Raw genomic sequence first — 57671 nt, forward strand, 5'->3', positions numbered from 1 at the left:
AAATTTAGACTCTTGAGTCTAACCAGTGCGGAGCGGTAGTTCAGTTGGTTAGAATACCGGCCTGTCACGCCGGGGGTCGCGGGTTCGAGTCCCGTCCGCTCCGCCACTTATTTAAGACCTCAGCAGCAATGCTGGGGTTTTCTTCAATCTAGAAGACCAAAATTTAGGGGTGTAGCTCCAATTGGCAGAGCAGCGGATTCCAAATCCGCGTGTTGGGAGTTCGAATCTCTCCACCCCTGCCATTATTAAAGGCTCCAGCGATTGCTGGAGCCTTTTTTATTGCTTATCAATCTCTAAATAAGGTGGAAAATCCGGTTTACTTGGTTTTCCTTCTCTATTTCAACAACGCATCATTTACATTTTGTTGCGAATCAGTTTTATTACCAATCCAGAAAATATTGTTATCAGGACTGGTTATGGATCTTTCTCGCCGTCATTTCTTAAAATTGGGTTCTGCGTTGGGTGTTAGCGCCGCTTTACCAGCGTGTTCATTGCTTAAACTGACATCGAAAGAGGACGAATATGTTTATCAGTTGACGGCTGAGCCGGCACAAGCATCGCTGGTTCCGGGTTACTCTACATCAGTTCTGGGCTTCAACGGTTCTATTCCGGCTCCTACGATACGTTGCCGCCAGGGGCGGAAGGTGACGATTCACTTCACCAATAAGCTGGATGAGCCGACCACGATACACTGGCATGGCCTGCGTATTCCTATCGCGATGGATGGGGTTCCTTTCCTTAGTCAACCTCCTATCATGCCCGGTGAGAGCTTTACCTACGAGTTTACGCCGCCGGATGCCGGGACCTTTTGGTATCATCCGCACATGAACAGCGTCAAACAGCTTGGTATGGGCTTGGTTGGCCTGATCATCGTTGAAGAAGCTGAACCTGTTGTATTTGATGAAGAGCATGCGCTGATGCTTAAACATTGGCATCTTGATAAAAAAGGGCAATGGAAGGATTTAATGATCCCTCGTTACAGCGCGCGTATGGGTACACCAGGTGAATGGGGTACGGTCAATGGTAAGCACAATCCACAGTACACAATTAAACAGAATGCGACGGTGAGAGCTCGAATCGCTAACGTGGATAACACTATTACCTATCCGATCGCTGTTGAAGGTGTTGAGGCTTGGGTGATTGCTATTGATGGCAATCCGATCGAAACACCATATCAGCTAACACAGCATAAGATAGGCCCGGGAATGCGTTTGGATATCGCCTTTATCGCGCCAAAAGCTGGCGATAAGGTTTATGTGCGTCAAATGAAGGGTAAGTTTGCCTTTCCTCTGTGTGAATTCCTCAGTGAGGAGTCCTGGCTCGCGAGTGATAAATCTATCCCATCGCTGCCGTTAAATCCTATTGCACCCGTGAAGCTCTATCAGGCGCAGGAAATCGACTTTGTGTTTGAATGGGAAGGAGCCGTGACTCCTGCGGATAAGAGTGGCCATGCTGTGCCGAATTTTTGGCTGGTCAATAAACGGGCCTGGGAAGGTATGAGTGCTGGCGATATTCCAGAGCCATTGGCAAAGCTGGAGTTGGGGAAAACCTATATTTTCAATCTGCGTAATGTTACTCAGTATCACCATCCTATCCATCTGCATGGCCACACTTTTACCGTGCTTGAACTTGATGGAAAAACGCTGGAAAAGCCATTCCATACCGATACCGTATTGCTGGGTAAAAATGGCAGTGCCAAAGCGGCGTTTGTCGCTGACAACCCAGGTCGATGGATGTATCACTGTCATGTTATCGAGCATATGAAAACGGGCTTGATGGGCTTTATCGAAGTTGCTTGAATAAGTGACTCCTGTAACGTTTGTATTTATCCTCACTTTGGCAGGCTAATTGCTGTTATTGAAAACTATTTTTTTACTCGTTGTGGCTCATTTTTAGACGGTGAGCCATTACAATGATTGCAACAAATTGGGAGGGTACATGGGGCAGTTGGCAATTTTAGGTTTGATTGCAATCGGTGGAGCAATTGGTGCTTGCTCACGCTATTTGGTCTCTGAATGGTGTGTGACGCTATTTGGGCGCAGTTATCCATACGGTACGTTGACCGTTAACATCGTCGGTTCTTTTATCATGGGACTCTTAATCGCAGCCTTTGAGAATGAATGGTTAGCTCCTTATCCTTGGCGTCAGATTGTCGGTCTGGGATTCCTTGGTGCGTTAACGACGTTTTCAACGTTCTCGATGGATAACGTACTTCTAATGCAACAAGGTGCTTTTTTTAAGATGGGGCTTAACGTACTGCTCAATGTACTGTTGAGTATTTCTGCTGCCTGGGTTGCGTATCAATGGTTGATTCGAGGCTGATTAAAAACTCTACTTTTCTGCTTGTTTAGCGAAATGACTTCTCTATAATGACTTCACTTGTCGGAGTGCCATAAGGCTGAGACCGTTTATTCGGGATCCGTTGAACCTGATCAGGTTAGAACCTGCGAAGGGAACAAGAGAAGACAATCTCTGGCGATCTGTGGATCGTCGTATCTTCAGTTCCAAGATCTGTCTGATCACCTCTTGTCGCATCTTTCCGCCAAGCATTTATCCCTAAAATCCTAATAAAGGAAAATGCTATGTCGAATCGCAAACAAGCGAGACTGGAAGCCAAACAGTTTATTGAAACTCTCTCGGTACAGCCGTACCCAAATTCAAAGAAAACATACCTGACTGGTTCGCGCGATGATATCCGCGTGCCAATGCGCGAAATCTCTCTCGCCGATAGCCTGATTGGCGGCACAAAGGAAGCGCCCGTTTACGAAGCGAATGAACCAGTGTGCGTGTATGACACTTCTGGTGTGTACACTGATCCTGATTACACCATCGACCTCTATCAGGGGCTGCCTAAGCTGCGTGAACAGTGGGTTATGGAGCGCGAGGATACCGAAGTTCTCGCGGGCATGAGCTCGGAGTACGCACGTGAGCGTCTGGCTGACCATACACTGGATGAACTGCGTTACGGTAACCTGCCAATCATTCGCCGTGCTAAGGCGGGCCGCCGCGTGACTCAGCTTCACTACGCGCGTCAGGGAATGATCACTCCAGAAATGGAATACATTGCGCTGCGCGAAAACATGGGGCGTCGTCGTTACCAAGACGAACAGTTGAACCGTCAGCATCCGGGACAAAACTTTGGTGCCAACCTGCCAAAAGACATTACCCCTGAATTTGTTCGTCAGGAAGTCGCTGAAGGTCGTGCAATCATTCCATGCAATATCAACCACCCAGAATCAGAGCCGATGATTATTGGCCGTAACTTCTTAGTGAAGGTGAATGCGAACATCGGTAACTCTTCAGTGAGTTCGTCAATTGAAGAGGAAGTTGAAAAACTGGTTTGGGCAACCCGTTGGGGCGGCGATACCGTAATGGATCTGTCGACCGGACGTAATATCCACGAAACGCGTGAATGGATTCTGCGCAATAGCCCCGTGCCGATTGGTACGGTACCTATGTATCAAGCATTGGAAAAAGTGAATGGCATTGCCGAGAACCTGACCTGGGAAGTGATGCGCGATACGTTGTTGGAACAGGCAGAGCAGGGTGTGGATTACTTCACCATTCACGCCGGCCTGCTGCTGCGCTACGTGCCGATGACTGCGAAGCGAGTGACGGGTATTGTTTCACGCGGCGGTTCTATCATCGCTAAATGGTGTCTGGCTCATCATCAGGAAAACTTCCTTTACACTCACTTCCGTGAAATCTGCGAGATTTGTGCGAAGTACGACGTGGCACTGTCGCTGGGCGATGGCCTGCGTCCGGGGTCGATTGCTGATGCTAACGATGAAGCGCAGTTTGCCGAATTGAGAACATTGGGCGAACTGACTAAAGTGGCGTGGGAATACGATGTGCAGGTGATGATTGAAGGCCCTGGGCACGTGCCAATGCACATGATCAAAGCCAACATGGATGAGCAGCTGGAACATTGCCACGAAGCACCATTCTACACTTTAGGCCCATTAACTACCGATGTTGCTCCGGGTTATGACCACATCACTTCCGGCATTGGTGCCGCGATGATCGGTTGGTTTGGTTGTGCCATGCTGTGCTACGTGACGCCTAAAGAGCACTTAGGGTTGCCGAATAAGGAAGATGTAAAAACCGGTCTTATCACCTACAAGCTCGCTGCGCATGCGGCTGATTTGGCCAAAGGGCATCCTGGCGCGCAGATTCGCGACAACGCGCTGTCTAAAGCGCGCTTTGAATTCCGTTGGGAAGACCAGTTCAACCTGTCGCTGGATCCGGTGACAGCGCGCGCGTTCCACGATGAAACGTTGCCGCAGGAGTCAGGCAAGGTCGCGCATTTCTGTTCGATGTGTGGTCCGAAATTCTGTTCGATGAAAATCTCGCAGGAAGTACGCCGCACGTACGCCAACGCAGACATGGCGACCGGCGAACAAGCCATTCAGGTCAAGATGCTCGACGATCCGCTCGAAGGCATGCGCCAGAAATCTCAGGAGTTCGTAGCTTCAGGATCCGAACTTTATCACCCAGCGGTTGCGTCAGCAGAGACAGTGACTGAGGAATAAATCGTGAAATTACTTATCCCATCTCAGAGTATTGAACTGACGGGAGAAGTGCAGCGGGTGCTATTGCTCGCCGAACAACAGGGCTTTGCGATTGGACATATCGAGTTGGGCGTGAGCTCAACTCCTTATTTGCAACTTGTTGGCGACACGACTCTCAGTTTGTCCTGTAATTGGTTTACTCAAGTTCAACCTGATGCGGATTGGGTGCTGCACTATGGTGCTGCGGCCAAAGATTTGTCTGCCTCGCTCGTGCATGATGGTTGGATTTTTATTGGCGAAGAGCCGCACCAAGGCCGTGTTATTGATCGTTGGCAACATTCAGACGAAGTCCGTCACCTGCTTCAGGTTAACGCGCTGGAACCTGCCGACTGTTGGCGTCATTTAGCATGGGTGCTGGCGTGCTTGAGTCTTGATTTCCCTATCGAAGATGCTTTGGTGTTGAGTCGAGCAGCCATGAATGTTTCACGTGAAACATGGCCATACGACTACCGACACTTTCCTCAACCACAAACCCAATCCGACCTTTCCGCTTTTCCAACCCTGACACCGGAATCACTGGGTGTTTACCCGGTGGTGGATGATGTCCGCTGGATCGCGCAGCTATTACCGCTGGGTATCACCACCATTCAACTGCGCATCAAAGACCCGTATCAAACCGACTTGGAACAGCAGGTGATTGAAGCCATTCGTCTTGGCCGCGAGTTCGGGGCGCAGGTGTTCATTAATGATTATTGGCAACTGGCGGCAAAACATGGTGCTTACGGCGTGCATCTGGGGCAGGAAGATCTGCAGACGGTCGATTTGAATGTGCTATTGGAGAATAACCTTCGACTGGGTTTATCCACCCACGGTTACTTTGAATTGCTGCGCATTCACCAATTGGCGCCGAGCTATATTGCCTTAGGTCATATTTTCCCGACTACCACCAAACAGATGCCTTCTAAACCGCAGGGACTGGTGCGCTTGGCGTTGTATCAGCGACTGCTTGATTCGATGCCTTATGGCGACGCAGTTGGTGTGCCCAGTGTGGCGATAGGTGGGATTGATGCGCTCAATGCTGAGCAAGTTCTGGCGTGCGGAGTAAGCAGCATCGCAGTGGTGAGAGCTATCACTGAGGCAAAGAACGTGGCCGCGGCTGTCGACACGTTGCAGCATATCTTAGCGTCGTCGCTGGCGTCGTCTAAGGAGCACAGCAATGTTGTCGGATGAACAATTTGTACGGTATCAGCGCCAGATTTCGTTGACTGAGATTGGCGAGCGTGGCCAACAAAAGCTACTTAATGGCCGAGTATTGGTCGTCGGTTGTGGCGGTTTAGGCACGGCCGCGGCGCAATATTTGGCGGCAGCCGGTGTCGGCCATCTTGTGATTGCCGATGACGATTGCGTTGAGCTGTCCAATTTACATCGCCAATTGGCGTATCGTGCAACTCAGCTCAAGCAACCGAAAGTCGCAGCCTTGGCACAAACGCTGGCGGCCATCAATCCTGAATGCCGGGTCAGAACCGTGCAGCGCAGAATGGACAGTAATTTACTGAGCTTGGAAGTCAGTCAAGCTGATATCGTGCTGGATTGCTGTGACAATCTGGAAACGCGGCATGCGATCAACGCCGCCTGTTTTTCTGCGCGCAAGCCACTGATCTCGGGTTCGGCGATTGGCTGGGAAGGTCAGTTGGTGGCGTTTGATTTTGCCCATCAGCCTTTAGGCTGCTATCGCTGCTTGGTACCGGACGATGTGACGCCAACTTCGGGGCGTTGCACCGATCTAGGAGTGATGGGGCCTGTGGTGGGTTCCATCGGCAACCTTCAGGCGCTGATGGCGATGCAATGGCTGCTGCAACTCAACAACTTCCAATCTCATCAGGTAATGCGTTTTGATGGTCTCACCATGCAGTGGCAAAAGTGGCGCTTGCTGAATGACCCCGATTGCTCGGTTTGCAGCGCGTCTCAATCCGACCATCAAACCACAAACCTGGCATCCCCAATCAATGAGGACGTGTTATGACCATCACGATTCACATCAACACGCAGCCGCACTCCGCGCAAGCCGGTAGCACGTTGGCGAATGTGCAAACTCAGCTTGAACTGCCCGTGCAAGGCTGCGTGTTTGCGATTAACGATCAGGTTATTCCTCGTGGTTTATGGCACCAAATGGTGCTCAGCGACGGTGACCACATTTCTCTTTTTCAGGCGATTGCAGGAGGCTGAACGCCATGTTAACCATAGCTGATAAAACTTTTCGTTCCCGCCTTTTAACCGGGACGGGCAAATTTGCCAATCGTCATCTGATGGCCGACGCTATTCGTCATTGTGAATCTGAGCTGGTCACGATGGCGCTTAAGCGCGTCGATTTAGCCGAACGTGATGATGATATTTTGGCTCCGTTGATTGAAGCGGGGATTCATTTATTACCGAACACCTCGGGGGCGAAAACAGCGCGCGATGCGGTTTTTGCTGCGCACTTAGCTCGTGAAGCATTGGGGACGTCGTGGCTCAAACTGGAAATCCACCCAGACCCGAAATACCTGATGCCTGACCCGATCGAAACGTTGAAAGCGGCGGAGCAGTTGGTGAAAGATGGCTTTACCGTGCTGCCGTATTGCCATGCCGATCCGGTGCTGTGTAAAAGGCTAGAGGAAGTGGGCTGCGCCGCGGTCATGCCGCTCGGTGCTCCGATTGGTACCAATCAGGGGCTGAGTTCAAAGACCTTTCTGGAAATCATCATCGATCAGGCGAACGTGCCAGTGATTGTCGATGCCGGCATTGGCGCACCTTCGGATGCGGCGCTGGCGATGGAGATGGGTGCTGACGCCGTGCTGGTGAATACCGCTATCGCTACTGCGCGCGACCCGATTGCAATGGCGCGTGCCTTCAAGCTCGCAGTGGAAGCGGGGCGACTGGCTTATGAATCTGGCCTGGCGGCGCAACACCAACACGCTGCCGCATCGAGTCCGTTCACTGCATTTCTGGATGGTTAACGATGAGCTTTGTACAAAGATTCAACCAACTTGGTTGGGATGACATTAAGTTGTCGGTGTACGGCAAAACCGCGGCTGACGTTGAGCGAGCACTGGCGAAAAGCAAACGTGACGTGGAGGACTTCAAGGCTCTGATTTCTCCGGCTGGTGAAGCGTATCTGGAACAAATGGCGCAACTGTCTTATCAGGCGACTCGTCGCCGCTTTGGCAACACCATGTCGTTTTACATTCCGCTCTATCTGTCTAACCTGTGTGCCAACGCCTGCACGTATTGCGGTTTTTCCATGGAGAACCGCATCAAACGTAAAACCTTGACACAAGCGGAAGTGGAGAAGGAGATTGCGGCGATCAAACAGATGAAGTTCGACAGCGTGCTGCTCGTTACTGGTGAGCATGAAACCAAAGTTGGTATGAACTACTTTCGTCAGATGCTGCCCGTGATCAAGCAGTCGTTCCATTATCTGGCGATGGAAGTGCAACCGCTGAAGCAGGAAGAGTACGCTGAGCTGAAAACCTTAGGGCTCGACGCAGTAATGGTGTATCAGGAGACGTATCATCCATCGACGTATGCGCAGCATCATTTACGTGGCAACAAGATGGATTTTGATTTTCGTCTCGACACACCAGACAGATTGGCCAAAGCAGGGATCGATAAAATTGGCTTAGGGGCACTGATCGGTTTGGAGGACTGGCGCACCGACTGTGTCTATGTTGCTGAGCATCTTCACTACTTGGAGAAGACTTACTGGCAATCACGTTACTCGATTTCGTTCCCGCGTTTGCGGCCCTGTGAAGGGGCACTACAGCCGAAGTCTGTCATGAGTGACAAACAACTGGTGCAGTTGATTTGCGCGTTTCGTCTGTTGAACTCGGAAGTGGAGCTGTCATTGTCGACCCGTGAGACGCCACAGTTTCGCGATAACGTGGCGATGTTGGGTATCACCAGTATGTCGGCGGCATCGAAAACTCAGCCGGGCGGCTATGCTGATCCGAAAGCCGAACTGGAGCAGTTTGCGACCAGCGATGAGCGTCCTGCCTGGCAAGTTGAGCAGGCAATCAAAGCCAAGGGTTTGGAAGCGGTTTGGCACGACTGGCATACCGTTTACTCTGGCTGAGCGGTGACAATGTTTCACGTGAAACACAAAAAGGCGACCTTTTGGTCGCCTTTATTTTATCTAGCACAGCGAAATATTTTCATTGGATTCAAGCCGCTTGAGCCTGATGATACTTTCCAAGCAACGCGTGATAGAAGTCGTGGTCGCTCAAGGTACCCACCAGACGATTGTTCTCCATCAGCAGAATCGGGTTGCCAGTGTGGTAGCGAATTTCAATTGCATCACGCATATCGATATCCGGACTGGCCATGACCAAAGATTGTTGGCTCAGCTGTTGATGCTGCATCTCGGCGTGCCATTGAATCAGCTCCAATGGTGTATCACCAGACACGACCCATTGCTGCTCACGCTGTTCAACCCACACATTCGACTGCTGACAGATTTGCCAGCGACCGTTGTCCTGAATGAGGTCGTCACAGCTGTTCATCAGCGAGCGACCTTTCAGAACGTTGAGCGGATTTGTGTGGGCAACGAAGTCCTGTACGTATTGCGTTTTTGGCGTCAGAACAATTTCTTCCGGTTTGCCATACTGAATCAGTTTGCCTGATTCCATGATAGCAATGCGTGAACCAATCTTGAGCGCTTCATCCAGATCGTGGCTGACGAATACGATGGTCTTATTGAGCTGTTGTTGCAGGCTTAACAATTCATCCTGCAGTTGGCTGCGAATCAGCGGGTCGAGGGCGGAGAACGGTTCATCCATCAACAAAATGTCGCTGTCCATCGCAAAGGCGCGGGCCAGACCGACGCGTTGCTGCATACCGCCGGATAACTCATGGGGAAATTTCTTCTCCCATTCCGACAAGCCGACCATGGCCAGCTTTTCACGTGCGCGCTGGCGGCGTTCGCTTTTACCGATGCCTTGCATCTCCAGACCAAATGCCACGTTATCCAGCACATTCAGCCACGGCATCAGCGCGAACTTCTGAAAGACCATCGAGACTTTATCGGTGCGCAGGTGACGTAAGGTTGCTTCATCGCAGTGCGCAAGGTCGACACAATTGTCGCCATCCTGAATTTTCAGGGCGCCACGCGTAATCGGGTTGAGGCCATTCACAGCTCGCAGCAGGCTGGATTTTCCCGAGCCTGACAAGCCCATCAACACGCAGATTTCACCTTGTCGAACATCCAAGCTGACATTATCCACACCCACGACTAATCCTGTTTCGTCGATGATTTGCTGACGACTTTTGCCTTGGTCCAGCAGGTCGAGAGCGGGTGCTGTGTTGGCACCAAACACCACATCCAGATTTTCAATACTGATAGCGTTCATTACGACACCTCCTTGCTATTGGGTGCTTTGCATAGACGGTCGAGAATGATCGCGACCAGAACAATGGCCAGGCCAGCCTCAAATCCCTGTGAAATATTGACGGTGTTGAGCGCGCGAATGACCGGTTTACCCAAACCATCGGCACCGACCAGGGCAGCAATGACCACCATCGATAATGACAACATGATGCACTGAGTCACGCCCGCCATGATGCTGGGTAATGCGGCCGGCAATTCGACTTTGAACAGCAATTTCATATTGCTTGCACCAAACGCTTTACCCGCTTCAATCAGTTCTTCCGGCACGCGAGTCACGCCGAGATAGGTCAGGCGAATCGGTGCGGCGATAGCAAAGATAATGGTAGAGATCAGACCCGGCACGATACCAAGGCCGAATAGCACCAGAGTTGGAATCAGATACACGAAGGTCGGTACCGTTTGCATCAAATCGAGAATCGGACGCATCACGGTGTACATCCAAGGTCGGTGCGCGGCCATGATGCCCAGAGGGACGCCAATTAATACGGAAATCGTTGTCGCGGCAAACACCAAAACAAAAGTTTCCAGCATTTCCTGCCAGTAGCCCAGGTTGAGAATCAGCAGCAGCGCCGCGATGATAAAAATGACCAGTGACAGACTGCGGTGCAGCCACCAGGCGAGAGCGGCGGTGACCACGATCGGTACTGCTGGAGGAAACCATTTGAAGACATCGACCAGCACCATGATGATGCTCTCGAACAGAAATGAGATGGCGTCAAAGAAGCCGGACGCGTGCAGAGTCAGCCAGTCGACCCCGGTTTCCATCCAACTGCCTAACGGAATTTTGTGATCGCTAATCATAGTTTGATAAGTCCCTTAAGAAAGGTGGAGTGGAACTCCACCTGTTCCGAGTTAAACGTCTGAGTTGAGGTAGTCTTTGATGGCTTGCTCAGCAGGTTTGCCATTGAGTGTGGTTACCTTGTTGAGCCACTTTGACAATACTTCCGGGTGCTCACGCAACCACGCTTTGGCCGCCTTCGATGGTTGCTGACCTTGGTTGAGGATCGCTTCCATCAACGCATTTTCCATCTCCAGATTGAAAGAGAGGTTGTTGAGCAACTGGCCGACATTCGGACATTGCGAAACGTAGTCCTGACGCACGTTGGTATACACGTTGGCCCCGCCGTAGTTTGGACCGAAGAAATCGTCACCGCCGCTGAGATACTCCATCTCAACGTTGCTGTTCATTGGGTGCGGTGCCCAACCGAGGAAGGCGATCCACTCGTGTCGGCGCACGGCGCGTTTCACCTGCGACACCATACCGGCTTCGCTCGATTCAACCAGATCGAATGATTTGAGCTCAAAAGCGTTCTTGTCGATCATCGACTGAATCAGGCGGTTGCCATCGTTACCCGGTTCGATGCCGTAAATACGGTGCTTGAACTCTTCTGCGTGTTTGGCCAGATCAGCGAACGATTTCACCCCGGCGTCATACACGTATTTCGGTACCGCCAGCGTGTATTTGGCGCCTTCGAGGTTGGCGCGCAGCGTTTCCACTGTGCCAGAGTCACGGTACTTGGCAATGTCGCCTTCCATGGTCGGCATCCAGTTACCGAGAAAGACATCAATGTCGCCGTTCGCCATCGATGAGTAGGTGACCGGTACGGACAACAGGTCGGTTTTGGTCTGATAGCCGAGACCATGCAGCAGTTCCGTTGTCACTGCGGTGGTGGCCGTAATGTCGGTCCAGCCGACATCGGCGAAGCGAACGGTGCTACAGCTGTTAGCGTAGGCGTTGAGTGAGAGCAGCGTGGCTGCCGTGAAGGTCATGACTTTACGCATGGGTATTTCCTTATTTTGTTATCAATTCCACAGACGGTTGAGTATCCAGCGCACGTTTTGGCGCGGTTTCTCGTTGTTGGGTCTGCCATTGCGGTGCGATCCACACAGGGGCTTCGCTTGGGGCAAGCAGTGCTTTACCCAACAGAAGGTCTGCGGCGCGCTCGGCGACCATAATGGTCGGCGCGTTTAAATTGCCGTTTGGAATGGTTGGAAAAACGGACGAATCCACCACTCGCAGCCCATCAATTCCCCGTACCCGGCAAGCGCTATCGAGTACGGCCATCGCATCATCGTCGGCGCCCATTTTGCAGCTGCACGACGGGTGATAGGCACTTTCTACGTTTTGTTTCACCCAGGCGTCGATGTCAGCGTCACTGCTGACCGCCAGACTGGGTTGAATTTCGTCACCGCGATAACTATCCAAAGCAGGTTGAGCCAGAATTTCACGCGTGAGGCGAATGCAATCACGCCAATCCTGAATATCCTGTTGCTCGGAAAGGTAACGGAACAAAATGGCTGGTTTGTGCTTGGGATCGGCGGAACGAATCCAGATACGACCACGGCTTAATGGTTTGTTCGGGCCGACATGGACCTGAAAACCATGGCCGTCGAACGCGGTTCGTCCGTCATAGCGCATAGCAGCTGGTAAAAAGTGGTATTGAATGTTGGGCCACTTGAGTCCGGCGCGAGAGCGAATAAACGCACAGGACTCAAAATGGTTGGTGGCGCCCAAGCCACGTTTGGTCAGTATCCATTCGGCACCAATCATGCCTTTACTGAGCAAACCCAGCTTACTGTTCAGTGTGATCGGTTGTTGGCAGCGATACTGGAAATAAATCTCCAGATGATCCTGCAAGTTTTCGCCCACACCGGGCAGTTCGTGTTGTACTTCAACGCCGGCATTTTCCAGTACGTCACGCGGACCAATGCCGGAAAGTTGCAGCAGTTGCGGAGAGCCGATCGATCCGGCGCAAGAGACCACTTCACGGTTGGCAAATGCCACCTGAATCTGGCGGTTGCGTTCAAATTCCACACCAATTGCGCGCTTGTTTTGCAGCACCACTTTGCGGCTCAGCACACCTTTCAGCAGGGTCAGGTTGTTGCGTTTGAGCGCGCGGCGCAGATAAGCGTTGGCGGTGGAGGCGCGTACGCCGTGGTCGACGGTCATGTGCATCGGGCCAAAGCCTTCTTGCTGGTAACCGTTGTAGTCGTCAGTTTGCGGGTAACCCGCCTGCTGACCGGCGTCGATGAACGCCTGATAGAGCGGGTTGAGCCTCATGTCGTTACCGTTGCAGGTCGCCAGTGGGCCATCGCCGCCACGGTATTCATCCGCGCCGCCGCTCCAGCGTTCAGCACGTTTGAAGTACGGCAAGCACGACGCGTAATCCCAGCCTTTAGCACCTTGCTGTTGCCACTCATCAAAGTCGCAGGCGTGGCCTCGGACATAAACCATGCCGTTGATTGAAGAACTGCCGCCGAGCACTTTGCCACGCGGGCAGTGCAGGGCGCGGCCATCGAGGCCGGGCTCTGGCAGCGATTCAAATTGCCAGGCGTATTTGTCGCTGTTCATCGGGTAAGAGAGCGCGGTGGGCATCTGAATGAAGATGCTTTTGTCACTGCCGCCGGCTTCCAGCAGCAGCACTGAGTGTTCACCACTTTCCGTCAGACGATCGGCCAGCACACAACCTGCCGAGCCCGCACCGATGATGATGTAGTCAAAGTGTTGTTTCATGCTGTCTCCTTACGCATACGGACCGACGAAATCATCCAGTTCCACCAACACACTTTTTGTCTGAGTGTAATGGTTTAGCGTTTCGATGCCGTTTTCACGACCGACACCGGAGAGCTTAAAACCGCCAACAGGCATCGGAGCCGGAGAGTCTCCCCAGGTGTTAATCCAGCAAATACCCGCTTGCAGCTGGTGGATGACACGGTGCGCGCGCGACAGGTTCTGAGTGAACACGCCTGCGGCTAAACCATAGTGCGTGTTGTTGGCGCGCTGGATGACCTCCTGCTCGTCGCTGAACTTCATGACGGCCATCACCGGACCAAAGATTTCCTGCTGCACAAAACTCATCGCTTCGTCGCAGTCGACGAACACCGTCGGCGCAACGAAGTTACCGTTAGCCAGTCCGTTGTCCGTCACCTGATAGCCGCCGGTCAGCAGTTTGGCACCGCTTGTTTTGGCGCTGTCGATAGCGGCCAGCACTTTGTGCATGTGGTTTTTGGAAATCAGCGCACCAATCTGTGTGTTCGGATCTTGCGGATCGCCCACGATCAGTTTTTCAGTGCGACACTTCAGCTGATCGATGAATGCGTCGTAAAGGTTTTCATGCACATAAACACGGGTACCGTTAGTACATACTTCGCCTTGGGTGTAGAAGTTGGCGGTCATCGCCGCGGAAACTGCCTGATCCAGCTTGGCATCATCGAACACCAGCAGTGGGGACTTGCCGCCAAGCTCCATGGTGACGGATTTGAGTGTGCGCGCGCTGTCCGCCATCACAGCTTTACCTGTGCCGGTTTCACCCGTGAAGGAAACTTTGGCAATCGCCGGGTGCGCGGTCAGCATCTGGCCGACGCGGCCATCGCCTTGCACGACGTTAAACACACCATCCGGCAGGCCCGCTTCGGTGAAGATTTCCGCCAGTTTCAATGCGGTGAGCGGCGTTTCTTCGGACGGTTTAAAAATCATTGCATTACCCGCAGCCAGAGCCGGAGCCGATTTCCACATCGCGATTTGAATCGGGTAGTTCCACGCCCCAATCCCGGCGCAGATGCCTAACGGTTCTTTGCGGGTGTAGAAAAACTGGCTGGCGGAGAGCGGCTGTTGCTCGCCTTGCAAGGCAGGAGCGAGGCCAGCGAAGTATTCGATGACGTCAGCGCCGGTGGCGATATCAACGCAATCTGCTTCCTGAATCGGCTTACCGGTATCGAGTACTTCCAGCAGCGCCAGTTCGTCGTTACGTTCACGCAATATGGCGACTGCTTTGAGCAGAATACGGCTGCGTTCGACAGCAGTCATTGCTGACCAAATCGAGAAACCGCGCTGCGCAGAATCAATCGCGTCCTGCACATCCTGAGCGCTCGCAAGGCCCAAAACCGCAAGCGGTTCGCCGGTGGCCGGGTTGTATGAGGTAAAGGTTTCCCCGGATGACGCGTGTTTTAACGCGCCATCGATATAAAGTGATGCTTTTTCCATTTGAAGACCTAGCTGGTTGTCGTCAGCGCATGCTGCGCCAGTTGTATTTCTAAGTAATCGTTTATCAATAACCGGGCTTGCTGAGCGTTGATTCCATCAGGATTCAGCGCACCGCGTAGCCAGATACCATCGATCAGAGCAGCGATCCCGTGTGCCACCTGTTGAGCGTGGTGACGGGGCAGAAGGGCTTTAAGTTCAATTTTAAGGTGAGAGAACAGGCGTTGTTCGTTGACTCGTTGTAAGCGGTTCAACTGCGCGTCGTGCATCGAATAGGACCAGAACGCCAGCCAGGTTTTAACCACCTGACTTTCTGCCTGAAATCCTTCGAAGTTGGCATTCACGATGGCATTGATCCGTGCCTGATGCTCGTGCTGCGGGATTTTCGCCAGTGCCTGAGTGACGGTGACCGAATGTTCACGCAAAATCGCGCGCATGGTTTCTTCCAGCAGACCATGTTTGCCGCCGAAGTAGTGGTTGATGATGCCAGTGGATACCCCGGCTTCACGGCTGATCAGCGCAATACTGGCAGCGTGTAATCCCACTCGTTCGATAACGGCCATGGTTGCTTGAACCAATTGCGGTTTGCGTATGTCGGGCATCCCAACTTTCGGCATCTGCACTCCTTATCATTTTTAATTGAACGATTAGTTAAATATACGTTAAACAAAAAATTGTTAGATCTCAAACTAAAATGTTGTGCAATTGGTGTTCTGTTTGGTTTTTGTTGCTTGATATTTTTATTAAAAACAATGAGATAACTGATAAATATTTTTTTTGATTTGAAGTGGAAACTTTAGAATTGTATGAAAATAGCAGAGGAGCAAGTGGCAGGGAGGAAAGCGGATACAAAAAATCCCTTAACGATGGCTCGTTAAGGGATTGATAGAATTAAGATTTGCGCTTAAACGTGGCTGATCGGTTGCGTTGCTTGACGCAACCAGGCTTGAACTTCGCCTTCCACCAGCGGGCTGACTTCGTTCCATACTTTGGCGTGGTAGTCATTCAGCCAGTTCAGTTCCGGCTTGGTCAGCATGTTGACGTTAATGGCTCGCACATCAATTGGGCAGCGGGTCAGCGATTCAAAACCGAGCACGTTAAAATCACCTTGAGTGGCAATTTCGGTAACCAGTTCCAGGTTCTCAATACGGATCCCAAAGCCATCAGCGCGGTAGTAACCCGGCTCGTTCGACAGCACCATTCCCGGGCGCAAAGCGACATTGTTGAACACTTTGCCGATGCGTTGCGGGCCTTCATGCACACTCAGGAAGTGACCGACACCGTGGCCGGTACCGTGATCGTAATCGTAGCCATTGGCCCACAGATGCTGACGTGCCAGCACATCGAGCTGATGGCCGCAGGTGCCTTGCGGGAAACGGGCTTTGGCCAGTGCAATGTGGCCTTTAAGCACCAGAGTAAACTGCTGCTTCATCTCGTCGCTCACGTCGCCAATCGCGATAGTGCGGGTGATATCGGTGGTGCCGTCGGTGTACTGACCGCCTGAATCGACCAGATACAGCGTGTTCATTTCCAGCTGACCCGGTTGTGGCTGGTTCATGTGGTTGTAGTGACACATGGCGGCATTGCTGCAGGCTGCAGAGATGGTATCAAAGCTCAGATCTGCCAGAGTCGGGTCCAGCTCGCGGAATGCTTGCAGTTGATCGGCAAGCTCAGCTTCGTTGTGCAGGCGTCCGGCCGCCACTTCGCTGTCCAGCCAGGCGAGGAACTTGGTCATCGCCGCGCCATCGCGTACATGGCACGCTTTCATGCCGGCAATTTCGGTTGCGTTCTTAGCGGCTTTTGGCAGCAGACACGGATCGGCATCGCTCAGCAGCTCGACACCGGCATTTTGCAGTACCAGTGTAAACCAAGCGTTGCTGGTGGCTGGGTCCACAATCACGCGTTTTCCGCGCAGTTGCACCAGTTGTGATTCGAGAGTTTCCGGATGATGTACGCGCACACCTGAACCGACGTGGGCGTCAAAGCCTGCCGCCAGACGTGCCGGATCGAGGAAAAAGTCGACACTGGCGTCCGCATGCACAATCGCGTGCGACAGCAAAACTGGCAGGCGAGAGACATCCAGACCACGAATGTTGAGCAGCCAGCAGATGGAATCGAGCTCAGTCAGAATTGCGCTGTCGGCCTTTTTGCTGACCAGAATATCTGCGATGGTGCGGCGTTTGGTTGCGCTGTCGACGCCGACGAGCTCATTACCCATCAGGCGCATGTCAGAGACCACGGGAGCCGGGCGGTCATGCCACAGTTGGTCAATGGCGTTGCCACGGGTGGCGACCAGTTGCAGTTCGCCGTCCAGCGTGGTGTGCGCGGCTTTCAGCCAGCTTGCACGGTGCATACGTGGGTCGTAACCCACTTTGCTGCCCGCCGGCAGGGCGCTTTTCAGCCACGCCAGATACGGTTCTTCAATCAGGTGACGATACTCAAACAGTTCTCCCGGAACTTGTTTGCGAACCTGCACAGTATACCGACCATCGACGAAGATCGCCGCTTTTTCGCCGGTGATCACTGCAGCACCCGCTGAACCGGTAAAACCCGTCAGCCAATGCAGGCGTTCGTTGTGTTCAGGGACATATTCGCCGAGGTACTCGTCTTCGTGAGGCACAATGAGTGCATCTAAACCTTGTTGTGTCAGCCAGTTACGCAGTTCGGCAACACGTTGGGAAATGGATTGTGGCATCTGTGATTATCCTTATTAACAGTCCTTTGTGACGGCGCAGGCTGTGATCAGCTGGCCCGGGACAAGTGCGGATAAGCTACTCCTTTTACCAAAGGCGTGCAAATATCCGTCGCTTTATCTCAAGTGTAGTGTTTTGGTTTGAATGATCTGGCGCAGCCAGTTCAATGCCGGGTCGTTTTCCCGGTCGCGATGCCAGAACAGAGTGTAAGCCATCGGCGGAAATTCTAACGGCAACGGCAGCACCACCAAGCCCATTTGCTGCGCGACCAAATGAGTAAAATGGCTCGGCGCGGTAAACACAAAGTCGGTGTAGGTACACAAGCTGGCTGCGCTGTTGAAATCCGGCACGGTGATGGCGATATCACGCTCATAGCCCATGTCTGCCAGTCGATAGTCGAGCAGCCAGCGGTCATTGCCATCGCACCGTACCTGCACATGACGCAGCGACAGGTACTGCTCCAGATTCCAGGGTTGGCTCAGGGCCGGGTGATTATGACGCACCACACACATCTGGGTATCGCGGTAAATTTCCTGCTCGCAGATATCGCTCGGCGGCATCATGGTCAGCCGCGCATCGTTGATGTCGATGTCTTTCCCCGTCAGGCCAAAATCGAGTTCGCCCAGTTGTAGTTTCTTGAACGTCTGATCTGTCCAGGCGTGTGTGCTGATGTTGAGATTCGGACCCTGACTGAAAATGGCAGGCAAGAAATGCGGCAGGATCAACGGATAGACACTTTCCACCGTGGCGATGTGAAAGCGGTATTCACTCGACTGCGGGGAAAACTGTTCCGGCTGAGTGATGAGCTCGAGCTGGTTCACCAGAATGTCCAGTTTAGGTTTGAGAAACACCACTTTGGGCGTTGGTTTCAGGCCGTGCGAGGTACGAATGAACAACGGGTCGTCAAACTGCTCGCGCAGCTTGGCCAGCGATTTACTCACCGCCGACTGGCTGAGGTAGAGGCGGTTGGCGGTGCGGGTCACGCTCAGCTCTTCACTGAGTACCTTGAGACACACCAGTAAGTTGAGATCGATGCGCGCTAACTTTTCAATCTTCATCTGATTTTCCTTTGAGGAATATTACGGATGATTATAAGCCATTTTTACGCATATCATGATTACTCTATTATGCGCGAAGTCTCATTAATTTAGTTGGAGTAGAACGTGAGCGTGACGCAATCTGGCGGACCGAGTAAACAGCAAATGATATTACTGACGCTGTTGGTCCTGTTTAGCCCTTTGGCGATTGATATTTATTTGCCTGCATTGCCGCAGATCTCTCAGACGTTTCACGTGGAACACGCTCTGGCTCAGGACACGATTACTTGGTTTCTGTTTGCTATGGGTGTCGGTCAGCTGTTTGCCGGCCCACTGGCAGACAAACTCGGTCGTCGAACTGTTGCATTGGGTGGTATCAGCATTTATGCGGTGAGCGCTTTATTGGCGTGGAGCGCACAAAGCATTGAATGGATGCTGACAGCCCGTCTGCTACAAGGCTTAGGTGCATGTGCGACATCGGTAGCAGCCTTTGCGACAGTTCGCGATATCTTTGGTCCGCAACGCAGCGGCAAAATGATCAGCTACCTCAACGGCGCGATCTGTTTTATTCCTGCTCTTGCGCCGATTCTGGGAAGCTGGCTGACTCAACAGTTTGGCTGGCGCGCGAACTTCAGCTTTATGGCTGGGTTTGCGCTGACGGTCGGCCTGTTGCTGCTGATGCGTATGAAAGAGACCAACCCAAGCACTGAAAAACAAGCGGTGTTTAAGCTGTCGCGCTACTGGTCGGTACTCAAGACACCATCATTTGTCTTTCATGCCTCATTATGTTTGCTGGCGATGGCAGTGATTCTGGCTTATGTGACATCCGCTCCTGTGGTGTTGATGGAACGCCTCGGCCTGACGATGAATCAGTTTACGTTCTGGTTTGGCGTCAACGCCGTGGTAAACATCATTGCCTGTATGACTGCGCCACGCGTGATGGATCGCTTCGGTACTCACACCACCTTAGTCATGGGCATCAGTTCGCTGCTGGTGGCTGGCGTGGCGATGGTGATGTTGGCGAGTGTGGCGACCGCATTTGCCTTTATGCTTCCTATCTTCCTTTCGTCGGTTGGGTTTGCCTGGATTCTCGGGGCGGCGGCTGGAAAAGCGCTGGCACCGTTCGGTGATAAAGCGGGTACGGCGGCGGCACTGTTAGGTTTATTCCAAATGAGTGGTTCTGGTCTGGTGGTCGGAACATTGCAACGTTTACACTTGGAGCCGCAAATGATGATCGCATTGCATATGTGGCTTATCGCTCCGGCCTTGATCATTCTGTTTTCAAAAGCAGGCCGCGCCTGGCATCAGTGGGCTTTGGAGTCGTAGCGTAAGCTTTGGTAAATTCACTCAAAGGGCTATTTTCTAAATGAGATAAGGCGTGTATATTGTTGCCTCTCACCCTTTTAGTAATCACTTGGAATCACTAAACAATGTCTATGACAACCTATGAAATGGCCCGCATCTGGGAACAACTCGATGAGTCTCCAGAAAAGGTGATGTTCGGCAAATTGCTAACAGAACTGGGTAACCAAAGTAGTGAGCGTGTTCGTAGTGCGGCTAAACAGGTACCACTGCCTGTGTTGCGTGATCTGGTTTTCCAGTTTCAGCAAGTGATTGATTCTCGTAAAAATGAGCAAGTGGATTTGCTGGCTAAAGAACTCGCCAAGCAAGGTATCTCTCCAGACGAGCTGTTGAAATACCTCAATAAATAACGATATTGCGTAAAAAGCCCGGACTGAGTGCCGGGCTTTTTTATGGGTTGACGTTGCGGTTGATCGGGTTTTGCAGCGAGATCAGCGTTTCGGTCGACTGCACTTCGTCAATCGCCTGCAACTTATCAATCAACACGTATTGCAACTCTTCGATCGACTTACACATCAGCTTAACGAAAATGTTGTACGCGCCCGTGGTGTAATAGGCTTCAACCACCTCATCCAGCGCATTGAGTTTGGCCAGCGCCGAATGGTAGTCACGCGCGGCGTTAAGGTTGATGCCGATAAAACAGCAGACGTCGTACCCGAGCTTTTTGGTGTTTACCACCACTTCCGTTCCCTGAATGATGTCGGCGGCCTTCATTTTTTCGATTCGAACGTGAATGGTGGCCGGACTGACGTTGAACTGCTTGGCCATTTCGGCGTAGGGCGTGCGGGCATCATCCATCAAAATTTTCAGAATCGCGCGATCCAATTCGTCCAGCTTTGTCGAGGCTACTTGCATATGAATTCCTGAGATTTGTGCAATTGGTCAGAATATCACGCGGATATTCTTTGATATCGAGTGATATCATTAATCATCGACTCTGCCAAGGAATCCGTTTGTGGCTCGCTTATCTTTCTTAATGCAATCGTTATTACTGAGCCTGACGGGCATTTTCCCCGCATTCGCCGCTTCGTTCTCGACCTCAGACACAGAGTCACTTCTTGGTCTGGCTTTTGGCTTGAACAATCACCAGCACTGGGATCTGGCTGGTGTACTCCTCATTCTGCTGTTTTTCTCTGTGGTTATCGCGCTGCTGCTTTACTATGTGCTGCGTCTGCGCAGCAGTGAGCGCTTGAGCCGCGATAACCAGATTCTGCTCGAATCGGTGTTTGAGCAGAGCAATCACTACATCGGTATTCTTGACCATTCGGGGCGCCTGATTTCCTGCAACCACAAGTTTCAGGAACTGTTTTATCGCCAGGGGATGAACCTGGAGCTGCCCCTGTGGACACACCCTCACTGGGAAGATGCCTCGGCGCAGCGCATTAAAGAGTATTTTGAAGAAGTGTCGACTCAGCCGCGTCAGTTTGAGGCGGAAATCTGGCACGCGGAGCAGGGTTCGATGATGCTTGAATGGGCGTTCAAACCGATGCTGACCGTGCCGGGTGTACCTATTCAATATTTGTGTGAGGGTCAGGACATTACCTGGCGAAAAATCACCGAAGACAAATTGTTTCAGCGTGAAGCCAGCCTCAGCCACTACTACGATTTGCAACCTGTGATGATGCTGACATTGGATGAACAGAACCGCATTCAGCAGGTGAACCGTTTTGCCGAGCAGTTGCTTGGTTTTCAGGCATCACAACTGCTTGGCCATCCCCTCAGCGACTTTTATCTCAGCGAGCTGGCACTCAGCGCGCGTCAGGTTCTGCTACAACCTAATCAGTCACTGCAAGGCATCTGGCAGCGCGAAATTGAATATCGCCACGCGGATGGGCGTGCCATCTGGGTGCGTGAGAACATTCGTGCGCTGGTAGAAACGGGTCATCTGCTGATTGTCGGCGAGGATGTTACAGAGACCCGGCAATTGGCCGACAAACTGGCGTATCAGGCCAAATACGACATGCTGACCAACACCTTCAACCGCAACCAGTTTGAACTCGAACTGGCGCAGGCATTGCAGGAAACCGCCACCGAGCTGCGTACCCACGCCATGTTGTATCTCGATCTCGACCAGTTGAAAGTGCTCAATGATACCGCCGGTCACGATGCGGGTGATGGCGCTATTCAGTTCTGCGCCAGCATGCTCGAAGAGGTATTGCCGTATAACGCGGTGCTGGCACGCATGGGCGGTGATGAGTTTGCCATTCTGCTTAAAGACTGCACAGAGCGGGATGCGATTCAGGTGGCGAAAACCATCGTCGCGACCATGGCGGAGCATGCGTTCTGGTGGGAGGAGATTCGCCTCAATCTGACCTGTTCGATAGGTATTCGCCTGATCGACCACACCGCAACCTCACCGCAAATGGTCCATGCGCAGGCAGACACGGCTTGCCATGCCGCCAAAGAAGAGGGACGCAACCGCTATAACTTGTATCGCCAGGACAACGCAGATTTGCGCCGCCGCCAGTTGGAGATGGAGAGCGTTAACCTGGTACACGATGCGCTGGCCAAAGAGCGGGTTGAACTGTTTGCCCAGCAAATACTGGCGCTCAATGCTGATGAGCCAGGCATGCACTTTGAGATTCTGGTGCGGATTAAAAACGCCGACGGCGAGTACGTATCACCGGGGATTTTTGTGCCCGCTTCAGAGCGTTATAACGTGGCGCATTTACTGGACAAACAGGTGGTGGAGCAGACGCTGCGCTGGTTTGAAACCCGCCCGCAGGCACTGGCTTGTCTGGGTTTGTGCTCGATTAACCTCTCAGGCCACTCGATGGGGAACGCAGAATTCATCGATAACCTGATCGCGCGCCTGCAAAGCAGCTGCGTGCCATGCAGCAAAATCTGTTTTGAGATCACGGAAACCGCCGCGATGCGAAACCTCAATCAGGCCATTGCTCTGTTCAGTCGCCTGAAAGAGCTCGGCTGCCGAATCGCCTTGGATGACTTTGGCTCTGGGTTGTCATCATTCGGTTACCTGAAGAAGCTGCCGATCGATATCGTCAAAATCGACGGCCTGTTTGTGCGCGACATTGATGTGAATGAGATGGATCATCTGATGGTACGTTCGATTCACGATCTGGCCCGCCAGATGGGTAAGCAAACCGTGGCCGAGTTTGTCGAAAACGACGCGATTTTGCAGCGCCTGCGAGAGATCGGCGTTCACTTTGCGCAGGGTTATCAGATTGGTAAACCACAGCCGATTGACGAGCTGGTTGAACAATTGCTGACCGCACAGAAGGCTTAGCCGCCACGCGTAAAATCGGCTACACTGGCGGCCGATTTGACCCCTCGATTCTGGAGTGAGACCTTTGCAGCTACAACTGATTTGTGAAGTCCGCGAACGTGCTGAAGAACTGCAACGTATCGCCAAGCGCTGGCATTTAAGCCACGATGCCAGCAGTCCGTTTGCGCTGGTACTGACGGCGGAGCGCTTAGAGCTACGTAAAACCGATGAGCCGAAACTCGGAGCGATTTACGTCGACTGGGTCAGCGGTGCCGTGGCGCATCGCCGTAAATTCGGTGGCGGTAAAGGTCAGGCAATCGCCAAAGCAGCAGGGCTGAACAAAGGTGTGACGCCAACCGTGCTGGATGGCACAGCAGGTCTTGGCCGCGATGCGTTTGTGCTGGCGTCATTGGGCTGCAAAGTGCAGATGGTGGAGCGTCACCCGGTGGTCGCAGCTTTGCTGGACGATGGCCTGATGCGCGCCAAACTGGATGCAGAAATCGGCCCGTGGGTCAGTGAGCGCGTGACGTTGCTGCACGCCTCGAGCCACTCTGCGCTGCAACAGTTGGCGCAAGACGCCGCCTTTGAACGCCCGGATGTGGTCTACCTCGATCCTATGTATCCACACCCGGAAAACAAAAAGAAAAGTGCGCTGGTCAAAAAAGAGATGCGCGTATTTCAATCCTTGGTCGGGGCAGATAACGATGCAGATAGCCTGCTGGCGCCGGCTTTACTGCTGGCGACCAAACGCGTGGTGGTAAAACGTCCGGACTACGCTGAATGGCTGGATGAACATAAACCGAGCATGGCGATCGAAACCAAGAAGAACCGCTTTGACGTATACGTGATTGCGGCGATGGGCGACAGCCACTAAAACATCACTTGCGTTTCCGTTGGCCTGCGGTTATATCTGATTAAGAATTATTATTATTCTTAGCTGGAGCCTCTACCATGACGAAACGTTTGTGTAAGTTAAATCGTCGTGACATCACCTCATCCTTGGGTGAGATTCATCGTCTTGTCGCGCAGCCGGCCTTTATGTGTCGTTCATGTGCGCGTTCATCGGCAGACAAAAATGCGCTGTGTAAACCGGAAGCTCTGCCAAAGATGAAGAGTAAAGGTAATGCCAAGTTGGCGCTGAACGTGGGGCAATCGCGCAGTAAGTCGGCTGAAAAAGCGGCGCTGAAACTGGCGAAGAAGACGCTGAAAAAGCAGAAAAAATATCAGAAGAAGCTGGCTAAGGTGCTCAAGCAGCAGCAGAAAATGATGAAAAAACAGCAGGCGCTGCAAGCCAAGTTCAATGCACTCAATCCGAGTGTGGTGTTGCCCGAAGCGGGCATCATGGCGCAGATGCACTGATTCGAATGAATTCAACAAAAAGCCCACCATTCGGTGGGCTTTTTTATCGTATAGAGATTACTGCTCGGAAGCGCGGTAGCTCAGTTCCACGCGGCGCTTCACCCAGGTTTCGTTGACCCACAACGACAGCAGGATCACCAGCCCGCCGAGACACAAACGCGCCAGGTCGACATCGCGGTTCCAGATCAGAATATTGACCACCAGACCCGCCGGTACCAGCACATTGTTCATGATCGCCAGCGCGCCAGCGTTGACCATGCACGCCCCTTTGTTCCAGGCAAAATAGCCAAAGCCAGAGGCAATCACACCGAGGTAAATCAGAATGCCCCATTGCACCGAGGTGGTTGGCAGCTTGCCAGGGTTGCCCAGCAGCAGGAATGCGACCGTCGCAACCACCAGCGCGCCAAGATAGAAGTAACCAAACACGGTGTGTTGTGGCAGCTCAACGGTTTCCCGTTCCATCACGTATTTATAGCCGACCTGACCGATGGCAAAGCAGAGGTTTGCCCCTTGTACCACCATAAAGCCGAGGAAGAAGTTTTCGTTAATGCCGGCAAATTTGATCACCGCCGCGCCCGCCACCGCAATCACTGCTGTGACCAGATACCATGGAGAGAAACGTCCTTTGAGCATGTCATAAATCAGGGTGACATAAATCGGCGTAAAGACGGTGAACAGCAACACTTCCGGTACGGAGAGCAGCAAGAACGACTGATAATAGAAGCAGTACATCAAGCCAAGCTGAATTCCGCCAATCGCCATCAGTTTGCCGATCAGCTTACCGGGTACTTGTTTGAATTTAAGAAATGGCAGGAAAACGATACTGGCCAATGCCACGCGCATCAGTACAGAAAACCAAGAATCAACCTGACCGGCAAGATAAACGCCGATCAGGCTGAATGAGAAGGCCCAAAGTAGGGTGACTGCAGATAAATAAATCATAACGAGAATGGTTTAATGAAAAATTACCTGCAGTCTAACTGAGTTTTTCTTCGCCGTCAGTCGTTGAGTGGTACAACCAACATGTCGACAGGTGAGCAATTAATAAGCTGACGGGTTGAGGACAGCAATTTGCTCCAGAAATCCTGATGGTGACCACACACGACCAAGTCAATGTTGAACTCATTGATGGTGTCACACAGTTCATTACTCAGATCGCCACTGCCCACCAGGGTGTGTTTGATTGGGTAGTTTGCGTAGTTCGCCAGATCCTGCAGTTGTTTCTGGGACGCTTCCATCGCGTGGTGCTGAGTCTCCGCCAGATTGATGTCGATCAGCCCGGTGTAGAGCTCCGCATAGTTCACATCAATATGAATAAAAGAGATCTCCGCATTCAGAGGCTTAGCCAGCGCAACCGCTTTGTCGATCAAAAGTTTGCTGTCTTCTGAGAGATCGACGGCAACTAAAATGTGTTGATAACTCATAATGCTATCTCCTTGTAGGTGACTAACTACAGATTAGCACCTCGCTCAGAAGTTTTTTGCCGTCGCGATCAAATATCCATCGCGAGCGGACAAGGTGTTCTAACAATAGCCAGCGAACATGTTATAGTGGCATCAGTGATTTATGATGAATTAGGAGCCTTCGATGCTATCGCAAGCTATGGTCGATCAACTGAATGATCAAATTAATCTCGAATTTTTTTCATCCAATCTATACTTACAGATGAGTGCTTGGTGTGAAGACAAAGGATTTGATGGTGCCGCAGAGTTTTTACGCTCTCATGCCGTAGAAGAGATGCAGCACATGCAACGTCTGTTTACGTATGTTAGTGAGACGGGCTCAATGCCAATCCTGGGTGCGATCGCAGCGCCAAAACACGATTTCGCAAGCTTAGGCGAAGTATTCCGCGAAACGTATGAACATGAGCAGATGATTACGCAGAAAATCAACAAGCTGGCTCATCTGGCGTTCACATCTCAAGACTACTCAACATTTAACTTCCTTCAGTGGTACGTTGCGGAGCAACATGAAGAAGAGAAGTTGTTTAAAGGGATTTTAGATAAGCTGGAGCTTGTCGGCGAAGATGGTAAGGCGTTGTTCTTCATCGATAAAGACCTGGCAGCATTGGCAAAAGCAGGCTCATCTTCGGTAATGGATGCCCCCGCTGAGTAACCTCAGCAAAAAGACCAATTGAAGCGATCGTCTTTTTCTCTGGGCATTCTTACACAAGATGTAGGGAGGAAAAGATGATCAGTGGAGATACCATTCTATTAGCGCTAATGATCGTAACCGGTGTGAACGTGCTCCGTTACCTCACCGCATTACGCTCTCTCATCTACATCATGCGCGAAGCTCACCCCTTGCTCTATCAGCAAGTTGACGGCGGTGGCTTTTTTACCACCCACGGTAATATGACCAAACAGGTGCGCTTGTACCACTACATCAAAAGCAAAGAGTATCACCACCATCACGACCCGGTGTTTACCGGTAAGTGCGACCGCGTGCGTGAGCTGTTTATCCTCTCGACTTCACTGGTCGTACTGACGACGGTAGCAGCCTTTATGCTGTGACAAGTGGTCAATTGGCAAGCGGTGTTTTTACCGTTAGAATACCGCCCCGAGTGAGTAAGGATGTGCGCTGCACATCCTTTTTTATTGCAGTTGAGTGAGCCGAGATGAGTGAAAAAGTCGATGTTGTCGTGATTGGTGCGGGTGCCGCAGGCCTGATGTGTGCCGCAGAAGCAGGTAAGCGTGGCCGCAAAGTGCTTATTATCGATCACGCCAAAAAACCGGGACGTAAAATCCTCATCTCTGGCGGCGGCCGTTGTAACTTCACTAACTACGATGTGTCGGCAGCCAACTACCTGTGTGGCAACCCGCACTTCGTCAAATCGGCGTTGTCGCAGTACACCAACTGGGATTTCATCGCCATGGTCGGCAAGTACGGCATTGCGTACGAAGAGCGTGACCATGGCCAGCTATTCTGTCTCGATTCGGCCAAAGATATCGTCAACATGCTGCTGGCCGAGTGCGATCAGCCGACCATTCGCCAGCGTTATCAGGTGGAAACGCTGGAGATCGCCAAAACCGAGCAGGGCTTTAGCCTCAAAACTTCAGTCGGCGATATTGAATGCCAGTCGCTGGTGGTGGCAACCGGTGGCTTGTCGATGCCCAAACTTGGCGCGACGCCATTTGGTTACAAAATTGCTGAACAGTTTGGTTTACCCGTGCACGCGACCACGGCGGGCCTGGTGCCGTTTACGCTGCATGTGGAAGACAAAGACGCGCTGGCTGAATTGTCGGGTATCGCGGTGCCGTCAGAAATTCAGGCCGAGTGTGGCAAGGTGTTTAAAGAAGCGCTGCTGTTTACTCATCGCGGCTTATCCGGCCCGGCGGTGTTGCAGATTTCCTCTTACTGGAAACCCGGTCAGGCGGTGATCGTCAATCTGGTGCCGGACGTGGATATTGATGAGCTGCTGACCCGTTCGCGTGAAAAACACCCGAATCAAAGCCTGAAAAATACTCTGGCACGCGTGCTGCCGAAACGCTTGGTGGAAGTGCTGATCGAGCGCAAACTGCTGAGCGACAAACCGCTCAAACAACTCAACCCGAAAGAGCTGAGCGCCGTATCCGAGACGCTGCAACAGTGGCGCATTGTACCCAATGGTACCGAAGGCTACCGCACTGCAGAAGTGACGCTGGGTGGTGTCGACACCGACTCGCTCTCATCGAAAACCATGGAGTGCAAAACCGTGCCGGGGCTTTATTTTGTCGGTGAAGTGATGGACGTTACCGGTTGGCTCGGCGGCTACAACTTCCAGTGGGCGTGGTCGAGCGGTTACGTGGCGGGGCAGTGGGTATAGCGGGTCGAATTCATTTCATAAAAAAGCTCTCTTATTTGTGGGAAATAAGAGAGCAAGTAACCGATGAATTGGCTTAACGTGATTTTTGTTTGTAGCGGTCAAAAATAACGGCAGCCAGCAAGATTGCACCACGGACGACGTACTGTGCAAAAGGTGACATGTTCAATAGGTTCATGGCATTTTCCACGGTGCCGAGAATCAGCACCCCGGCAATGACATAAGAGACTTTACCAATCCCGCCTTTGAGCGACACACCGCCCAACACACAGGCGGAGATCACCACCAGTTCAAAACCGACCGACGTCATGGGCTGACCACTGGTCATCCGCGCCGCCAGAATTACCCCCGCCAACGCTGAGATAAATCCTGAGATGGTGAAAATCAGCATCTTGGTTTTAACCACATTCACGCCGGCCAGACGCGCTGCTTCTTCGTTGCCACCGATGGCCAGAGTGTTGCGACCATACACGGTGCGGTTGAGCAGGAAGGCAAACACGGCAAACGTCACGATGGTCAGCCACACCGGGGTCGGAATGCCAAGCAGCGACGAGTTACCCAAGGTAAAGAAGCTTTCTTCCGTGATGCCGACTGCTTTACCATCGGAGATGATGTAACCGAGGCCACGGGCAATCTGCATGGTCGCCAGAGTGGTAATCAGCGCGTTGATTTGCAGTTTGGCAATCACAAAGCCATTCAGCAGGCCAAACAGCACGCCCGACAACAGGCCGGCACCAATGCCCAGCACGACACTGCTGGTGGCGTTGATCGCTACCGCGGTCACGACGCCGGAGCAGGCGATGACGGAGGCGACGGACAGGTCGAGGTCGCCACAGGCAAGGCAGAACAGCATCGCACACGCCACCATGCCGCTCATGGAAATGGCCAGACCAAGACCTTTCATGTTCACAAAGGTCGCGAAGTAGGGCACGAACAGGCAGCACAGCAGAAACAAGCCAGCAAACACCATCAGCATGCCGAAACGATCCCAGATCTGGGCGAAGTTAAACCCGCCAGACTTCTGTTCGGAATTAACCATTTTGGTAGAACTTGATAGAGACATAGTGATATTCCTTCATTCTTAAGCTGCGGCTTGTTCTTGGCCCAGCATAGCGAGGCGAAGTGCAGTCTGTTCTTTAAATTCGTCGCGTTGGAGCTCTCCGGAAATCGCGCCGTCTTTCATCACCAACAGGCGATCGGATATGCCCAGCACTTCCGGCAGATCGCTCGATACCACCAGCACGGTGACGCCGTTCTCGGCCAGCTTAAAGATCAGTTCGTAGATTTCCGATTTGGCGCCGACATCAATGCCACGGGTGGGTTCATCGAGCAGAATGACGCTCATGTCGGTGGAGAGCCAGCGACCGAGAATGACTTTTTGCTGGTTTCCGCCCGAGAGTTTGCCGATGGGCTGATCCAGCGAAGCGGTTTTGACGTTGAGTGCCTGACGTTGAGTGTCGGCGTTTTTCGCTTCCCAGCCAAAATCGATCAGGCCACCGAGTTTCAGGTGCCACGGACGTGCACTGATGTTGGTGTTTTCCGCCACCGACATGATCGGCACGATGCCGTCGGCTTTGCGATCTTCCGGGCACAAGGTAATGCCCGCTTTGATGGCGTCGCCCGGCTTACGCACATTAATGTTGACGTCATGCAGGTAAAGCTCGCCGGCGGTGCGTTTCTCCGCGCCGAAAATCAGTCGGGTCAGTTCGGTACGCCCGGCGCCAACCAGACCAAACAAGCCGAGAATCTCGCCCTGACGAATATCGAGTGAGACGGGCGCCGTCAGTCCGGGGCCTTGAAAATTTTCCAATCGCAGACCGCTTAAACCAAGCTCACGTGAACGGTAGTTATAGATGTCGCTGATTTCGCGTCCGACCATCAGTTCAACCAGGCGATCGTGGGTCAGTTGCGACAGGTCATCAAACGTCTGCACATGAGTGCCGTCTTTAAAAATGGTGATCGCATCGCACAGGTTAAAAATCTCTTCCATGCGGTGCGAGACATACAGAATGATTTTGCCGTCATCGCGCAACTCGCGAATGACTTTAAACAGGTTTTGAATTTCACGTTGTGACAGGCTGCTGGTCGGCTCATCAAACGCGATGATTTGCGCGTTGCGGCTCAGCGCCTTAGCGATTTCGACCATCTGCCATTGGCCGATGGAAAATTCTTTCAACGGGCGTGACGGATCAAAATCTTCGCCCAGACGCAGCAACTGTTCGCGCGCCTGACGATTGAGGGTTTCGGTATCCACGCGGCCGTTTTTGGTCGGTAGCTGACCGAGATAAATATTTTCCGCCACACTCAGTTCAGGCACCAGATTGAGTTCCTGATAGATGATGGCAATGCCTTGTGTCAGCGCATCTGTGGTGCCGGATAATGACAGCTCCTGGCCGTCAATCGCAATGTGACCTTCCGTTGGCTGGTGTAGCCCGCTTAAGGTTTTGAGTAGCGTCGATTTACCTGCACCGTTCTCGCCCATCAGAGCATGAATACTACCTGCGTTGGCGCGAAAACTGATGTTACTCAGCGCCTTAACACCGGGAAAGTGCTTTGAAATGTTGCGAAACTCGAGGTAAGAGGGGGACATCGCCATAACATTCTCTCCGTTCCAATAACGGGTGGCAGCGTAAAAGGACTGCCACCCCAACCGGACTTACAGTCCTTTTTTCTCCAGTTCTTTTTTGAAGTTGTCGCGGGTGATCAGGACAACGTCGGTCACTTCAACAAACTTGTTCGGTTCCACACCGTCTTTCACCCATTTGTACAGTGACTCAATCGATTTGTAGCCGTGTACGTCCGGGCTTGGCAGCAGCGAGCCGTAGAAGCCGGTCGCTTGTGATTTCGCCAGTTCGTTGACCGCGTCCACGCCGTTGATACCAATGCCGATCACTTTGTCAGCGGCAAAGCCTTGGCCTTCTGTGGCGCGAATGCCACCTAATACGGTGTTGTCGTTCATGCCAACCACCAGCCACTGTTTCACGCCAGGGTATTGCACCAGCAGGGAGTTGGCGGCATCCAATGCCCCTGGAATGTCGTTGGTTTTAGTGGGTACGCGATAGATTTGGTTGGCTGGGAAGCCGGCGGTTTTCAGCGCTTTGATTGAGCCGTCCACACGGCGGCGTGCGGTATCCAGTTCATCGGCGGTAATCGCCATCACGCCGGTAGTGGCGACATCAAAGCCGCGTTTTTGCATTTCGGTGTACAGCTCCTGGCCCTGACGTTCGCCAATCGCGCTGGCTGCCATCATCACCAGCGGTACGTCTTTCATCGGCTCGCCTTTGGCGTTGAGGAACTGGTCATCGACGGTGATGACTTTCAAATCATAGCTTTTGGCTTTGGCCATGATGGCAGGACCCAATTTCGGGTCGGGGGTGCAGATCACAAAGCCTTTGGCGCCACTGGCGGCCAGAGTGTCGATCGCGTTCAGGGTTTTCTCGCCATCAGGCACGGCCATTTTGATCACTTCAAAGCCCATGTCCTTGCCGGCTTTTTCTGCAAATGACCACTCAGTCTGGAACCATGGTTCTTCTGGCTGTTTGACCAGATAACCCAGTTTCAGGGTGTCGTCACTGGATCCAAAAAAAGCGTTGGCAGAAGCACTGAGCAGCGTCAGCCCGGAGAGGGCTGCGGTCGAGAGTAAGGTTTTTAGTTTCATTGTTATTCCATCCGCTGGTAGGGGTTTGTTTCGCTATCCATATTTGTTGATTCGATGTTGGGTTGAAGTGACCAAAATCACACCAAAAAATTGTAGCAAAATAGTCCATTCATTTAGCGCGAGTAGCCATGATGCAGATCTCAATTGCTGTTTTGTGGTGCGATGTTTCATATAAATGGTGCAAGTGTAAACGGTTAACTGGCTATTTTAATCAGATTTTATTCACGGTGAGCTTTTTTTAAACAACTGCACGATTTTATCCATGTGGCGTTTTTATCCATGAATCTAGCGGTGCGGTTCATGGTTGAAAATGGGGTTGAGCGTTATAACAAATGAAAAATATCACCCTACATGGAGTTGTTATGGAGCATTTCGCTACTCAACCAGCGCACGTCATCGGCCTCGATTTTGGTTCCGATTCGGTGCGCGCCTTACTGGTGAATGCGGTCAGCGGGGAAGAAGTCGCCTCCGGCGTGACTTACTACCCGCGTTGGATGCAGGGGCTGTATAACCAGCTGGAGCAGTCGCAATTTCGCCACCACCCGAAAGACTACATTGAAGCGATGACGCAGGCGGTGCGTGAGGCATTGGCCGCCGTGCCGGCTGAGGTCGCGCAGTCGGTGGTGGGCATTGGCGTCGACACCACCGGCTCGACGCCGGCACCGATCGATGCTGAAGGCAATGTGTTGGCGCTGCGGCCGGAGTTTGAACATAACCCGCATGCGATGTTCATTTTGTGGAAAGACCACACCTCGGTCGTCAAAGCGGAACGCATTAACCAACTGGCGCACAGCGGCGACTTTACCGACTACACCAAATTCATCGGCGGCATTTATTCGTCGGAATGGTTTTGGGCCAAAGCCGCGTGGGTCAGTGAGCAAGATGCCGATGTGGCCAAACACGCCTACAGCTGGGTGGAGTTGTGTGACTGGATTCCGGCCCTGCTCAGTGGTAATCAGCACCCACACCACCTGCGCCGCGGCATCTGTGCGGCCGGGCATAAAGCGATGTGGCATGAAAGCTGGGGCGGTTTGCCGGATCAAGCGTTTTTGTCGGCGATTTCCCCGACCTTGGATGGCATACGCGAGCGCATGTTCAGCGAGGTCTACACCGCAGAGCAGCAAGCGGGTACCTTGTCGGCGGCCTGGGCACAAACGCTGGGCTTGCCAGAGGGCATCGCGGTCGCAGTCGGTGAGTTTGACTGCCACATGGGCGCTGTCGGTGCGGGCGCGGGCGCGCACGATTTGGTCAAAGTGATTGGCACCTCCACCTGCGACATTTTGATGGTGGACGCCGACAACGTGGGCGAGCGCACCATTCACGGCATTTGCGGTCAGGTCAAAGGCAGTGCGCTGCCGAATCTGATGGCGCTTGAAGCCGGCCAATCGGCGTTTGGTGATATTTATGCCTGGTACAAACGCGTGTTGTTATGGCCGCTGCAAGCGTTGGCGGAGCAGCAGCCTCAAGCGCAAGCCACATTAGACGCCTTAGATAACGCTTTGATTCCACTGCTGTCTCAAGCGGCGGAAAGCTACGAGTTCAACGCTCATTCGCCGCTGGCGATGGACTGGCACAATGGCCGTCGTACCCCTTACGCCAACCAGCGTCTGAAAGGTTCGCTGTCGGATCTCAATTTAGGCTCAAGCGCGCCTGCGCTGTTTGCCGCGCTGGTGGAATCGACCGCCCACGGCGCCAAAGCGATTGTCGACTGTTTTGTCGACCAAGGCATGGCGGTGGAGCGCGTGATCGCGATTGGCGGCATTTCGCAAAAATCCCCGTACGTGATGCAGATGTGTGCCGATGTGATTGGCCGCGATATCGCGGTGGTGCGCTCAGAGCAGTGCTGCGCATTGGGCGCGGCGATTTTCGCCGCTGTGGCAGCAGGTGTGTATGACAACGCCCGGCAAGCGCAGGCGGCGATGGCAAGCCCCATCAGTGCGGTGTATACGCCCAATGCCGACACGCAGGCGCTGCGCCGTGAGCGTTACGCTGGCTATCGTGAGCTGGGTCAGCACTTAGAACAGTTGGCCGAATTTCATCAAGCCAAGGAGTACGATCATGAGTGAACACACCTTGATGCAACCCGTGTCGACCCAGAGTGAACGGCTGCGCAAACTGCGCCATGACGTGTGGCAGGCCAATCTCGATCTGCAACGTCACAATCTGGTGACCTTTACCTGGGGCAACGTCTCGGCCATCGACCGCGAATCGGGGTTGGTGGTGATCAAACCGAGCGGCGTGGCTTATGAAGATCTCTCTGCCGACAACATGGTGGTGGTGGATTTGGCGGGACACGTGGTGGAGGGTGACCTCAATCCGTCGTCCGATACCGCGACCCATCTGGTGCTGTATCGCACCTACCCACACATCGGCGGCGTGGTGCACACCCATTCGCCGCACGCCACCTCGTGGGCGCAAGCGGGGAAAGCCATTCCGGCTCTTGGCACCACCCACGCCGATTACTTCTACGGCAGCATTCCGTGCACCCGCCCGCTGACCAATGGCGAAATCGCCCACGATTACGAGCTCAATACCGGAGTGGTGATTGTCGAAACCATCGCAGAGCAAGACCCGATGGCGATCCCCGGCATCATCGTCAATGAACACGGCCCGTTCAGTTGGGGGAAAGATGCCCATCAAGCGGTGCACAACGCGGTGGTGATGGAAGTGGTGGCGTCAATGGCGCTGCAAACGCTGCAAATCAACCCGGCGGTGCAATACATCAATCAGGCTCTGCTCGATAAGCATTACCTGCGCAAACACGGCGCGAATGCTTATTACGGTCAGACTGCGACGAACAAAAAATAATCAAGGGAAAGTTATGAAAGTATTCGACAACAAACAGGTGTGGTTCGTAACCGGCTCGCAAACCCTCTACGGCCCAAAAGTGCTGGAACAAGTGGCGCAGGACAGCGCACAAATTGTGGCCAGCTTTAACCAGACCGACGCGATTTCCGTGCCGATGGTCGACAAAGGTACGGTGAAGTCACCGGACGAAATTCTGCAAGTATGCCGCGCGGCCAACAACGATCTGGCGTGTATTGGTCTGGTGCTGTGGATGCACACCTTCTCCCCGGCGAAAATGTGGATCGCGGGTTTGTCGCAGCTCAACAAACCGTTCCTGCATCTGCATACCCAGTTTAATGCGGCGCTGCCGTGGGATGAGATCAACATGAACTACATGAACACTCACCAGAGTGCGCATGGCTGCCGCGAATTCGGCTTTATCGGTACTCGCCTCGATCTTGACCGCAAAGTGGTGGTAGGGCATTGGCAGAACCCGCAGGTGCATCAGGAGATCGATGACTGGTGCCGCGCAGCGATCGGGATTGATGCCGGGCAGAACCTGAAAGTGGCGCGCTTTGGCGACAACATGCGCCAAGTGGCGGTGACCGAAGGCAACAAAGTCTCGGCGCAAATTCAATTTGGTTATGAAGTGAATGCGTATGGTTTGGGCGAACTGAGTGAGGTGGTGCAGTCGGTGTCGGATGCGGATATCGCGCGTTTGCTCGATGAATACGCTTCCACCTACGACATGAGCCCGCAACTGCTGAATGATCCGGCGCTGCTCAAACTGATGCAGCACGAAGCGCGTCTGGAAATGGGCATGGAACGTTTTCTGACGGAGGTCGGCGCGCAGGCGTTTACCAACACGTTTGAAAACCTGACTGGCCTCGGCTCTCTGCCCGGTTTGGCCACCCAGCGTTTGATGGCCAAAGGCTTTGGTTACGGCGGCGAAGGCGACTGGAAAACCTCGGCTATGGTGCACATCATGAAACAGATGGGCAAAGGGCGTCAGGGCGGTACCTCGTTTATGGAAGACTACACCTACAACTTCGGCGCCACCGATCAGGTGCTGGGCGCGCACATGCTGGAAGTGTGTCCGTCGATTGCTGCGGCGAAACCGAAACTCGAAGTGCATCTGCACACCATCGGCCTGCGCTGCGATGTTCCACGTTTGCTGTTTAGTGGCCGCGAAGGGCAGGCCGTCAACGTGTCGGTGATCGATTTGGGTAATCGCTTCCGCATGGTGGTGAACCGTGTTAACACCGTCGCTCCGCCACAAGGTATGCCGCATTTGCCGGTGGCTCATGCGTTGTGGGAACCGATGCCGAATCTGCAAGTCGCGGCGGCGAGCTGGATTCACGCGGGCGCGGCGCACCACAGTGCTTACAGCCAACAGGTGAGTGTCGACTCGCTGGCTGACTATGCTGACATTCTCGGCATGGAAATGGTGGTGATTGATGAACACACCGAAACCCGCAAGTTCAAACAAGAGTTGAAAACTAACAGCTTGTACTACCGCTTGGCGTCTGGCGTGTAATAAATCGGCCCCCTCAGCGATGAGGGGGCGTTGTAGAGGTACTTATGACGGTTGACGAATCGAGTTTAGTGTCGGGGTTCGACATTCACTATCAGCGCTGGACGCTCCGGGTTGCGCGGGTGTGTCCGACCCGCTTTCAGTTGCTGCATGGCAATCAACTGATGTACGAAGGCACACTGGAGCTGACCAACAACGGTGAAGTGCTGGATGTGTCGCACGCACAGTGGAAGTTCCGTCATCGACCGGACCGGATAGAGCAGTGGTGCCAGTGGCATCACGCCGCTCAGCTATCGCTCAATATGAATTACTACTTTCATCAGGATGCCGTGGTGATTGAATATCTGGCGCGCAACAGCATTCCGACCCGGCTCGACATTCGTCATGTGATCCAGCCGCTCAATGCGGCGCGGGTCATGCCCCCATCTACTGATACGGCACAACCGGACTGGCAACGCACACGCCACGGGCTGCCAAGCGATTTTATTCGTCAGTCAGCCAAAACCGACTGGTTTCGTGAGGCGTTTTCCGCCACCCAATGGATCGTATTAGGAAAAGTGTGAACTCAGAAATCGCAATGCGGCAAGGTGCAACATACACTAAGCAAAAACTCAGCAACTGTTGGTCTATGCAAACAACCGATCCGCTCAAACCGGGATACAACTTCGACGCCCATCTGGTGGCCGGCCTGACACCGATTATCGAAGGCGATGAACTGGATTACACCATCGACCGCCCGAACGGTATGAAAGGCTACATCATCAACTTCACCAGTAAAGGCGAGGGCACCATCTTCTCCGGTGAGCAGATGTTTCATGTGAAACCTGGCGACTTGTTGCTGTTTCCGCCCAGTGCGACCCATTTTTATCACCGTAAAAGCGACAGCGCATCGTGGTTTCACCGCTGGGTCTATTTCCGTCCGCGCGCGTTCTGGAATGACTGGCTGAACTGGCAGGAAGAGCGCAACGGTGTTTACCTGACCCGTGGGCTGGACGTGCAGACCATGCAGCACATCGAAAACCTGTTTGTTGATATCGAGTACACCGCCAAATCGGACATGCCGTATCGCGATGATCTGGCGATTAACCTGCTGGAACAGCTGCTGATCCGCTGCAAAACCGTGCAGCCGGATGTAGTGAGCAAGCCGCTCGATCCGCGCATCATTCAGGCCATCAACTACATGACGCAGAACCTCAATCAGGATTTCACCTTGGAAGAGATTGCCGCGCACACCTGTTTGTCACCGTCGCGCCTTGGCCATCTGTTCCGCGATGAGATGAAGATGACCATTACCCAGTGGCGGGATGATCAGCGTATCAGCCGCGCCAAACAATTGTTAGTGACTACTCACTACTCGGTTAACCACATTGGGCGGATTATCGGCTATTCCGATCCGCTCTATTTCTCGCGCGTATTTAAGCGCAAAGCCGGGGTCAGTCCGAAGCTCTATCGCGAGCAAATTACCTGATAAAACTCTCAACACTTATCATTCCAAAGCGGGATTTCTGTCCTATAGTAAATCTGTTGGTTGCTAGAAGGAGTGAACGAATGAATCAAGAAGCCCTGATCTCCCGCCTGAATGAATTGCCCCGCATCGAAAGTATCCAGCAAGAACTTCTGAATATGGTCAACCGCGACAACGTCGACTTCAGCGAATTGTCGCGCAAGATGTCGATGGATCAGGTCCTCAGTGCCCGTGTGTTACGCATGGCCAATTCAGCGCAATTTGGTGGCTCGAAAGGCAAAGGCGTCTCGACCATCAGTGACGCTATCATTCGCGTCGGCAGCAGTGCGGTGCGCACGCTGATTTCGTCTTCAGTGGTATCCGGGGTGTTTCCCCAGCTGCGCACGCTCAATATCAAAGATTACTGGTCCAACACGTTTGAAATCGCCATGATCGCCAGTAAGCTCGCCAAACCGCTCAAGCTCGACCCCAACGAAGTGTTCACCACCGGCGTGCTGCATAACATCGGCGAGTTGATGATTCATGCGCTCGAACCGGACCTCGCCGAGCAGATCGAGCAGCGGGTCAGACAAGGTGAAAAACTGGCTGAAGTGCAGCAGGACTTGCTCGGCGTTGACGCCCAGCAGCTCGGCGCGCAGCTCGCCAAGGAGTGGAACTTCCCGGCCGACATGGCCGATGCGATAGAACACGTGAATCATCCCGGTCAGGCGGGGGAAGCCAAACGTTTAGCGTGCGTGTTGTATCTGGCGCGCGATATTCACAAACGCTGGGATTCGCTATTTGATGCGCAGGAGAAGCAGGCGTTTCTCAGCCGTCACCCTGCCGCGAAGGCGTTGGCGTTGGCTCCGGAAAGTTACGGCTTGATTGATCAGGTGCGCGGTCAGGGAGCCGAATTGGCGCATCAGCTGTTCTGACGCGCCTTGGCAGGCAGGATAGTCGCTCACGCCTTTTCGGCGGCGAGCTTTTTGTGTTTGCGTTTGACCTGTTGCACCACCAGACCTGCGATGATCAGCACCAGACCGAACAAGGTGGTGGGGTGAATTTCTTCACCGATGATGGTGGAGAGCAGGATCAGCGAAATAAACGGTGAGGCGAAAATCAGGTTACTGATGCGAGCGGTGTTGTTGGTGTTTTTCAGCGCGCTGAGCCACAACACAAAGGTAATGCCCATCTCAAATAAACCCACGTAAGTCACCGCCGCCCAGCCTTGCGGGCTGATGTGCTGCCAAGGCGCACCTTCGTAAACGCTGAGCGCAATCGCAAACGGAATCGCAATCACAAACCCCAACAGCACGCCCACCACCGGATCGGCCTGATTTTTAGTATTGAGAATCCAGTAACCGGCCCACAGCAGCGTAGACAGCAGCGCCAGCCCGACACCCAGCGGGCTATCGAACTGCATGCCGAGCACATCGCCTTTGGTGGCGATGACTACCACGCCGAAATAACTCAGCGCACAGGCAATCCAGTCCTGTTTACGGATTTTCTGACCGAGAAACACCGCCGCCATGAGCGTCAGGGTAATCGCCCAGCTGTAGTTGATCGCCTGCGCTTGTGAGGCGGGCAGCAACGCATAAGCTTTGAACAGGATCAGGTAATAGGCGAGCGGGTTAATCAGGCCCAGCAGCAGGTAATACCAAGGATTGGCAAGGAAGGTACTGATCACCAGAGACAGCTTGCCCTGCAGCGCACAAATCACCAACAGGGCTAAGGCAGAGACGATACTGGCGATGGTCAGCATCTGAATGGGTGAGAACTCTGCCAGCGTGAGCTTGAACGCGGTGGCGACCGTTGACCAAAGCAATACAGCAGACAAGCCCAGTCCGAGGGCGCGGCCTTCATTCATTCCAAATTCCCCATATCCATGTTAGGTAAACCTGTGTTCAGGTGAATCGCTAGTCTATCGGCTGAATAATTGCCCGGCAAACTGGACATTTATCCAGTGTCGAAATACTCTTTTTATCAACAACCAACATCAAGTAACTCATTATTATGCAATGGATTCTCGATAACCCCGCTCTGTGGATCACCACCTTGTCTGCTGCCGTTGTGTCGGCCGCCGCCGCTGGTTGGTGGGTGAAACAGAAATATCAACTGCAGGCGCAATTGCTCGAACAGCAACTGGCAAGCGATGCACGCTGGCATGAACAGCAGATTGAGCAGCTCAAACAGACGCTGAGCGCTGCGCAGCAGGAGCTGGATGAACTTGACCAAGAGCGCGACAAGGCGGAGTTTGAGCTCAAGCAATCGCACGGCAAAGTGATGGCGGTGATGGAGAAACTGCGCTATTTCGAAGCGATCAAACAAGAGCGCCAGCAATACGCCGACGAGCTCAATCGCATGCGTGAACAGAAAGCGCAGCTCGAAGTGCAACTGCGCGAGCAGGAAGCGCGTCATCAGCAGCAACTCGAAGCCAGCCAGGATAAGTTGCAACTGCTCGAACGCGCTGAAGAGCGCCTCAAGCAGCAGTTTGAGCACCTCGCCAATCAGGTGTTTGAAGCCAAAACCGCCAAAGTGGATCAGCAGAATCGCCTAAGCCTCGATGGTTTGCTGTCGCCGCTGCGTGAGCAGTTGGATGGTTTTAAGAAGCAGGTCAACGACAGCTTCAACCAAGAAGCCAAAGAGCGCCACACTCTGGTGCATGAGCTGCGTAATTTGCAGCGCCTCAATGAGCAGATGGCCAAAGAAGCGCTCAACCTGACTCAAGCGCTGAAAGGCGACAACAAGCAGCAGGGCAACTGGGGCGAAGTAGTCTTGGCACGCGTGCTGGCGGAATCCGGTCTGCGTGAAGGGCACGAATACCAAACTCAAGTCAGCCTGCAAAATGAAGCGGGCAAGCGTTATCAGCCGGATGTGATCGTCCATCTGCCGCACAACAAGCAGGTGGTGATCGACTCCAAAATGGCACTGGTGGCGTACGAACGTTATTACCACGCCGACACCGATGCCGAGCGCGATGTCGCCCTGCGCGATCATTTACTGGCGCTGCGCAACCACATCAAAGGCTTGGGGCAGAAAGATTACCACCAGCTTAAAGGCATTCAGTCGCTCGATTACGTGCTGATGTTTATTCCGGTCGAGCCGGCGTTTCAGGTCGCGATTCAGGCCGACCCGAGCTTGGTGAAAGATGCGATGGAGCAGAACATCATTCTGGTCAGCCCGACCACGCTTCTGGTGGCACTGCGCACGATTGACAACTTGTGGCGTAACGAGCGCCAGAACCAGAATGCACAGCTGATCGCTGAACGAGCGAGTCGTTTGTACGATAAGTTGCGTCTGTTCGTAGAAGATATGGAAGGTTTGGGCGGCGCGCTCGACAGAGCCAACCAGACTTACCAAGGCGCGATGAATAAGCTCGCCACCGGACGCGGCAACGCCATTCGTCAGGCTGAAAGCTTCAAACAGCTGGGAGTGGAAATTAAGCGTTCTATCAGCAATGAGTGGGTAGAAAAGGCGCAGCGTGAGCCAGATTCGGAAATTGGCCCTTTAGTAGAAAGACATCACGCTGAGGATAAAGTAAACTAATCGCCCGCAGTCGCAGTTTGGTCGTGAAAACTGCCCAAGAGGAAACACAATGACGGATACCAGCGTGCAAACGAATACAGCAGTAGAGAATCAAGACACCACTCATTTCGGCTTTGAGACCGTACGTAAAGAAGAAAAAGTAACCAAGGTAGCGGAAGTATTCCACTCGGTTGCGGCGAAATACGACATCATGAACGATTTGATGTCGGGCGGGATTCATCGTCTGTGGAAGCGTTTCACGATTGATTGTGCCGGCGCGCGTCCGGGGCAACGTATTCTGGACTTGGGCGGTGGTACGGGTGACCTGACCGCAAAATTCTCTCGCATCGTGGGCGACAAAGGCCACGTGGTGCTGGCGGACATCAACAACTCCATGCTCAATGTGGGCCGTGACAAGCTGCGCGACCGTGGTATCGTCGGTAACGTCCATTACGTGCAAGCGAATGCGGAAGAGTTGCCGTTCCCGGACAACTACTTTGACTGCATCACCATCAGTTTCTGTCTGCGTAACGTGACGGATAAAGACAAAGCACTGCGTTCGATGTTCCGCGTGCTGAAGCCGGGCGGTCGTCTGCTGGTACTGGAATTTTCGAAACCGGTGCTGGATCCGCTATCAAAAGTGTACGACGCGTATTCATTCCACATTCTGCCGAAAATGGGTCAACTGATCGCCAACGACGCCGACAGTTACCGTTACCTGGCGGAATCGATTCGTATGCACCCGGATCAGGAAACGCTGAAAGGCATGATGATGGAAGCCGGCTTTGAACAGGCCAGCTACTACAACCTGACTGGCGGTATCGTGGCTCTGCACCGCGGCTACAAGTTCTGAGGACTTGCGTATGCCGTTTGAACCGCTGATCACTGCGGTGATTGAATCATCGCTCAATACCCTGATCAAAGACGACCCGGAACTGGGTCGTCGTCTTGCTCGCCTCAAAGGCCAAGTGATTCAGGTCCATCTCAAAGAAATCAATAAAACCCTGACCTTCATTTTCAGCCAGCAGATCGATGTACTGGCCAACTACGAAGGTGAGCCAGATTGTTATCTGTCACTCAATCTGTCGGTGCTGCCGGAACTGCGCGAACAGGCCAACATCACCAAGCTGATCAAACAAGACAAATTGGTGCTGGAAGGCGACATTCAGCTGGCGCAGAAATTTTCGCAGTTGATGACCGACTGCAAACCAGACATCGAAGAGTGGTTGTCGCGGGTGACGGGGGATGTGGTGGCCCACACAGTGGTGCAAGGCGCAAAAAACGTCGGTGCATTGCTGAGCGCGCAAGTGAGTAAACACCAGAACCATCTGGCGCAGGTGCTGACTGAAGAGTGGCGCGTGGCGCCCGGGCCTCTGGAAATTGCTTACTTCTGCGATCAGGTCGACGACGTGAAAAGTCAGGCCGCTCGCCTGGAAAGCCGTCTCAACCAGTTATTGGAAAAAGGCGCGTAGACCCCGTATGACTCCCGCCGAAATCAAGCGTTTATACCGAATCATCAAAGTTCAGCTCGAATACGGGCTGGACGAGTTGTTACCCGAGCATCAACTGACCAAAGCGCCGCTGTTGGCGCGCAAATCCATCTTCTGGATTCGTAACCAACACGCCGATAAACCTCTGGGCGAACGTCTGCGTCTGGCCCTGCAAGAACTTGGCCCGGTGTGGATTAAGTTCGGCCAGATGATGTCGACCCGACGTGATCTGTTTCCACCGCACATTGCTGATCAGCTCGCGCTGCTGCAAGACAAAGTCGCCCCGTTTGACGGCGGACTGGCCAAGCAGCAAATCGAAAAAGCGCTCGGTGGCCCGCTGGAGACCTGGTTCAACGACTTCGATGTCAAGCCTCTCGCCTCTGCGTCTATCGCCCAGGTGCACACCGCGACTCTTAAGTCCAACGGGCGAGAAGTGGTACTGAAAGTCATTCGCCCGGATATTCGCCCGGTGATTGATGCAGATCTAAAACTGATGTACCGCTTAGCGCGTATAGTCGCTCGGGCAATGCCTGAAGCACGTCGTTTGAAACCGCTTGAAGTGGTGCGTGAATACGAGAAAACGCTGCTCGACGAACTGGATTTGCGCCGTGAAGCGGCCAATGCGATTCAGCTGCGCCGCAACTTTGAAGACAGCGAAGAATTGTATGTTCCTGAAGTCATTACCGATTTCAGTAATAAAACTGTCATGGTTTCTGAGCGAATATATGGCATTCAGGTTTCCGATGTCGAACGCTTGCGTGCCAACGGCACCAATATGAAGCTGCTGGCTGAACGCGGAGTGAGTGTGTTCTTCACTCAGGTGTTCCGCGACAGTTTCTTCCATGCGGACATGCATCCGGGCAATGTGTTTGTGAATCCTGATCATCCGGACAACCCACAATGGATCGGTCTCGACTGCGGTATTGTCGGTACGCTGAATGCGGAAGACAAACGCTATCTGGCGGAAAACTTCCTCGCGTTCTTTAACCGCGATTACCGCAAAGTCGCGCAGTTGCACGTCGATTCAGGCTGGGTACCGCAAAACACCAATATCGATGAGTTCGAAGTGGCGATTCGTATTGTGTGTGAGCCGATTTTTGCCAAACCGTTGTGCGACATCTCCTTTGGCCATGTGCTGTTGAACCTGTTCAACACCGCGCGTCGCTTTAATATGGAAGTGCAGCCGCAACTGGTCTTGCTCCAGAAGACGTTGCTGTACGTAGAAGGGTTAGGACGTCAGCTATATCCACAACTGGATTTATGGCAGACGGCGAAACCGTTCCTGGAAAAATGGATGATGAATCAGGTCGGTCCGCAAGCGGTGGTGAATGCCATCAAAGAGCGCGCGCCGTTCTGGGCAGAAAAATTGCCGGAATTACCCGAATTGCTGTACGACAGCCTGAAACAAGGGCGAAACCTGAATCTGCGTATGGAGCAGTTTTATCAGGGCTACCGTGACAGCAAGCGCCAGCAGGCGACGGGCAAGTTTTTGTTTGGTGTTGGCGCCACTTTAGTCGTATGCTCGGCTATATTGGTGTCCAGTCACTACGAACCGTGGGCAGCCGGCAGTGCAATTGCGGGCGTCACATTTTGGTTGTTTAGTTGGCGAGCTTATCGTCAATAAACGTTAAACTCTTGAAATGTTTGTGTAACACATAACCCGAGGTAGAAAGAATGGGTGGTATCAGTATTTGGCAACTTCTTATCATTGCTGTCATCGTTGTATTGTTGTTCGGTACGAAGAAACTTCGTGGTATCGGTGGCGATCTCGGTAGCGCAGTGAAAGGCTTCAAGAAAGCGATGTCAGACGACGATCAGTCTGCAGCGAAGAAAGATGCCGATTTTGAACAGAAGAATCTGGAACAGCAGAAAACAGACGCAACTGCTGAAACAAAGAAAGACAAAGAGCAGGCTTAAATCGTGTTTGATATCGGTTTTTGGGAACTGGTATTAATTTCTGTCGTGGCACTGGTTGTGCTCGGCCCGGAGCGACTGCCGCATGCGATTCGCAGTGTGGCTAAGTTTGTCTCTGCGGCCAAAAACATGGCCAACAGTGTCAAAGATGAGCTGGCGCACGAGCTGAAAGTGCAGGAGCTGCAGGAAAACCTGCGTAAAGCCGAGCAGATGGGGATGCAAAACCTGTCGCCCGAGCTGCAGGAATCCGTCGACAAGCTCAAGCAGGCGGCGCAGGACGTTCAGCGTCCGTACTCGACTGCGGCAACCAACCAGACAGAGGATGAAAAGCCGCAAACCCCGGCGGAAACCCTGTCCGTCGCGTCTGAGTCAGATCAGCCGAATACGGCAGAAAAGAAAGCCGACTAATAGTCTTTGTAAAGAGTTACCCCTAGCGCGGTAACTCTTTTTGATCGGTTACATGAGGTTTCAATGTCAGTCGAACAGACTCAACCTTTGATCAGCCATTTACTGGAACTCCGTGATCGCCTGCTGCGCAGTATTGCCGCGGTGATTGTGGTGTTTGTCGGGCTGATTTATTTCTCCAACAACATCTACGAATTTGTTTCTCGGCCGCTGGTTGACCGTTTGCCGGAAGGGGCAACGATGATCGCGACCGATGTGGCATCGCCGTTTTTCACCCCGCTTAAGCTGACGCTGATTGTCGCGGTGTTTCTTTCCGTGCCGTTTATTCTCTATCAGGTATGGGCGTTCGTGGCGCCGGGCCTGTACAAGCATGAACGCCGACTGATCTTTCCACTGTTAGTGTCGAGTTCACTGCTGTTTTACTGCGGTGTGGCGTTTGCCTATTACGTGGTGTTCCCGTTGGTGTTTGGGTTCTTTACCGCGATATCGCTTGGCGGCGTAGAGTTTGCTACCGACATTGCCAGCTATCTCGATTTCGTACTGGCGCTGTTTATGGCGTTTGGTATTGCGTTTGAAGTGCCGGTTGCGATTATTCTGTTGTGCTGGACAGGTGCCACCACACCCAAAGCGTTGAGCGAAAAGCGCCCGTACATCATCGTTGGTGCGTTTGTGGTCGGTATGCTGCTGACACCACCGGACATGATTTCACAAACACTGTTGGCGATTCCGATGTGTTTGCTGTTTGAAATCGGTCTGTTCTTTGCCCGTTTCTACACGCGCAAAGACGACGAGAGTGATGTGGAAGAGTAAACCTGAAGAGAAAAAGAAAGCGGCCAGTGGCCGCTTTTTTATTTGCTATCGAATCCGTCGCTGGGATTACTTAATTTTAACTGTATGTCCGCATTGCTTGCAGACATACACTTCCTTGATGCCCAGCAATTTTTGCCAGAGCGTTCGACGTAGTCGCTGCAGTTGATTGGTGTGATTACACTTAGCCATGACGTTTGTATGAATATAGTTCTAAAATTTGGCCGAAGATAATACACAGGGTGCATATTTATTAATGTGATCTTGCTCCCATTAATAAATGTGATCTAGTTATCTATATTTTAGTAATTTATAAACTAAACAATAATTTAGCATTAGTCGTTGTAAGGGTATCGACCTCGGCCAATGACAGTTCGCGCAGGTCTGCGACACGCTGGGCGACCAACTGAGTGTACGCCGGCTCGTTGCGTTTGCCGCGGTGAGGGACGGGCGCGAGATAAGGGCAGTCGGTTTCCAGAATCACGTAGTTCATATCCAGATGTGGGATCACCTGATCCATACCGCCGTTTTTAAATGTCGACACGCCGCCCAAGCCGAGGTGAAAGCCGAGATCGTTGATTGCTTTGGCTTCATCCGTCGTACCGCCAAAGCAGTGGAATACGCCGCGCAGCTGACCGTTTTGCTCCTGTTTGAGCAGAGTGAGTGTCTCTTCAATCGAATCACGCGTGTGGATCACCACCGGCAGGTTCATCTCTTTAGCCCAGTTGAGCTGGGTAACAAACGCCATTTCTTGCTCAGCGCGAAACGTTTTGTCCCAGTACAGATCGATACCGATTTCGCCAACGGCAATGAAATCGTGCTTGGCAAACCAGCTGTAGATCGTGTCGAGCGTCTGAGTGACGTTGCCATCCACGTAGCACGGATGCAGACCCATCATGGAGCGGCATATCGTCGGATAGGCGGCTTCGGTTGCCAGCATTGGTGCAATTGACTCCAGATCGATGTTCGGCAACAGAATGCGTTCAATGCCTTGCGCCAACGCCCGACTGACGACGTCATCGCGGTCGTGGTCAAATTCACTGGCGTAAATATGGGCGTGGGTATCAATCATGGCAACGTCTCGTTTTCGGTAAGCTTGGCGGCAGTATACGTGAGTGTGAGCTTGGGGTCATTTTTTGCATTTTTCCGCTTTGAGCCTAGCGTCGTGCAATCAGAGTGATATGATTTCGCCAACACAAAAAGCCTGATATTGCGCGCCAGCGCTGTGGTTCAGGTAGACAAATAAGGAGAGTCGAGTGTCTGTATCTATCCAAGGTCAGTTTCCGGGGCGTCGTATGCGCCGTCTGCGCAAGCACGATTTCAGCCGTCGTCTGGTGGCCGAGAATCAGTTGTCTGTGAGTGATTTGATCTACCCGATGTTTATTCTGATGGGCAAAGATCGTCGTGAAGCGGTGGAATCGATGCCGGGCGTTGAGCGTCTGTCTATCGACCTGATGCTGGAAGAAGCGCTGTATCTGGCGAACCTTGGCGTGCCGGCAATCGCTCTGTTTCCGGTCGTGAATCAGGATGCAAAAAGCCTGTGTGCGACCGAAGCCTACAACCCGGACGGTTTGGTGCAGCGCGCGGTACGCCTGCTGAAAGAACACGTGCCGCAAATTGGTGTGATTACCGATGTGGCGCTGGATCCGTTCACCACCCACGGTCAGGACGGCATCATCGACGATGAGGGTTACGTACTCAATGAAGAAACCACGGAAGTGCTGATCAAGCAAGCGTTGTCACACGCGGCGGCAGGCGCGGATGTGGTGGCACCGTCAGACATGATGGATGGCCGCATTGGCAAGATTCGTGACGCGCTGGAAGAAGCGGGACACATTCATACACAAATCATGGCTTACTCGGCCAAATACGCATCATGCTATTACGGCCCGTTCCGCGACGCGGTCGGCTCGGCGAGTAACCTGAAAGGTGGCAACAAGAAGAACTACCAGATGGATCCGGCCAACAGCGATGAAGCTCTGCATGAAGTGGCGATGGACGTCAATGAAGGCGCGGACATGGTGATGGTGAAACCAGGCATGCCTTACTTGGACGTGGTGCGCCGCGTGAAGAGTGAGCTGCAAGTACCGACGTTTGCGTATCAGGTGTCGGGGGAATACGCGATGCATAAAGCGGCGATTATGAACGGCTGGCTCAAAGAGCGCGAGACCGTAATGGAATCACTGCTGTGCTTCAAACGCGCAGGCGCCGACGGCATCCTGACTTACTTTGCCAAAGATGTGGCTGAGTGGCTGGCAGAAGAGAACGCACAAGCGGCGCAGCATCTGCGTTCAGAATAACTGTGTTCGAACGACATACGAAGGCTGGCTCTGTGCCGGCCTTTTCTTTTTTAGGGTTAGAGTGACAACCTTGGGGGCTCGCCAGGCCCGATGTTCAAGAAAATCATGAGGTGGTGAATGCAGATTCGTTTAGGCACATTGGCTGAAGCGGCGCAGGTGGTGCAGGAGATTGGCGAGTTCATTCGCAAAGAAACGGTCGAAACTCTGGCGCAGCGTTTAGCAGGCAAGCGAGATTTGATCCTGATCGCCGAAGAAAATGGCCAACTGTTGGGGTTTAAAATTGGCTATGAACTGGATAGCGAAACGTTTTACAGCTGGTTCGGCGGCGTATCGTCTCTGGCACGCAATCGCGGCGTAGCGCAGCAACTGCTGGATGCGCAAGAGCAATGGGTGGCAGAACAGGGTTACGGCAAGCTTACAGTGAAATCACGCAATCAATTTCCGGCCATGTTACGCCTATTGCTGAGGAATGGTTATCTCATTGAAAATTTTGAAAAAACAGAACCATTAGCGGAAAGTCGGATTCATTTCGTCAAACATTTTTCAAATTAAATGAGATTTTTTCTCATTTAATGCTTGACTGTTAAATGAGAATAATTATTATTAACCATGTCTTAGGGAATGAGTGAAGTTCACCAGGACGTTGAGTTACCCGCCTGAATGGTTCTTTAGGTATCCGGTAATCAACAAACCCATTTGAACTTGCACACGTTCTTTTTGACACGACATTGCTCACATTGCTTCCAGTGTAATATTTAAGCTTTATGGTAAGGCTGAACAATCGGTATTGGCTTTGACCTGTTATTGCTAGGCGACATCCTCGGGTGTCGCTTTTTTTATGTCAGTTATCCACCGCGCAACGAACCCGCACGCAAAAATGTCCAACTTTCGATCCTGATCTGTGCAAATGTTCAGCAGAGTGTCTGGATCCAGATCTCAGGTTGAGTAAAAGGGCAGCGAGTGTCTTTTCCACAATCCATGATCGCAAAAGGATCGTGATGGGAATGATCGATCTTTGTAAAAGATTAATAAAAACAATAAATTAAAAACACAAATAGTGACTTTGTACGCGGTTTAATAACCGGTGGATAAATTCTATAAACAGAGTTATCCACAGATAGCAAAGGGTGGCGTAGAATAATTCACCGTGCCAGGCCAGCGGGTTTCCGCCTTGAGCATGGAAACCAATCATCAGTCATGGCATCCTAAGCCCCATTGTTTCTTGTTGGATAGCAAAACTATGGCTCGCATCCCTGATAACCCGTTAATTCTGATCGACGGCTCTTCTTATTTATACCGCGCATTTCATGCCTACCCGGGCACGATGAGCAACGGTGAGATCCCGACTAACGCTGTGTATGGCGTGATCAACATGGTTCGCGCCATGATGCGTCAGTTCGCCAGTGATCGAATGGCGGTCGTCTTTGATGCCAAAGGCAAAACCTTCCGCGATGATCTGTACCCTGAGTACAAAGCGCATCGTCCGCCAATGCCGGATGATCTGCGTTGTCAGATCGAACCGCTGCATAAAGTGATTCGTGCCATGGGGCTGCCACTGCTGTCGATTGAAGGTGTGGAAGCGGACGACGTGATCGGCACGCTGGCTCATCAGGCTTCTCAGGCGGGCATTCCGGTGCTGATCAGTACGGGCGATAAAGATATGGCCCAGCTGGTGGACGACAATATCACCCTGATCAACACCATGACTAACGTCGTGATGGATCGCGAAGGCGTGATTGAAAAATTCGGTATTCCGCCCGAGCTGATCATCGATTACCTCGCGCTGATGGGCGATAAAGTCGATAACATTCCGGGCGTGCCGGGGGTGGGTGATAAAACCGCGACCGCGTTGCTGCAAGGGATCGGTGGCCTGACGGCGCTGTACGACAATCTGGATAAAATTGCTGACCTGGGTTTCCGTGGGTCCAAAACCATGGCTAAGAAGCTGGAAGACAACCGTGCTAATGCCGAGCTGTCTTACGAACTGGCGACCATCAAACTTGATGTCGAGCTTGATTGCACGCCAGAAACGTTGCTCAAAGCCACCCCGGATCGCGATGCGCTGATTGAACTTTACGGCCAGCTGGCGTTTAAATCTTGGTTGACCGAGCTGCTTGATGGCGGCACCGGTGTGGTCGAAGCGGCCGAGAAAAGCGCGGCTAGCGCCGCTGTCAGCGGCACACCTAAAGCCGCGCCTGCAGCGGATATGGCCGCAGTGAAAATCGATCGCAGCCACTATGAGACTATTGTGGACGAAGCGGCATTCAGCCGTTGGCTCGACAAACTGCGCAGCGCTGAGGTGTTTGCGTTTGATACCGAAACCGACAGCCTCGATTACATGGTGGCCAATCTGGTGGGTGTCTCTTTCGCAGTCGCGGAAGGTGAAGCCGCCTACGTGCCGGTGGCGCACGATTATCTGGATGCGCCACAGCAACTCGATCGCGATTGGGTGCTGGCACAACTGAAACCGATTTTAGAAGATGCGCAGCAAGCCAAAGTCGGCCAGAACCTCAAGTACGATGCCAGCGTTCTGGCGCGTTATGACATCGACATGCGCGGCATTGCGCACGACACCATGCTCGCGTCATACGTCTACAACAGCGTGGCTGGTAAGCACGATATGGACAGCCTAGCGCTGCGTTTCATGCAACACAGCTGCATTTCGTTTGAGCAGGTGGCGGGTAAAGGCAAGAACCAACTGACCTTTAACCAGATTGACCTTGAACAAGCGGCGCCTTACGCCGCAGAAGATGCCGATGTCACGCTGTGTTTGCATCATCGCTTGCTGCCTTTGTTGGAGCAAGACGACAAACTGCTGAGCGTGTATCGCGACATCGAGATGCCACTGGTGCCGGTTCTGTCGCGCATTGAACGCACTGGCGTGCTGATCAACGACATGCTGCTGGGCGCGCAATCGCAAGAGATTGCGCAGCGTCTGGATGAGCTGGAGAAGAAAGCGTTCGACATCGCGGGCCAGGAGTTTAACCTCAGCTCGCCAAAGCAGCTGCAAACTATCTTCTTTGACCAGATGAAACTGCCGGTGATCAAGAAGACACCATCCGGTACGCCATCGACCAACGAAGAGGTGCTGCAAGAGCTGGCGCTGGATTACCCGTTACCAGCGGTCATTCTCGAATACCGCGGTCTGGCGAAGCTCAAATCGACCTACACCGATAAACTGCCGAAGATGATCAACCCGACCACGGGCCGCGTGCACACCTCGTATCATCAGGCGGTCACCGCCACCGGGCGCCTCTCTTCGACCGATCCGAACCTGCAGAATATTCCGATTCGTAATGAAGAAGGCCGTCGCATTCGTCAGGCGTTCATCGCGCCGCATGGTTGGAAAATCATGGCGGTCGACTACTCGCAAATCGAACTGCGCATCATGGCACACCTGTCGGGCGATAAAGCGCTGCTGGAAGCTTTCCAACAAGGTAAAGATATCCACGCCGCCACCGCGGCTGAAATTCTGGGTATCAGCATCGATCAGGTGACCAGCGAGCAGCGCCGCCGCGCGAAAGCGGTCAACTTTGGTTTGATTTACGGCATGAGTGCGTTTGGCCTGGCGAAACAACTCGGCATTCCGCGCGGTGAAGCGCAAGCGTACATGGACACTTACTTTGAGCGTTACCCTGGCGTGATGCAATACATGGAAGACACACGCAGTACCGCTGCAGAGCAGGGTTACGTGGAAACTTTGTTTGGTCGTCGTCTCCATCTGCCAGAAATCACCTCGCGTAACGGCATGCGTCGGAAAGCGGCGGAACGTGCGGCGATCAACGCGCCGATGCAGGGCACTGCGGCCGACATCATTAAGAAAGCGATGTTGCTGGTGGATTCGTGGATCGAAGCGGAAGGTGCAGGGCGCGTTAAGCTGTTGATGCAGGTACACGATGAACTGGTGTTTGAAGTCGAAGAGTCAGCTTTGTCCGAAATTGAAAGTAAAGTACAGAAACTGATGGAATCTGCGGCGGAGCTGAAGGTGCCTTTGGTGGCTGAGGCAGGGCATGGTGATAACTGGGATGAAGCACATTAAGCCTAAAATCGCCTAAATTACTGAAATTATATGAGCCAGCGCACAGTCGCTGGCTTTTTTTATCCATAAAAAAAGTAATCACCATGTATCTATTTATGTTGCTTAATAAAAATTTAATGAAAATAAACTACAAAAACAGTTTTCATTTGTGACCAATTGTTGTACATTAGCTTCCGTAGGGTACAGAGGTAAGATGTTCTATCTTTCAGACCTTTTGTTTCACGTTATTGGATTAGGCTGATTCAGCCGCCCCAGTCACCATTTGACTGGGGCGTTTTTTATTGGGCCGCATTCCACTTTTTTCCTCGCAAAACCTCTTGCATTTCAAACCTCAGACACCCCAATTTTTCCTGCGCGTAACGTGGTGCAACTTCTGACAGCAAAGTTCATTTCTGTAACTAATCTTCAATCACAGTTTTGGTTATTTCTAAAAGAAAACTAAGCATGTATTTGCATGGTTTCTTTCATAACACGCTGAATTTATTTGATAATGCGAAAATTACCGCCAAAAACGGCTGAGTGGAAATCGTGATCTGAGCATATTGTAATCTTGCGGCGATTAAGGAATTCTAGCGCCATAACAATAATTACCTCCTATTTCTCTCCCGTTGCCCCACCAGGATGGTGGGGATTTTTATTTCTGGCGTCTGCCGATGGCGGGAAAGATCAAATTGAGATAACAAAAAGCCCCGCCAGAGGCGAGGCTTGTGTGAGCGCGGAACGGATTAGGCGTCTTGAGCGTCGTCCTGCTCTGGTTCAGCGTCAGCTTCTGCTGCCAACTGTGCCAGCATCGGAGCAAACCAGCTGTCGAGTTTGTTGCGCAGTACATCGACACCGATACCATTGTGAGAAGAGAACGCATCCACACTCACATCGCCGCCAAACGACAATGCCGCTTCACGCACTTTTAACACCTGAGCTTTACGGGCACCACTTTTCAGTTTGTCGGCTTTGGTCAGCAGTACCTGAACCGGAATGCCACATTCTACGGCCCAAATGACTAATTGTTGGTCAAGGTCTTTCATTGGATGACGAATATCCATCAGCACCACCAGACCTTTCAGGCAGGTGCGTTTCTGAAGGTATTCACCCAGTGACTTCTGCCACTTTTTCTTCATTTCCAGTGGTACCTGAGCAAAACCATACCCAGGTAGATCGACAATATGACAGCCTTCAGTCACCTTAAACAGGTTGATCAGCTGAGTACGGCCGGGAGTTTTACTGGTTTTGGCCAAGCTCTTCTGGTTAGTTAACCGGTTGAGAGAACTGGATTTTCCAGCGTTTGAGCGTCCTGCAAACGCGATTTCGATACCTTCATCAGTGGGAAGATGGCGAATGTCTGGCGCACTGGTGATGAAATGCGTGTTTTGATAATGAATTTTTACGCTCACTGTTAACTCCATCTCGACTTTGTGTAGTCGATTGATTACTTTTTTGTGAAATTGTGTAAAATAACCGTGCTCGGCATAAGGTCGCTTATTGTACCATGAGTGGTACCCCGTGGTACTGGAAGCTTGATAATTATAAATGGAATGTCATGAAGAAATTAGCGCTAATCTTAAGTCTTTTAGCCAGCTGCTCTGTATGGGCCCAAGGCAGCATTGAAGCTGGTAAAGCAAAATCCCAAACGTGTGTTGCCTGCCATGGTGCGGATGGCAACAGTCAAATTACAACTTACCCTAAACTTGCCGGTCAGCACGCTAAGTATATTGAGAAGCAGCTAAAAGATCTCAAGCTTGGTATGACGAGCGGTGGCAAACAAGGTCGTTACGATCCTGTGATGAGTGGCATGGCGATGCCACTGAGTGAAGAAGACATGGCTGATTTAGCGGCGTACTTCTCTTCACTGCCTATTTCGTCGAACTCTACACCGGAAGACGTGGTCGCGAAAGGGAAAGTTCTGTACAACGCTGGCGATGCGTCACGCGGTCTGACTGCATGTACCGCTTGTCATGGCCCGCGCGGTAACGGAACCGAACTTTCTGGATTCCCTAAAATCTCCGGTCAACACGCGGACTACATCAAAGCTCAGCTACAGAAATTCCGCGATGGCAACCGCGGTAATGACATGAACGAGATGATGCGTGATGTAGCGAAGAAATTGACCGACGCTGATATCGAAATTCTGTCTAAATACGTTGGCGGCCTGCACTAATAGCCCTACACGTGTTCGAGCATAAGTGGTAAGAAACAGCCCCGTCTATCGGGGCTGTTTCTATTTCTGCGCCAGATTGCCATCTTTCGTGTAAGACATTTGCCATAGCGACTGTCGGAATTCGGGTAGCGATCTTTATAACTAATTGAAAATAAATAACTTGATTCTAGCTCGGCAAAAAAGGCGCAAAAATGTGCACTCGATCCGTTGTTTGCTGGGGTGGTTGGCGTAAAGTGTCCAGGTCGGCAAGAGGCTGACGAGGAATTCAGACCAGGCAGGTCTCCAGGGAGCCGGAAGGAATCTGGCAACAGGACAGGGATAACGGTTTCCAGGATGGGAGCCGGGATAGGGATGGTCAACTGGTCTAAAGGTGTAGACAGTGACAAGGATTCAGGCAACGGATTCGCCCAGCTACAGGACGTAACAACGGACAGCCAAAACTCATCAGGACGATGACAAACCACACTTTTTGGCAGGGAAAGCTCGAAAAACAAAGGGACTCTTGGTGCACCGATTGAGTGCGACCCAGTTTTGTCACGCTCTGTGACCACTTAGAAAGCGATAGGGAAACCTATCGCTTTTTTTATCTTTGACGGCTTTTTTTGCAAAATCGCTGAGATTTTGTACGATCACTCTCCACTCTCCAGCCAGTTTCTGGTATGTTTCGCATCCCCCGTTGGAAGGATGTCAGAATGCACTCATGCCCTTTATGTCACAGTGACGATATACACGCTTACTATGAAGACGCGCATCGTGCTTATCTGCAATGTCAGCCTTGCCAACTGGTGTTCGTTAATCCTGAACATCGACTGAGTGCGCAACGCGAAAAAGCGTTTTACGACCTGCACGAGAATGACCCGAATGATGCCGGCTATCGCCGCTTTTTATCTCGTGTGTGTACGCCTATGCTTGAAAGAGTAGCACCGCACTCACAAGGGTTAGATTTTGGTTGCGGCCCTGGCCCGACGCTCTCTCTGATGCTGGAAGAAGCCGGCCATCAGGTGGCGCTGTATGATATTTTCTATCATCCGAATGAACAGGCGTTGGCAACCACTTACGATTTTATGACTGCCACGGAAGTGATTGAGCATCTGCACGATCCGCACCGAGTGTGGCAGCAATGGTTAAATTTAGTTAAGCCGGGTGGCTGGATTGGCCTGATGACCAAGATGGTCAAAGACGTGGACGCGTTCGCGACATGGCACTACAAAAACGATCTCACCCACGTGATCTTTTTCAGTCGCCACACGTTTGAATATCTGGCAGAGCGGGATCAGCTCGAACTTGAATTTATAGGCAATGATGTAATTTTACTGAGGAAGCCCCAGTAATGTCTCGAGAAAAGAAATCCAAAACCGGTATCAATGGCGATCTGGTTTTTGCACGCAAACACAACCGTACTTCTGGTGAACTGGAAGGACGCCTGCGTAAGAAAGCGAAAAAACGTAAAGGTCTGAAAACGGGCAGCCGTCATTCAGAAGGTTCGGAAGTCGCTGAACGTAAGGCTGCGCAGCAACGCGATCCGCGTTTGGGCAGTAAGAAGCAAATCCCACTGATCGTGGATGCACCGAAGAAGCTGAACAAGCAAGAACGCCGCATCTCAGCAGAGAAAGAGCTGGCGATGCTGGAAAATGACGCGCAGCTGAACGTGTTGCTGGATCGTATCGACAACGGTGAAAAACTGGGTGCCGGTCTGCAGAAATACGTGGACGAGAAACTGGATCGCATTGAAGTTCTGATGAATCAACTGGGTCTGTTTGAAGACGCAGAAGAGCCAGAAGAAGAGGAAGCCATCGCGCCACAGCCACAAGCTAAAGCAACCAAAGGCAAGGCGAAAACCGATGACGACCTGCTGTCTCAGTTTGAAAATCTCGATCTGAACGATTACAAAGGATAAGGTGCCACAATGAATGTAACCCTATTAGCGATAGCTGGAGCTGTGATTATTCTGGGCTTAGCGGCCTACGCGGGTTACCTTTTGTTGCAACTGAAAAAGCAAAAGGAGCTGCAACAGCAGCACCAGGCGTTGGCGATCGAAAAGCGCAATGCGAACATTTTCGAGAACGTCAACATTCTGTGCATGGCCGGAATTCAAGGGCAGTGTGATTTGTCGGAAATCAGCATCCGCGTCTACTGCATCATGGATTACGTACAGGGCGAGAACCGCGTTGATTTTGACCGTGAGTACCCGGCAACGGCCGAGTTGTACCACATTGTCAAAGACATGCCGCGTGGTGAAGCCCGCCAGCAGATGGTGAAGAAGGAACGTATGCAACACAACCTGATTCGCCAGAAAGCAGAAACCCGCCTCAACGACGCCATCGTCGAAGAGTTAAAAGCGCTGCAGAAACGCGTTCAGCCACTGAACAACCAAATTGCCATCCAAATGGTATAAGTGACACTCCCTCTTTCGAGTGAGTGATCACGCTAGCAGTTTCGAACATTTTGTTCGCAAATCCTATTTTTGCCACCCGACGTGTCAAAGTCGTGTGGCAAAATAGCCCGTCAAAGATTGAAAACGGAAAGAGTTACTATGTCGTCGCAAGTCGTACCCAGTCAGCAGATCGTTTGGGATCAAGCCATTTTAGACAAGTACAACTACTCGGGGCCGCGTTACACTTCCTATCCGACCGCTGTGGAGTTTCATGAAGCGTTCACCATTGCGGATTACGATATGGCGTGTACCCAGTACCCTGAGCGACCGTTATCGCTCTATATTCACATTCCGTTCTGTCACAAGCTTTGCTACTACTGTGGCTGCAACAAAGTCATCACCCGTCATTCGCACAAAGCCGACGAATACCTAGATGTTCTGGAACATGAAATTCGCCAGCGTGCATCGCTGCTGGTGGGGCGTCATGTGACTCAGCTGCATTTTGGCGGCGGCACCCCGACGTTTCTGACCAACAAGCAGATCAGCCGTCTGATGACGCTGCTGCGTGAAGAGTTCCAGTTCGAAGCGGATGCGGAAATCAGTATCGAAGTCGACCCACGCGAGATTCAGCTCGATGTGTTGGATCACCTGCGCAGCGAAGGTTTTAACCGCCTGAGTATCGGCGTACAGGATTTCGATAAAGAAGTGCAGAAGCTGGTGAACCGAGAGCAGGATGAGCAGTTTATTATCGACTTGGTCGCGCGCGCGAAAACCTTGGGTTTCCGCTCCACCAACCTTGACCTGATTTACGGCCTGCCTAAGCAGACGTTGGCAACTTTCAGTCAA

The 57671-nt window shown here is 52.4% G+C and carries 54 protein-coding genes, 2 tRNA genes and 1 riboswitch (1 of these 57 running past the window's edge); of the genes, 39 read left to right on the forward strand and 17 right to left on the reverse strand.

Translation table 11 applies throughout. The features are described 5' to 3' along the window. Positions 1 to 29: 29 nt before the first annotated feature. The 10 genes from JIG40_RS17515 (at position 30) to thiH (ending at position 8622) form a co-directional block, all read left to right on the forward strand. A tRNA-Asp gene (locus JIG40_RS17515) sits at positions 30 to 106 on the forward strand. A 59-nt stretch (positions 107 to 165) separates the two neighbouring features. Further along, positions 166 to 242: transfer RNA gene (locus JIG40_RS17520), tRNA-Trp, on the forward strand. 174 nt (positions 243 to 416) lie between these two features. Further along, the gene (locus JIG40_RS17525) at positions 417 to 1799 is read left to right on the forward strand and encodes a multicopper oxidase family protein (RefSeq protein WP_158151883.1); all 1383 of its coding nucleotides are present in this window, start codon (positions 417 to 419) and stop codon (positions 1797 to 1799) included. Positions 1800 to 1938: 139 nt separating this feature from the next. Continuing rightward, positions 1939 to 2322 (forward strand): fluoride efflux transporter CrcB, encoded by a 384-nt coding sequence (gene crcB, locus JIG40_RS17530; RefSeq protein WP_158147013.1) that lies wholly within the window; start codon positions 1939 to 1941, stop codon positions 2320 to 2322. A 51-nt stretch (positions 2323 to 2373) separates the two neighbouring features. Then, positions 2374 to 2472, forward strand: a riboswitch (TPP riboswitch). Between the two features lie 110 nt (positions 2473 to 2582). Then, entirely contained in the window at positions 2583 to 4532 is a 1950-nt protein-coding gene (gene thiC / locus JIG40_RS17535) for a phosphomethylpyrimidine synthase ThiC (RefSeq protein ID WP_199465745.1), read from the forward strand. A gap of 3 nt (positions 4533 to 4535) precedes the next feature. Beyond that, positions 4536 to 5741: a thiamine phosphate synthase gene (locus JIG40_RS17540; RefSeq protein WP_199465746.1), complete on the forward strand. Its 1206-nt coding sequence runs from the start codon at positions 4536 to 4538 to the stop codon at positions 5739 to 5741. Continuing rightward, a complete protein-coding gene (locus JIG40_RS17545; protein ID WP_199465747.1) occupies positions 5728 to 6534 on the forward strand; it encodes a HesA/MoeB/ThiF family protein in 807 nt (268 codons plus the stop codon). The genes JIG40_RS17540 and JIG40_RS17545 overlap by 14 nt, the downstream gene beginning before the upstream one ends. After that, entirely contained in the window at positions 6531 to 6737 is a 207-nt protein-coding gene (thiS, locus tag JIG40_RS17550) for a sulfur carrier protein ThiS (protein WP_158151616.1), read from the forward strand. Before JIG40_RS17545 ends, thiS begins: the two co-directional genes overlap by 4 nt. A gap of 5 nt (positions 6738 to 6742) precedes the next feature. Next, positions 6743 to 7507: a thiazole synthase gene (locus JIG40_RS17555; RefSeq protein ID WP_061057065.1), complete on the forward strand. Its 765-nt coding sequence runs from the start codon at positions 6743 to 6745 to the stop codon at positions 7505 to 7507. Between the two features lie 2 nt (positions 7508 to 7509). After that, a complete protein-coding gene (thiH, locus tag JIG40_RS17560) occupies positions 7510 to 8622 on the forward strand; it encodes a 2-iminoacetate synthase ThiH (protein WP_158142504.1) in 1113 nt (370 codons plus the stop codon). A gap of 88 nt (positions 8623 to 8710) precedes the next feature. Here the strand turns inward: thiH and choV are convergent, their stop codons facing one another. From choV to JIG40_RS17600, 8 genes are all read right to left on the reverse strand, one after another. Next, entirely contained in the window at positions 8711 to 9895 is a 1185-nt protein-coding gene (choV, locus tag JIG40_RS17565; RefSeq protein WP_165881513.1) for a choline ABC transporter ATP-binding protein, read from the reverse strand. Further along, entirely contained in the window at positions 9895 to 10734 is an 840-nt protein-coding gene (choW, locus tag JIG40_RS17570) for a choline ABC transporter permease subunit (RefSeq protein ID WP_199465748.1), read from the reverse strand. The genes choV and choW overlap by 1 nt, the downstream gene beginning before the upstream one ends. Positions 10735 to 10785: 51 nt before the next feature. Continuing rightward, positions 10786 to 11715, reverse strand: coding sequence for a choline ABC transporter substrate-binding protein (locus JIG40_RS17575; RefSeq protein ID WP_158151619.1), 930 nt, complete (start codon positions 11713 to 11715; stop codon positions 10786 to 10788). 10 nt (positions 11716 to 11725) lie between these two features. After that, the gene (gene betA / locus JIG40_RS17580; protein ID WP_199465749.1) at positions 11726 to 13447 is read right to left on the reverse strand and encodes a choline dehydrogenase; all 1722 of its coding nucleotides are present in this window, start codon (positions 13445 to 13447) and stop codon (positions 11726 to 11728) included. A 9-nt stretch (positions 13448 to 13456) separates the two neighbouring features. Then, positions 13457 to 14917: a betaine-aldehyde dehydrogenase gene (gene betB, locus JIG40_RS17585; RefSeq protein ID WP_199465750.1), complete on the reverse strand. Its 1461-nt coding sequence runs from the start codon at positions 14915 to 14917 to the stop codon at positions 13457 to 13459. Positions 14918 to 14925: 8 nt separating this feature from the next. Continuing rightward, positions 14926 to 15531 (reverse strand): transcriptional regulator BetI, encoded by a 606-nt coding sequence (gene betI / locus JIG40_RS17590; protein WP_199465751.1) that lies wholly within the window; start codon positions 15529 to 15531, stop codon positions 14926 to 14928. Between the two features lie 287 nt (positions 15532 to 15818). Further along, entirely contained in the window at positions 15819 to 17609 is a 1791-nt protein-coding gene (locus tag JIG40_RS17595; protein WP_047459812.1) for an aminopeptidase P family protein, read from the reverse strand. 114 nt (positions 17610 to 17723) lie between these two features. Next, positions 17724 to 18665 carry a LysR family transcriptional regulator gene (locus JIG40_RS17600; RefSeq protein WP_020331872.1) on the reverse strand — a complete coding sequence of 314 codons (942 nt, stop codon included), beginning with the start codon at positions 18663 to 18665 and terminating at the stop codon, positions 17724 to 17726. A 144-nt stretch (positions 18666 to 18809) separates the two neighbouring features. Between JIG40_RS17600 and JIG40_RS17605 the strand changes: the two genes are divergently transcribed. Further along, positions 18810 to 19970, forward strand: coding sequence for a multidrug effflux MFS transporter (locus tag JIG40_RS17605; RefSeq protein ID WP_172560585.1), 1161 nt, complete (start codon positions 18810 to 18812; stop codon positions 19968 to 19970). 104 nt (positions 19971 to 20074) lie between these two features. Then, positions 20075 to 20356 (forward strand): hypothetical protein, encoded by a 282-nt coding sequence (locus tag JIG40_RS17610; protein WP_199465752.1) that lies wholly within the window; start codon positions 20075 to 20077, stop codon positions 20354 to 20356. Between the two features lie 40 nt (positions 20357 to 20396). Here JIG40_RS17610 and asnC read toward each other — a convergent pair whose 3' ends face one another. Then, positions 20397 to 20861: a transcriptional regulator AsnC gene (gene asnC, locus JIG40_RS17615; RefSeq protein ID WP_020331877.1), complete on the reverse strand. Its 465-nt coding sequence runs from the start codon at positions 20859 to 20861 to the stop codon at positions 20397 to 20399. 100 nt (positions 20862 to 20961) lie between these two features. On the opposite strand from asnC, the gene JIG40_RS17620 reads away from it, so the two are divergent. From JIG40_RS17620 to JIG40_RS17630, 3 genes are all read left to right on the forward strand, one after another. Beyond that, complete coding sequence (locus tag JIG40_RS17620; protein WP_199465753.1) at positions 20962 to 23253, forward strand: EAL domain-containing protein; 2292 nt, start codon at positions 20962 to 20964, stop codon at positions 23251 to 23253. A gap of 64 nt (positions 23254 to 23317) precedes the next feature. Further along, complete coding sequence (locus JIG40_RS17625; RefSeq protein WP_020331879.1) at positions 23318 to 24106, forward strand: class I SAM-dependent methyltransferase; 789 nt, start codon at positions 23318 to 23320, stop codon at positions 24104 to 24106. Positions 24107 to 24183: 77 nt separating this feature from the next. Further along, positions 24184 to 24591 (forward strand): hypothetical protein, encoded by a 408-nt coding sequence (locus tag JIG40_RS17630; protein WP_055452940.1) that lies wholly within the window; start codon positions 24184 to 24186, stop codon positions 24589 to 24591. A gap of 57 nt (positions 24592 to 24648) precedes the next feature. Here the strand turns inward: JIG40_RS17630 and JIG40_RS17635 are convergent, their stop codons facing one another. Together JIG40_RS17635 and uspA are read right to left on the reverse strand one after the other, a co-directional pair. After that, positions 24649 to 25533, reverse strand: a complete 885-nt coding sequence (locus JIG40_RS17635; protein ID WP_199465754.1) for a carboxylate/amino acid/amine transporter — start codon at positions 25531 to 25533, stop codon at positions 24649 to 24651. A 56-nt stretch (positions 25534 to 25589) separates the two neighbouring features. Next, positions 25590 to 26015, reverse strand: coding sequence for a universal stress protein UspA (uspA, locus tag JIG40_RS17640; RefSeq protein WP_020331882.1), 426 nt, complete (start codon positions 26013 to 26015; stop codon positions 25590 to 25592). Positions 26016 to 26178: 163 nt separating this feature from the next. Here uspA and ftnA point away from each other — a divergent pair, with 163 nt between their 5' ends. From ftnA to JIG40_RS17655, 3 genes are all read left to right on the forward strand, one after another. Continuing rightward, positions 26179 to 26706, forward strand: coding sequence for a non-heme ferritin (gene ftnA / locus JIG40_RS17645; RefSeq protein WP_020331883.1), 528 nt, complete (start codon positions 26179 to 26181; stop codon positions 26704 to 26706). A gap of 74 nt (positions 26707 to 26780) precedes the next feature. Beyond that, positions 26781 to 27104: a universal stress protein UspB gene (gene uspB / locus JIG40_RS17650; protein ID WP_020331884.1), complete on the forward strand. Its 324-nt coding sequence runs from the start codon at positions 26781 to 26783 to the stop codon at positions 27102 to 27104. A 104-nt stretch (positions 27105 to 27208) separates the two neighbouring features. Then, on the forward strand, positions 27209 to 28396 hold the full coding sequence (locus tag JIG40_RS17655; RefSeq protein ID WP_199465755.1) for an NAD(P)/FAD-dependent oxidoreductase: 1188 nt from the start codon (positions 27209 to 27211) through the stop codon (positions 28394 to 28396). Positions 28397 to 28469: 73 nt separating this feature from the next. Here the strand turns inward: JIG40_RS17655 and araH are convergent, their stop codons facing one another. The 3 genes from araH to JIG40_RS17670 are packed head-to-tail and all read right to left on the reverse strand — an operon-like array spanning position 28470 to position 32051. Further along, positions 28470 to 29456, reverse strand: coding sequence for an L-arabinose ABC transporter permease AraH (araH, locus tag JIG40_RS17660; RefSeq protein ID WP_020331887.1), 987 nt, complete (start codon positions 29454 to 29456; stop codon positions 28470 to 28472). A gap of 18 nt (positions 29457 to 29474) precedes the next feature. Continuing rightward, complete coding sequence (gene araG / locus JIG40_RS17665; RefSeq protein WP_055452938.1) at positions 29475 to 30989, reverse strand: L-arabinose ABC transporter ATP-binding protein AraG; 1515 nt, start codon at positions 30987 to 30989, stop codon at positions 29475 to 29477. 60 nt (positions 30990 to 31049) lie between these two features. Next, positions 31050 to 32051, reverse strand: coding sequence for an arabinose ABC transporter substrate-binding protein (locus JIG40_RS17670; RefSeq protein WP_020331889.1), 1002 nt, complete (start codon positions 32049 to 32051; stop codon positions 31050 to 31052). 362 nt (positions 32052 to 32413) lie between these two features. Here JIG40_RS17670 and JIG40_RS17675 point away from each other — a divergent pair, with 362 nt between their 5' ends. The 6 genes from JIG40_RS17675 to JIG40_RS17700 all read left to right on the forward strand — a co-directional run bounded on the left by JIG40_RS17675 (position 32414) and on the right by JIG40_RS17700 (position 38751). Then, the gene (locus JIG40_RS17675) at positions 32414 to 34117 is read left to right on the forward strand and encodes a ribulokinase (protein WP_199465756.1); all 1704 of its coding nucleotides are present in this window, start codon (positions 32414 to 32416) and stop codon (positions 34115 to 34117) included. Continuing rightward, on the forward strand, positions 34110 to 34859 hold the full coding sequence (gene araD, locus JIG40_RS17680) for an L-ribulose-5-phosphate 4-epimerase (RefSeq protein ID WP_154183846.1): 750 nt from the start codon (positions 34110 to 34112) through the stop codon (positions 34857 to 34859). The genes JIG40_RS17675 and araD overlap by 8 nt, the downstream gene beginning before the upstream one ends. A 13-nt stretch (positions 34860 to 34872) precedes the next feature. Next, positions 34873 to 36375, forward strand: a complete 1503-nt coding sequence (araA, locus tag JIG40_RS17685) for an L-arabinose isomerase (protein WP_199465757.1) — start codon at positions 34873 to 34875, stop codon at positions 36373 to 36375. 44 nt (positions 36376 to 36419) lie between these two features. Beyond that, the gene (locus tag JIG40_RS17690) at positions 36420 to 36935 is read left to right on the forward strand and encodes a hypothetical protein (RefSeq protein ID WP_055452934.1); all 516 of its coding nucleotides are present in this window, start codon (positions 36420 to 36422) and stop codon (positions 36933 to 36935) included. Between the two features lie 65 nt (positions 36936 to 37000). Beyond that, on the forward strand, positions 37001 to 37840 hold the full coding sequence (gene araC, locus JIG40_RS17695) for an arabinose operon transcriptional regulator AraC (RefSeq protein WP_024373648.1): 840 nt from the start codon (positions 37001 to 37003) through the stop codon (positions 37838 to 37840). 80 nt (positions 37841 to 37920) lie between these two features. Then, positions 37921 to 38751, forward strand: coding sequence for an HDOD domain-containing protein (locus JIG40_RS17700; RefSeq protein WP_199465758.1), 831 nt, complete (start codon positions 37921 to 37923; stop codon positions 38749 to 38751). A gap of 26 nt (positions 38752 to 38777) precedes the next feature. Here the strand turns inward: JIG40_RS17700 and JIG40_RS17705 are convergent, their stop codons facing one another. After that, positions 38778 to 39683: a DMT family transporter gene (locus JIG40_RS17705; protein ID WP_024373649.1), complete on the reverse strand. Its 906-nt coding sequence runs from the start codon at positions 39681 to 39683 to the stop codon at positions 38778 to 38780. 146 nt (positions 39684 to 39829) lie between these two features. On the opposite strand from JIG40_RS17705, the gene rmuC reads away from it, so the two are divergent. The 7 genes from rmuC (at position 39830) to tatC (ending at position 45960) form a co-directional block, all read left to right on the forward strand. After that, positions 39830 to 41362, forward strand: coding sequence for a DNA recombination protein RmuC (rmuC, locus tag JIG40_RS17710; RefSeq protein WP_199465759.1), 1533 nt, complete (start codon positions 39830 to 39832; stop codon positions 41360 to 41362). A 49-nt stretch (positions 41363 to 41411) separates the two neighbouring features. Beyond that, positions 41412 to 42194 carry a bifunctional demethylmenaquinone methyltransferase/2-methoxy-6-polyprenyl-1,4-benzoquinol methylase UbiE gene (gene ubiE, locus JIG40_RS17715; RefSeq protein ID WP_020331899.1) on the forward strand — a complete coding sequence of 261 codons (783 nt, stop codon included), beginning with the start codon at positions 41412 to 41414 and terminating at the stop codon, positions 42192 to 42194. Between the two features lie 10 nt (positions 42195 to 42204). Continuing rightward, entirely contained in the window at positions 42205 to 42813 is a 609-nt protein-coding gene (locus JIG40_RS17720; protein WP_032082409.1) for an SCP2 domain-containing protein, read from the forward strand. Positions 42814 to 42820: 7 nt separating this feature from the next. Then, positions 42821 to 44455 carry a ubiquinone biosynthesis regulatory protein kinase UbiB gene (gene ubiB / locus JIG40_RS17725; RefSeq protein ID WP_020331901.1) on the forward strand — a complete coding sequence of 545 codons (1635 nt, stop codon included), beginning with the start codon at positions 42821 to 42823 and terminating at the stop codon, positions 44453 to 44455. Positions 44456 to 44505: 50 nt separating this feature from the next. Continuing rightward, positions 44506 to 44748 carry a Sec-independent protein translocase subunit TatA gene (gene tatA / locus JIG40_RS17730; RefSeq protein ID WP_020331902.1) on the forward strand — a complete coding sequence of 81 codons (243 nt, stop codon included), beginning with the start codon at positions 44506 to 44508 and terminating at the stop codon, positions 44746 to 44748. Between the two features lie 3 nt (positions 44749 to 44751). Continuing rightward, positions 44752 to 45153, forward strand: coding sequence for a Sec-independent protein translocase protein TatB (gene tatB / locus JIG40_RS17735; RefSeq protein WP_100268534.1), 402 nt, complete (start codon positions 44752 to 44754; stop codon positions 45151 to 45153). A gap of 63 nt (positions 45154 to 45216) precedes the next feature. After that, positions 45217 to 45960 (forward strand): twin-arginine translocase subunit TatC, encoded by a 744-nt coding sequence (gene tatC, locus JIG40_RS17740; protein WP_020331904.1) that lies wholly within the window; start codon positions 45217 to 45219, stop codon positions 45958 to 45960. 307 nt (positions 45961 to 46267) lie between these two features. On the opposite strand, the gene JIG40_RS17745 is transcribed toward tatC, so the two are convergent. After that, positions 46268 to 47029, reverse strand: a complete 762-nt coding sequence (locus JIG40_RS17745; RefSeq protein WP_158125528.1) for a TatD family hydrolase — start codon at positions 47027 to 47029, stop codon at positions 46268 to 46270. Positions 47030 to 47213: 184 nt separating this feature from the next. On the opposite strand from JIG40_RS17745, the gene hemB reads away from it, so the two are divergent. From hemB to polA, 3 genes are all read left to right on the forward strand, one after another. Next, positions 47214 to 48257, forward strand: a complete 1044-nt coding sequence (hemB, locus tag JIG40_RS17750) for a porphobilinogen synthase (RefSeq protein ID WP_020331906.1) — start codon at positions 47214 to 47216, stop codon at positions 48255 to 48257. A gap of 117 nt (positions 48258 to 48374) precedes the next feature. Beyond that, entirely contained in the window at positions 48375 to 48809 is a 435-nt protein-coding gene (locus JIG40_RS17755) for a GNAT family N-acetyltransferase (protein ID WP_020331907.1), read from the forward strand. A 688-nt stretch (positions 48810 to 49497) separates the two neighbouring features. Next, on the forward strand, positions 49498 to 52296 hold the full coding sequence (gene polA / locus JIG40_RS17760; protein ID WP_199465760.1) for a DNA polymerase I: 2799 nt from the start codon (positions 49498 to 49500) through the stop codon (positions 52294 to 52296). A gap of 725 nt (positions 52297 to 53021) precedes the next feature. Here the strand turns inward: polA and yihA are convergent. Next, the gene (gene yihA / locus JIG40_RS17765) at positions 53022 to 53687 is read right to left on the reverse strand and encodes a ribosome biogenesis GTP-binding protein YihA/YsxC (RefSeq protein WP_020331909.1); all 666 of its coding nucleotides are present in this window, start codon (positions 53685 to 53687) and stop codon (positions 53022 to 53024) included. A gap of 146 nt (positions 53688 to 53833) precedes the next feature. On the opposite strand from yihA, the gene JIG40_RS17770 reads away from it, so the two are divergent. From JIG40_RS17770 to hemN, 5 genes are all read left to right on the forward strand, one after another. Next, positions 53834 to 54451 (forward strand): c-type cytochrome, encoded by a 618-nt coding sequence (locus JIG40_RS17770; RefSeq protein WP_020433074.1) that lies wholly within the window; start codon positions 53834 to 53836, stop codon positions 54449 to 54451. A gap of 692 nt (positions 54452 to 55143) precedes the next feature. Beyond that, positions 55144 to 55782 carry a class I SAM-dependent methyltransferase gene (locus JIG40_RS17775; protein ID WP_020331911.1) on the forward strand — a complete coding sequence of 213 codons (639 nt, stop codon included), beginning with the start codon at positions 55144 to 55146 and terminating at the stop codon, positions 55780 to 55782. Further along, entirely contained in the window at positions 55782 to 56348 is a 567-nt protein-coding gene (gene yihI, locus JIG40_RS17780) for a Der GTPase-activating protein YihI (protein WP_024373655.1), read from the forward strand. The genes JIG40_RS17775 and yihI overlap by 1 nt, the downstream gene beginning before the upstream one ends. A gap of 9 nt (positions 56349 to 56357) precedes the next feature. After that, positions 56358 to 56846, forward strand: coding sequence for a DUF2489 domain-containing protein (locus JIG40_RS17785; protein WP_020331913.1), 489 nt, complete (start codon positions 56358 to 56360; stop codon positions 56844 to 56846). Between the two features lie 138 nt (positions 56847 to 56984). Next, positions 56985 to 57671, forward strand: the 5' end (the start) of a protein-coding gene (gene hemN, locus JIG40_RS17790; RefSeq protein WP_020331914.1) for an oxygen-independent coproporphyrinogen III oxidase. It continues 702 nt past the right edge of the window; the window shows 687 of its 1389 coding nt (coding positions 1-687); the start codon lies at positions 56985 to 56987; the stop codon falls past the right edge of the window.

It is taken from the genome of Vibrio sp. bablab_jr001 (assembly GCF_016464285.1).
Classification (GTDB): Bacteria; Pseudomonadota; Gammaproteobacteria; order Enterobacterales; family Vibrionaceae; genus Vibrio; species Vibrio fluvialis.

Excerpts from the sequence above, each read along its gene's own strand:
- JIG40_RS17525 (WP_158151883.1), top strand. The coding sequence starts at position 417 with ATGGATCTTTCTCGCCGTCATTTCTTAAAATTGGGTTCTGCGTTGGGT.
- crcB (WP_158147013.1), top strand. The coding sequence starts at position 1,939 with ATGGGGCAGTTGGCAATTTTAGGTTTGATTGCAATCGGTGGAGCAATT.
- thiC (WP_199465745.1), top strand. The coding sequence starts at position 2,583 with ATGTCGAATCGCAAACAAGCGAGACTGGAAGCCAAACAGTTTATTGAA.
- JIG40_RS17545 (WP_199465747.1), top strand. The coding sequence starts at position 5,728 with ATGTTGTCGGATGAACAATTTGTACGGTATCAGCGCCAGATTTCGTTG.
- thiS (WP_158151616.1), top strand. The coding sequence starts at position 6,531 with ATGACCATCACGATTCACATCAACACGCAGCCGCACTCCGCGCAAGCC.
- JIG40_RS17555 (WP_061057065.1), top strand. The coding sequence starts at position 6,743 with ATGTTAACCATAGCTGATAAAACTTTTCGTTCCCGCCTTTTAACCGGG.
- thiH (WP_158142504.1), top strand. The coding sequence starts at position 7,510 with ATGAGCTTTGTACAAAGATTCAACCAACTTGGTTGGGATGACATTAAG.
- choV (WP_165881513.1), bottom strand. The coding sequence starts at position 9,895 with ATGAACGCTATCAGTATTGAAAATCTGGATGTGGTGTTTGGTGCCAAC.
- choW (WP_199465748.1), bottom strand. The coding sequence starts at position 10,734 with ATGATTAGCGATCACAAAATTCCGTTAGGCAGTTGGATGGAAACCGGG.
- JIG40_RS17575 (WP_158151619.1), bottom strand. The coding sequence starts at position 11,715 with ATGCGTAAAGTCATGACCTTCACGGCAGCCACGCTGCTCTCACTCAAC.
- betA (WP_199465749.1), bottom strand. The coding sequence starts at position 13,447 with ATGAAACAACACTTTGACTACATCATCATCGGTGCGGGCTCGGCAGGT.
- betB (WP_199465750.1), bottom strand. The coding sequence starts at position 14,917 with ATGGAAAAAGCATCACTTTATATCGATGGCGCGTTAAAACACGCGTCA.
- betI (WP_199465751.1), bottom strand. The coding sequence starts at position 15,531 with ATGCCGAAAGTTGGGATGCCCGACATACGCAAACCGCAATTGGTTCAA.
- JIG40_RS17595 (WP_047459812.1), bottom strand. The coding sequence starts at position 17,609 with ATGCCACAATCCATTTCCCAACGTGTTGCCGAACTGCGTAACTGGCTG.
- JIG40_RS17600 (WP_020331872.1), bottom strand. The coding sequence starts at position 18,665 with ATGAAGATTGAAAAGTTAGCGCGCATCGATCTCAACTTACTGGTGTGT.
- JIG40_RS17605 (WP_172560585.1), top strand. The coding sequence starts at position 18,810 with ATGATATTACTGACGCTGTTGGTCCTGTTTAGCCCTTTGGCGATTGAT.
- JIG40_RS17610 (WP_199465752.1), top strand. The coding sequence starts at position 20,075 with ATGTCTATGACAACCTATGAAATGGCCCGCATCTGGGAACAACTCGAT.
- asnC (WP_020331877.1), bottom strand. The coding sequence starts at position 20,861 with ATGCAAGTAGCCTCGACAAAGCTGGACGAATTGGATCGCGCGATTCTG.
- JIG40_RS17630 (WP_055452940.1), top strand. The coding sequence starts at position 24,184 with ATGACGAAACGTTTGTGTAAGTTAAATCGTCGTGACATCACCTCATCC.
- JIG40_RS17635 (WP_199465754.1), bottom strand. The coding sequence starts at position 25,533 with ATGATTTATTTATCTGCAGTCACCCTACTTTGGGCCTTCTCATTCAGC.
- uspA (WP_020331882.1), bottom strand. The coding sequence starts at position 26,015 with ATGAGTTATCAACACATTTTAGTTGCCGTCGATCTCTCAGAAGACAGC.
- ftnA (WP_020331883.1), top strand. The coding sequence starts at position 26,179 with ATGCTATCGCAAGCTATGGTCGATCAACTGAATGATCAAATTAATCTC.
- uspB (WP_020331884.1), top strand. The coding sequence starts at position 26,781 with ATGATCAGTGGAGATACCATTCTATTAGCGCTAATGATCGTAACCGGT.
- JIG40_RS17655 (WP_199465755.1), top strand. The coding sequence starts at position 27,209 with ATGAGTGAAAAAGTCGATGTTGTCGTGATTGGTGCGGGTGCCGCAGGC.
- araH (WP_020331887.1), bottom strand. The coding sequence starts at position 29,456 with ATGTCTCTATCAAGTTCTACCAAAATGGTTAATTCCGAACAGAAGTCT.
- araG (WP_055452938.1), bottom strand. The coding sequence starts at position 30,989 with ATGGCGATGTCCCCCTCTTACCTCGAGTTTCGCAACATTTCAAAGCAC.
- JIG40_RS17670 (WP_020331889.1), bottom strand. The coding sequence starts at position 32,051 with ATGAAACTAAAAACCTTACTCTCGACCGCAGCCCTCTCCGGGCTGACG.
- JIG40_RS17675 (WP_199465756.1), top strand. The coding sequence starts at position 32,414 with ATGGAGCATTTCGCTACTCAACCAGCGCACGTCATCGGCCTCGATTTT.
- araD (WP_154183846.1), top strand. The coding sequence starts at position 34,110 with ATGAGTGAACACACCTTGATGCAACCCGTGTCGACCCAGAGTGAACGG.
- araA (WP_199465757.1), top strand. The coding sequence starts at position 34,873 with ATGAAAGTATTCGACAACAAACAGGTGTGGTTCGTAACCGGCTCGCAA.
- JIG40_RS17690 (WP_055452934.1), top strand. The coding sequence starts at position 36,420 with ATGACGGTTGACGAATCGAGTTTAGTGTCGGGGTTCGACATTCACTAT.
- araC (WP_024373648.1), top strand. The coding sequence starts at position 37,001 with ATGCAAACAACCGATCCGCTCAAACCGGGATACAACTTCGACGCCCAT.
- JIG40_RS17700 (WP_199465758.1), top strand. The coding sequence starts at position 37,921 with ATGAATCAAGAAGCCCTGATCTCCCGCCTGAATGAATTGCCCCGCATC.
- JIG40_RS17705 (WP_024373649.1), bottom strand. The coding sequence starts at position 39,683 with ATGAATGAAGGCCGCGCCCTCGGACTGGGCTTGTCTGCTGTATTGCTT.
- rmuC (WP_199465759.1), top strand. The coding sequence starts at position 39,830 with ATGCAATGGATTCTCGATAACCCCGCTCTGTGGATCACCACCTTGTCT.
- ubiE (WP_020331899.1), top strand. The coding sequence starts at position 41,412 with ATGACGGATACCAGCGTGCAAACGAATACAGCAGTAGAGAATCAAGAC.
- JIG40_RS17720 (WP_032082409.1), top strand. The coding sequence starts at position 42,205 with ATGCCGTTTGAACCGCTGATCACTGCGGTGATTGAATCATCGCTCAAT.
- ubiB (WP_020331901.1), top strand. The coding sequence starts at position 42,821 with ATGACTCCCGCCGAAATCAAGCGTTTATACCGAATCATCAAAGTTCAG.
- tatA (WP_020331902.1), top strand. The coding sequence starts at position 44,506 with ATGGGTGGTATCAGTATTTGGCAACTTCTTATCATTGCTGTCATCGTT.
- tatC (WP_020331904.1), top strand. The coding sequence starts at position 45,217 with ATGTCAGTCGAACAGACTCAACCTTTGATCAGCCATTTACTGGAACTC.
- JIG40_RS17745 (WP_158125528.1), bottom strand. The coding sequence starts at position 47,029 with ATGATTGATACCCACGCCCATATTTACGCCAGTGAATTTGACCACGAC.
- JIG40_RS17755 (WP_020331907.1), top strand. The coding sequence starts at position 48,375 with ATGCAGATTCGTTTAGGCACATTGGCTGAAGCGGCGCAGGTGGTGCAG.
- polA (WP_199465760.1), top strand. The coding sequence starts at position 49,498 with ATGGCTCGCATCCCTGATAACCCGTTAATTCTGATCGACGGCTCTTCT.
- JIG40_RS17770 (WP_020433074.1), top strand. The coding sequence starts at position 53,834 with ATGAAGAAATTAGCGCTAATCTTAAGTCTTTTAGCCAGCTGCTCTGTA.
- JIG40_RS17775 (WP_020331911.1), top strand. The coding sequence starts at position 55,144 with ATGCACTCATGCCCTTTATGTCACAGTGACGATATACACGCTTACTAT.
- yihI (WP_024373655.1), top strand. The coding sequence starts at position 55,782 with ATGTCTCGAGAAAAGAAATCCAAAACCGGTATCAATGGCGATCTGGTT.
- JIG40_RS17785 (WP_020331913.1), top strand. The coding sequence starts at position 56,358 with ATGAATGTAACCCTATTAGCGATAGCTGGAGCTGTGATTATTCTGGGC.